The organism is Nocardia barduliensis, from assembly GCF_013315795.1.
In the GTDB taxonomy this organism is placed as follows: Bacteria; Actinomycetota; Actinomycetes; order Mycobacteriales; family Mycobacteriaceae; genus Nocardia; species Nocardia barduliensis.
Genome location: NZ_JABLTE010000032.1, coordinates 1 through 55,470 on the forward strand (window position 1 = coordinate 1; position 55,470 = coordinate 55,470).

The 55,470-nt window shown below is 69.3% G+C and carries 60 protein-coding genes (1 of these 60 only partly in view); 30 read left to right on the forward strand and 30 right to left on the reverse strand.

Annotated features, from left to right (window positions below):
- From HOV91_RS15690 to HOV91_RS15700, 3 genes are all read right to left on the reverse strand, one after another.
- Positions 1-706, reverse strand: a 706-nt coding sequence (locus HOV91_RS15690; RefSeq protein ID WP_174186124.1) for an ABC transporter ATP-binding protein, incomplete at its 3' end; no start/stop codon positions are given.
- On the reverse strand, positions 703-1,794 hold the full coding sequence (locus tag HOV91_RS15695; protein WP_312884632.1) for a FecCD family ABC transporter permease: 1,092 nt from the start codon (positions 1,792-1,794) through the stop codon (positions 703-705). The genes HOV91_RS15695 and HOV91_RS15690, both read right to left, overlap by 4 nt.
- The gene (locus HOV91_RS15700) at positions 1,791-2,837 is read right to left on the reverse strand and encodes a FecCD family ABC transporter permease (RefSeq protein ID WP_174186125.1); all 1,047 of its coding nucleotides are present in this window, start codon (positions 2,835-2,837) and stop codon (positions 1,791-1,793) included. The genes HOV91_RS15695 and HOV91_RS15700 overlap by 4 nt, the downstream gene beginning before the upstream one ends.
- Positions 2,838-2,970: 133 nt before the next feature.
- Between HOV91_RS15700 and HOV91_RS15705 the strand changes: the two genes are divergently transcribed.
- The 6 genes from HOV91_RS15705 to HOV91_RS15730 all read left to right on the forward strand — a co-directional run bounded on the left by HOV91_RS15705 (position 2,971) and on the right by HOV91_RS15730 (position 7,880).
- Positions 2,971-3,678 (forward strand): hypothetical protein, encoded by a 708-nt coding sequence (locus HOV91_RS15705; RefSeq protein WP_174186126.1) that lies wholly within the window; start codon positions 2,971-2,973, stop codon positions 3,676-3,678.
- Positions 3,679-4,060: 382 nt separating this feature from the next.
- Positions 4,061-4,879, forward strand: coding sequence for a carbonic anhydrase (locus tag HOV91_RS15710; RefSeq protein WP_246350157.1), 819 nt, complete (start codon positions 4,061-4,063; stop codon positions 4,877-4,879).
- Positions 4,880-4,978: 99 nt separating this feature from the next.
- Positions 4,979-5,368: a PaaI family thioesterase gene (locus HOV91_RS15715; protein WP_246350166.1), complete on the forward strand. Its 390-nt coding sequence runs from the start codon at positions 4,979-4,981 to the stop codon at positions 5,366-5,368.
- 74 nt (positions 5,369-5,442) lie between these two features.
- Positions 5,443-5,745: an urease subunit gamma gene (locus HOV91_RS15720; RefSeq protein WP_043724820.1), complete on the forward strand. Its 303-nt coding sequence runs from the start codon at positions 5,443-5,445 to the stop codon at positions 5,743-5,745.
- 50 nt (positions 5,746-5,795) lie between these two features.
- Positions 5,796-6,107: an urease subunit beta gene (locus tag HOV91_RS15725; RefSeq protein WP_174186128.1), complete on the forward strand. Its 312-nt coding sequence runs from the start codon at positions 5,796-5,798 to the stop codon at positions 6,105-6,107.
- Between the two features lie 51 nt (positions 6,108-6,158).
- A complete protein-coding gene (locus tag HOV91_RS15730) occupies positions 6,159-7,880 on the forward strand; it encodes an urease subunit alpha (RefSeq protein ID WP_174186129.1) in 1,722 nt (573 codons plus the stop codon).
- A gap of 125 nt (positions 7,881-8,005) precedes the next feature.
- Here HOV91_RS15730 and HOV91_RS15735 read toward each other — a convergent pair whose 3' ends face one another.
- The 4 genes from HOV91_RS15735 to HOV91_RS15750 are packed head-to-tail and all read right to left on the reverse strand — an operon-like array spanning position 8,006 to position 9,181.
- Positions 8,006-8,209: a hypothetical protein gene (locus HOV91_RS15735; RefSeq protein ID WP_174186130.1), complete on the reverse strand. Its 204-nt coding sequence runs from the start codon at positions 8,207-8,209 to the stop codon at positions 8,006-8,008.
- Positions 8,202-8,426 (reverse strand): hypothetical protein, encoded by a 225-nt coding sequence (locus HOV91_RS15740; protein WP_174186131.1) that lies wholly within the window; start codon positions 8,424-8,426, stop codon positions 8,202-8,204. Before HOV91_RS15740 ends, HOV91_RS15735 begins: the two co-directional genes overlap by 8 nt.
- Before the next feature lie 39 nt (positions 8,427-8,465).
- Positions 8,466-8,804, reverse strand: a complete 339-nt coding sequence (locus HOV91_RS15745) for a hypothetical protein (protein ID WP_217440493.1) — start codon at positions 8,802-8,804, stop codon at positions 8,466-8,468.
- Positions 8,801-9,181: a hypothetical protein gene (locus HOV91_RS15750; protein ID WP_174186133.1), complete on the reverse strand. Its 381-nt coding sequence runs from the start codon at positions 9,179-9,181 to the stop codon at positions 8,801-8,803. Before HOV91_RS15750 ends, HOV91_RS15745 begins: the two co-directional genes overlap by 4 nt.
- Positions 9,182-9,649: 468 nt before the next feature.
- Here HOV91_RS15750 and HOV91_RS15755 point away from each other — a divergent pair, with 468 nt between their 5' ends.
- Entirely contained in the window at positions 9,650-10,963 is a 1,314-nt protein-coding gene (locus HOV91_RS15755) for a helix-turn-helix domain-containing protein (RefSeq protein ID WP_174186134.1), read from the forward strand.
- Here HOV91_RS15755 and HOV91_RS15760 read toward each other — a convergent pair.
- Positions 10,929-11,747 carry an alpha/beta hydrolase gene (locus HOV91_RS15760; protein WP_174186135.1) on the reverse strand — a complete coding sequence of 273 codons (819 nt, stop codon included), beginning with the start codon at positions 11,745-11,747 and terminating at the stop codon, positions 10,929-10,931. The two genes, HOV91_RS15755 and HOV91_RS15760, sit on opposite strands and share 35 nt — an antisense overlap.
- A 243-nt stretch (positions 11,748-11,990) precedes the next feature.
- On the opposite strand from HOV91_RS15760, the gene HOV91_RS15765 reads away from it, so the two are divergent.
- From HOV91_RS15765 to HOV91_RS15775, 3 genes are all read left to right on the forward strand, one after another.
- Complete coding sequence (locus tag HOV91_RS15765) at positions 11,991-12,194, forward strand: DUF397 domain-containing protein (RefSeq protein WP_174186136.1); 204 nt, start codon at positions 11,991-11,993, stop codon at positions 12,192-12,194.
- A 207-nt stretch (positions 12,195-12,401) separates the two neighbouring features.
- On the forward strand, positions 12,402-12,878 hold the full coding sequence (locus tag HOV91_RS15770) for a hypothetical protein (RefSeq protein ID WP_174186137.1): 477 nt from the start codon (positions 12,402-12,404) through the stop codon (positions 12,876-12,878).
- 57 nt (positions 12,879-12,935) lie between these two features.
- Positions 12,936-13,427 (forward strand): hypothetical protein, encoded by a 492-nt coding sequence (locus HOV91_RS15775; RefSeq protein WP_174186138.1) that lies wholly within the window; start codon positions 12,936-12,938, stop codon positions 13,425-13,427.
- An 84-nt stretch (positions 13,428-13,511) separates the two neighbouring features.
- On the opposite strand, the gene HOV91_RS15780 is transcribed toward HOV91_RS15775, so the two are convergent.
- Together HOV91_RS15780 and HOV91_RS15785 are read right to left on the reverse strand one after the other, a co-directional pair.
- The gene (locus HOV91_RS15780; protein WP_174186139.1) at positions 13,512-14,054 is read right to left on the reverse strand and encodes a YaeQ family protein; all 543 of its coding nucleotides are present in this window, start codon (positions 14,052-14,054) and stop codon (positions 13,512-13,514) included.
- Positions 14,055-14,110: 56 nt separating this feature from the next.
- Positions 14,111-14,989 carry a DUF2268 domain-containing putative Zn-dependent protease gene (locus HOV91_RS15785; protein ID WP_174186140.1) on the reverse strand — a complete coding sequence of 293 codons (879 nt, stop codon included), beginning with the start codon at positions 14,987-14,989 and terminating at the stop codon, positions 14,111-14,113.
- A 191-nt stretch (positions 14,990-15,180) separates the two neighbouring features.
- Here HOV91_RS15785 and HOV91_RS15790 point away from each other — a divergent pair, with 191 nt between their 5' ends.
- The gene (locus HOV91_RS15790; protein ID WP_174186141.1) at positions 15,181-15,747 is read left to right on the forward strand and encodes a hypothetical protein; all 567 of its coding nucleotides are present in this window, start codon (positions 15,181-15,183) and stop codon (positions 15,745-15,747) included.
- 19 nt (positions 15,748-15,766) lie between these two features.
- Here the strand turns inward: HOV91_RS15790 and HOV91_RS15795 are convergent, their stop codons facing one another.
- Positions 15,767-17,359, reverse strand: a complete 1,593-nt coding sequence (locus HOV91_RS15795) for a bifunctional phosphatase PAP2/diacylglycerol kinase family protein (protein ID WP_312884633.1) — start codon at positions 17,357-17,359, stop codon at positions 15,767-15,769.
- A 207-nt stretch (positions 17,360-17,566) separates the two neighbouring features.
- Here HOV91_RS15795 and HOV91_RS15800 point away from each other — a divergent pair, with 207 nt between their 5' ends.
- A complete protein-coding gene (locus HOV91_RS15800) occupies positions 17,567-18,184 on the forward strand; it encodes an LppP/LprE family lipoprotein (protein ID WP_174186142.1) in 618 nt (205 codons plus the stop codon).
- Positions 18,185-18,254: 70 nt separating this feature from the next.
- Here the strand turns inward: HOV91_RS15800 and HOV91_RS15805 are convergent, their stop codons facing one another.
- Together HOV91_RS15805 and HOV91_RS15810 are read right to left on the reverse strand one after the other, a co-directional pair.
- The gene (locus HOV91_RS15805; RefSeq protein WP_174186143.1) at positions 18,255-18,875 is read right to left on the reverse strand and encodes a TetR/AcrR family transcriptional regulator; all 621 of its coding nucleotides are present in this window, start codon (positions 18,873-18,875) and stop codon (positions 18,255-18,257) included.
- Positions 18,868-19,752, reverse strand: coding sequence for an oxygenase MpaB family protein (locus HOV91_RS15810; protein ID WP_174186144.1), 885 nt, complete (start codon positions 19,750-19,752; stop codon positions 18,868-18,870). The genes HOV91_RS15805 and HOV91_RS15810 overlap by 8 nt, the downstream gene beginning before the upstream one ends.
- Before the next feature lie 161 nt (positions 19,753-19,913).
- Between HOV91_RS15810 and HOV91_RS15815 the strand changes: the two genes are divergently transcribed.
- The 3 genes from HOV91_RS15815 to HOV91_RS15825 are packed head-to-tail and all read left to right on the forward strand — an operon-like array spanning position 19,914 to position 21,207.
- Complete coding sequence (locus tag HOV91_RS15815) at positions 19,914-20,381, forward strand: SRPBCC family protein (RefSeq protein WP_438822669.1); 468 nt, start codon at positions 19,914-19,916, stop codon at positions 20,379-20,381.
- The gene (locus HOV91_RS15820; RefSeq protein ID WP_174186145.1) at positions 20,378-20,719 is read left to right on the forward strand and encodes an ArsR/SmtB family transcription factor; all 342 of its coding nucleotides are present in this window, start codon (positions 20,378-20,380) and stop codon (positions 20,717-20,719) included. The genes HOV91_RS15815 and HOV91_RS15820 overlap by 4 nt, the downstream gene beginning before the upstream one ends.
- Positions 20,720-20,763: 44 nt before the next feature.
- Complete coding sequence (locus tag HOV91_RS15825) at positions 20,764-21,207, forward strand: SRPBCC family protein (RefSeq protein WP_174186146.1); 444 nt, start codon at positions 20,764-20,766, stop codon at positions 21,205-21,207.
- A 147-nt stretch (positions 21,208-21,354) separates the two neighbouring features.
- Here HOV91_RS15825 and HOV91_RS15830 read toward each other — a convergent pair whose 3' ends face one another.
- The 4 genes from HOV91_RS15830 to HOV91_RS15845 form a co-directional block, all read right to left on the reverse strand.
- Positions 21,355-23,748: an ATP-binding cassette domain-containing protein gene (locus tag HOV91_RS15830; protein ID WP_174186147.1), complete on the reverse strand. Its 2,394-nt coding sequence runs from the start codon at positions 23,746-23,748 to the stop codon at positions 21,355-21,357.
- 262 nt (positions 23,749-24,010) lie between these two features.
- Entirely contained in the window at positions 24,011-24,421 is a 411-nt protein-coding gene (locus HOV91_RS15835; protein ID WP_174186148.1) for a VOC family protein, read from the reverse strand.
- 5 nt (positions 24,422-24,426) lie between these two features.
- Positions 24,427-24,876, reverse strand: coding sequence for a helix-turn-helix transcriptional regulator (locus HOV91_RS15840; RefSeq protein ID WP_174186149.1), 450 nt, complete (start codon positions 24,874-24,876; stop codon positions 24,427-24,429).
- 209 nt (positions 24,877-25,085) lie between these two features.
- Positions 25,086-25,850, reverse strand: coding sequence for an NADPH-dependent F420 reductase (locus tag HOV91_RS15845; RefSeq protein ID WP_174186150.1), 765 nt, complete (start codon positions 25,848-25,850; stop codon positions 25,086-25,088).
- A gap of 177 nt (positions 25,851-26,027) precedes the next feature.
- On the opposite strand from HOV91_RS15845, the gene HOV91_RS15850 reads away from it, so the two are divergent.
- Positions 26,028-26,855, forward strand: a complete 828-nt coding sequence (locus HOV91_RS15850; RefSeq protein WP_174186151.1) for a helix-turn-helix domain-containing protein — start codon at positions 26,028-26,030, stop codon at positions 26,853-26,855.
- 130 nt (positions 26,856-26,985) lie between these two features.
- On the opposite strand, the gene HOV91_RS15855 is transcribed toward HOV91_RS15850, so the two are convergent.
- Together HOV91_RS15855 and HOV91_RS15860 are read right to left on the reverse strand one after the other, a co-directional pair.
- On the reverse strand, positions 26,986-28,293 hold the full coding sequence (locus HOV91_RS15855) for a condensation domain-containing protein (RefSeq protein WP_174186152.1): 1,308 nt from the start codon (positions 28,291-28,293) through the stop codon (positions 26,986-26,988).
- A 368-nt stretch (positions 28,294-28,661) separates the two neighbouring features.
- Positions 28,662-29,279 carry a TetR/AcrR family transcriptional regulator gene (locus HOV91_RS15860; protein WP_174186153.1) on the reverse strand — a complete coding sequence of 206 codons (618 nt, stop codon included), beginning with the start codon at positions 29,277-29,279 and terminating at the stop codon, positions 28,662-28,664.
- 117 nt (positions 29,280-29,396) lie between these two features.
- Between HOV91_RS15860 and HOV91_RS15865 the strand changes: the two genes are divergently transcribed.
- The gene (locus HOV91_RS15865; RefSeq protein ID WP_174186154.1) at positions 29,397-30,422 is read left to right on the forward strand and encodes a glycoside hydrolase family 113 protein; all 1,026 of its coding nucleotides are present in this window, start codon (positions 29,397-29,399) and stop codon (positions 30,420-30,422) included.
- 16 nt (positions 30,423-30,438) lie between these two features.
- On the opposite strand, the gene HOV91_RS15870 is transcribed toward HOV91_RS15865, so the two are convergent.
- On the reverse strand, positions 30,439-30,759 hold the full coding sequence (locus HOV91_RS15870; RefSeq protein ID WP_312884634.1) for an ArsR/SmtB family transcription factor: 321 nt from the start codon (positions 30,757-30,759) through the stop codon (positions 30,439-30,441).
- A gap of 719 nt (positions 30,760-31,478) precedes the next feature.
- Between HOV91_RS15870 and HOV91_RS15875 the strand changes: the two genes are divergently transcribed.
- The 3 genes from HOV91_RS15875 to HOV91_RS15885 all read left to right on the forward strand — a co-directional run bounded on the left by HOV91_RS15875 (position 31,479) and on the right by HOV91_RS15885 (position 34,108).
- Entirely contained in the window at positions 31,479-32,408 is a 930-nt protein-coding gene (locus HOV91_RS15875) for a CorA family divalent cation transporter (RefSeq protein WP_174186155.1), read from the forward strand.
- A gap of 149 nt (positions 32,409-32,557) precedes the next feature.
- Positions 32,558-32,926, forward strand: coding sequence for a nuclear transport factor 2 family protein (locus tag HOV91_RS15880; protein ID WP_174186156.1), 369 nt, complete (start codon positions 32,558-32,560; stop codon positions 32,924-32,926).
- Between the two features lie 279 nt (positions 32,927-33,205).
- Complete coding sequence (locus tag HOV91_RS15885) at positions 33,206-34,108, forward strand: S1C family serine protease (protein ID WP_174186201.1); 903 nt, start codon at positions 33,206-33,208, stop codon at positions 34,106-34,108.
- A gap of 7 nt (positions 34,109-34,115) precedes the next feature.
- Here the strand turns inward: HOV91_RS15885 and HOV91_RS15890 are convergent, their stop codons facing one another.
- The gene (locus tag HOV91_RS15890; protein WP_174186202.1) at positions 34,116-34,802 is read right to left on the reverse strand and encodes a TVP38/TMEM64 family protein; all 687 of its coding nucleotides are present in this window, start codon (positions 34,800-34,802) and stop codon (positions 34,116-34,118) included.
- A 258-nt stretch (positions 34,803-35,060) separates the two neighbouring features.
- On the opposite strand from HOV91_RS15890, the gene HOV91_RS15895 reads away from it, so the two are divergent.
- The 3 genes from HOV91_RS15895 to meaB are packed head-to-tail and all read left to right on the forward strand — an operon-like array spanning position 35,061 to position 40,221.
- Positions 35,061-36,917, forward strand: coding sequence for a methylmalonyl-CoA mutase family protein (locus HOV91_RS15895; RefSeq protein WP_174186157.1), 1,857 nt, complete (start codon positions 35,061-35,063; stop codon positions 36,915-36,917).
- Complete coding sequence (gene scpA, locus HOV91_RS15900; protein WP_174186158.1) at positions 36,917-39,184, forward strand: methylmalonyl-CoA mutase; 2,268 nt, start codon at positions 36,917-36,919, stop codon at positions 39,182-39,184. Before HOV91_RS15895 ends, scpA begins: the two co-directional genes overlap by 1 nt.
- On the forward strand, positions 39,181-40,221 hold the full coding sequence (meaB, locus tag HOV91_RS15905; RefSeq protein ID WP_174186159.1) for a methylmalonyl Co-A mutase-associated GTPase MeaB: 1,041 nt from the start codon (positions 39,181-39,183) through the stop codon (positions 40,219-40,221). The genes scpA and meaB overlap by 4 nt, the downstream gene beginning before the upstream one ends.
- A 163-nt stretch (positions 40,222-40,384) precedes the next feature.
- Here the strand turns inward: meaB and HOV91_RS15910 are convergent, their stop codons facing one another.
- The 3 genes from HOV91_RS15910 to HOV91_RS15920 all read right to left on the reverse strand — a co-directional run bounded on the left by HOV91_RS15910 (position 40,385) and on the right by HOV91_RS15920 (position 43,436).
- Positions 40,385-41,347 carry an endonuclease/exonuclease/phosphatase family protein gene (locus HOV91_RS15910; RefSeq protein ID WP_174186160.1) on the reverse strand — a complete coding sequence of 321 codons (963 nt, stop codon included), beginning with the start codon at positions 41,345-41,347 and terminating at the stop codon, positions 40,385-40,387.
- Positions 41,348-41,502: 155 nt separating this feature from the next.
- A complete protein-coding gene (locus tag HOV91_RS15915) occupies positions 41,503-42,387 on the reverse strand; it encodes an amidohydrolase family protein (RefSeq protein WP_174186161.1) in 885 nt (294 codons plus the stop codon).
- Complete coding sequence (locus tag HOV91_RS15920; protein ID WP_174186162.1) at positions 42,384-43,436, reverse strand: nucleoside hydrolase; 1,053 nt, start codon at positions 43,434-43,436, stop codon at positions 42,384-42,386. Before HOV91_RS15920 ends, HOV91_RS15915 begins: the two co-directional genes overlap by 4 nt.
- A gap of 117 nt (positions 43,437-43,553) precedes the next feature.
- On the opposite strand from HOV91_RS15920, the gene HOV91_RS15925 reads away from it, so the two are divergent.
- Positions 43,554-44,129: a TetR/AcrR family transcriptional regulator gene (locus tag HOV91_RS15925; RefSeq protein WP_174186163.1), complete on the forward strand. Its 576-nt coding sequence runs from the start codon at positions 43,554-43,556 to the stop codon at positions 44,127-44,129.
- Here HOV91_RS15925 and HOV91_RS15930 read toward each other — a convergent pair.
- Positions 44,126-45,712 carry an MFS transporter gene (locus HOV91_RS15930; protein ID WP_174186164.1) on the reverse strand — a complete coding sequence of 529 codons (1,587 nt, stop codon included), beginning with the start codon at positions 45,710-45,712 and terminating at the stop codon, positions 44,126-44,128. The genes HOV91_RS15925 and HOV91_RS15930 overlap by 4 nt on opposite strands.
- Before the next feature lie 86 nt (positions 45,713-45,798).
- Complete coding sequence (locus HOV91_RS15935) at positions 45,799-47,139, reverse strand: CoA transferase (protein WP_174186165.1); 1,341 nt, start codon at positions 47,137-47,139, stop codon at positions 45,799-45,801.
- Positions 47,140-47,716: 577 nt separating this feature from the next.
- Between HOV91_RS15935 and HOV91_RS15940 the strand changes: the two genes are divergently transcribed.
- Both HOV91_RS15940 and HOV91_RS15945 read left to right on the forward strand, forming a co-directional pair.
- A complete protein-coding gene (locus HOV91_RS15940; protein WP_174186166.1) occupies positions 47,717-48,259 on the forward strand; it encodes a hypothetical protein in 543 nt (180 codons plus the stop codon).
- A 150-nt stretch (positions 48,260-48,409) separates the two neighbouring features.
- On the forward strand, positions 48,410-49,171 hold the full coding sequence (locus HOV91_RS15945) for a thioesterase II family protein (RefSeq protein ID WP_312884637.1): 762 nt from the start codon (positions 48,410-48,412) through the stop codon (positions 49,169-49,171).
- Positions 49,172-49,199: 28 nt separating this feature from the next.
- Here the strand turns inward: HOV91_RS15945 and HOV91_RS15950 are convergent, their stop codons facing one another.
- The 3 genes from HOV91_RS15950 to HOV91_RS15960 all read right to left on the reverse strand — a co-directional run bounded on the left by HOV91_RS15950 (position 49,200) and on the right by HOV91_RS15960 (position 52,099).
- The gene (locus tag HOV91_RS15950) at positions 49,200-49,574 is read right to left on the reverse strand and encodes a DUF2784 domain-containing protein (RefSeq protein ID WP_174186167.1); all 375 of its coding nucleotides are present in this window, start codon (positions 49,572-49,574) and stop codon (positions 49,200-49,202) included.
- Positions 49,575-49,621: 47 nt separating this feature from the next.
- Entirely contained in the window at positions 49,622-51,052 is a 1,431-nt protein-coding gene (locus HOV91_RS15955) for an SDR family NAD(P)-dependent oxidoreductase (RefSeq protein WP_174186168.1), read from the reverse strand.
- Between the two features lie 111 nt (positions 51,053-51,163).
- Positions 51,164-52,099 (reverse strand): alpha/beta fold hydrolase, encoded by a 936-nt coding sequence (locus HOV91_RS15960; protein ID WP_174186169.1) that lies wholly within the window; start codon positions 52,097-52,099, stop codon positions 51,164-51,166.
- Positions 52,100-52,224: 125 nt separating this feature from the next.
- On the opposite strand from HOV91_RS15960, the gene HOV91_RS15965 reads away from it, so the two are divergent.
- From HOV91_RS15965 to HOV91_RS15980, 4 genes are all read left to right on the forward strand, one after another.
- Positions 52,225-52,374 carry a hypothetical protein gene (locus HOV91_RS15965; RefSeq protein ID WP_174186170.1) on the forward strand — a complete coding sequence of 50 codons (150 nt, stop codon included), beginning with the start codon at positions 52,225-52,227 and terminating at the stop codon, positions 52,372-52,374.
- 76 nt (positions 52,375-52,450) lie between these two features.
- A complete protein-coding gene (locus HOV91_RS15970; protein ID WP_174186171.1) occupies positions 52,451-53,596 on the forward strand; it encodes an acyl-CoA dehydrogenase family protein in 1,146 nt (381 codons plus the stop codon).
- Positions 53,580-54,242, forward strand: a complete 663-nt coding sequence (locus HOV91_RS15975; RefSeq protein WP_174186172.1) for a TetR/AcrR family transcriptional regulator — start codon at positions 53,580-53,582, stop codon at positions 54,240-54,242. Before HOV91_RS15970 ends, HOV91_RS15975 begins: the two co-directional genes overlap by 17 nt.
- A gap of 353 nt (positions 54,243-54,595) precedes the next feature.
- Complete coding sequence (locus HOV91_RS15980) at positions 54,596-55,354, forward strand: DUF4190 domain-containing protein (RefSeq protein ID WP_174186173.1); 759 nt, start codon at positions 54,596-54,598, stop codon at positions 55,352-55,354.
- 9 nt (positions 55,355-55,363) lie between these two features.
- Here HOV91_RS15980 and ligD read toward each other — a convergent pair whose 3' ends face one another.
- On the reverse strand, positions 55,364-55,470 hold the final stretch of the coding sequence (gene ligD, locus HOV91_RS15985; protein ID WP_174186174.1) for a non-homologous end-joining DNA ligase. The gene runs 895 nt beyond the window's last position; 107 of the gene's 1,002 nt are visible here — the last part of the coding sequence; the start codon falls outside the window, past its right edge; the stop codon is at positions 55,364-55,366.

Consider the following 55,470-nt stretch of genomic DNA (forward strand, 5'->3'; position numbering starts at 1 on the left):
CGCGCCCGTCGTGCATGACCACCAATTGGTCGCTGTAGCGGATTGCGAGGTTGAGATCGTGCAGCACCATGACCACGGTGCGTCCGAGATCGGCGTGCAACCGGTCGACCAGGTCGAGCACCTCGATCGAATGGGCCAGGTCCAGGTAGGTGGTCGGTTCGTCGAGCAGCAGGATGTCGGTGCCCTGGGCCAGCGCCATGGAGATCCAGGCGCGCTGGCGCTGGCCTCCGGAGAGTTCGTCGAGCGCGCGGTCGGCGAGGTCGGCGATCCCGGTTTGTTCCAGCGCGGTCGTCACCTCGGACTCGTCGGTGCCCGACCACTGCCGGAACCAGGACTGGTGCGGGTGGCGCCCGCGGGTGACCAGATCGGCGACGGTCAGCCCTTCCGGCGCGACCGGCGACTGCGGCAGCATGCCGACGATGCGGGCGACGTCCTTGGTCTTCATCGTCGAAATGGCTTTGCCGTCCAACAGGACCCGGCCTTCCCGCGGGCGCAGCAGGCGGCCCAGCGAGCGCAGCAGGGTCGACTTCCCGCAACCGTTCGGTCCGATGACGGTCGTGACAACGCCGGGCGCGATGGCCAAGCTCAGCCCGTCGACGATCACCCGGTCGCCGTAGCCGAGCGTGACGCCCTCGGCGCCGAGCCGGTGTCCCGGTGTGCTCGCCTGCCCCGGGGCGTCGGGGGTGGTGATGTCCGCGATCGTCATGACAGCGTCGCCTTCCGGTTCATACGCACGAGCAGGTACAGCAGGAACGGGCCGCCGAACGCCGCGGTCACGACGCCCACGGGCAGGTCGACCGGAAACACCGTGCGGGACGCGACATCCGCGCCGACCACCAGGATGACGCCGCACACGGCGGAGCCGACGAGCGGTTCGCCCGGAGTGCGCAGCAGCCGCCGCGCGATCTGCGGCGCGGCGAGGGCGACGAAACCGACCGGCCCGACCGCGGCGGTGGCCACCGAGGCGGCCACGACGGCCGCACCGATCAGGATGGCCTGCTGGGTCTGGATGCGCACCCCGAGCGCGCGCGTGGTGTCCGAACCGAGGCGCAGCGCGGCGAGGGTGCGGGCGGAGCCGAGCGCGACCAGCGCGGCGGCACCGGCGGCAACGGCCGCGGGCGCCAGATGCGCGGTATCGGCCGCGTTGAGCGACCCGTTCAGCCACAGCTGCGCGCGTTGCGCGTCGATCAGGCTGGCGCGGGTGAGCAACCAGCTGATGCCCGCCATCAGCAGGGCGTTCACGCCGACGCCGATCAGCACCAGCCGTAGCCCGGTGGCGCCGTACCCGCCGGTGGCGGTGCGTCCCCAGGCGAGCAGGTAGATGGCCGCTGCGGTGAGCAGGCCGCCCGCGAGCGCCGCCAGTGGCGCGCCGACCGAGGCGGCCAGTCCCGTGGTCGTACCGCCGGTGGTGACCAGCACCGCGACCGCGCCGAAGCTCGCGCCCGAGGTGATGCCGAGCATGTCCGGCGCGGCCAGTGGGTTGTGCAGGATGGATTGGGTGATCGCGCCCGCGAGCCCGAGCGCCAGACCGACCACGAGCGCGGTGAGCGCGCGCGGCAGCCGCGATTCCAGCACGATGAACCGCTGCGCTCTGGTGCCGCCCCCGGTCAGCACGTCGAGCACGCGACCGAGCGGCAGCTGAGACTCGCCCACCGCGATGTCCAGGCAGAACAGCCCGAACGCCAGCACGGCCAGTGCGGCGACGATCAGCACCATCCGTGGTCGCAGCACCGCCGACACCGGACCGACGCGCAGCGCGGGTCGCGCGCTCGTGGTTCGCTGCGAAATCGTCACAGGTTCACCAGCTTCCGCCGACGCACGAACGCGAGGAAGAACGGCACGCCGAGCACGGCCAGCATCGCCCCGACCTCCAACTCGCCGGGCCGGGCCACCAGACGCCCGGCCACATCGGCGACCAGCAACAGCAATGCGCCGAGGATCCCGGAGTAGGGGATCAGCCACCGATAGTCCGGTCCGGTGATCCGGCGCGCGAGATGCGGGACGACCAGACCGAGGAAAGCGATCGGACCGACCGCCGCGGTCGCCGCGCCCGCCAGCAGCACGACGGCCGCGAGTCCGAGCGCGCGACTGCGGCCGATGTGGACGCCGAGCCCGCGCGCGACCTCGTCGCCCAGGCCGATCAGATTCAGCCCCGGCGCCGCCACCAGCGCGAGCACCATGCCTGCTGCCAGGAACGGCAGCACCTGCCAGAACACCCCGGCGTCGCGACCCGCGACCGAGCCGATCACCCAGAAGCGGTAGGTGTCCAGCGCCAGCGCGTCGAACAGGACCACGGCGTTCGTCATCGCTTGCAGGAACGCGGTGACCGCTGCGCCCGCGAGCACCAGGCTCAGCGGGCTCGCCTTGCCGCCGCCCACCGACGATGTGCCGAACACCACCAGCCCGGCGATCAGCGCTCCGGCGAACGCGAACCAGATGTATTGCTCGGGGGCGCTGAAGGCGAACAGGTACACGCTCAGCGCCGCGAGAAACGCCGCGCCCGCGTTGAGTCCGAGCAATCCCGCGTCGGCGAGGGGGTTGCGGGTGTAGCCCTGGATGAGTGCCCCCGCGATACCCAGGGCCGCGCCGCAGACCAGTGCCAGCGCGGTACGGGGTATGCGTAGTCCGCGCACGATCTGTTCCTCGGTGGAGCCTGCCGCGCAGGTGAAGGGACCGCCGGCGCAGGTGAGCGCATGGTGCACGGCGTCGTACACGATGTTCGGCGCGAGCGAGCGCGTGCCGACCGCGACGCCGGCGAGTACGGCGAGCAGAAGCAGGAAGGTCGAGACGAGGAGTCCGGAAAGACGTCGCCTCCGCACGGTGGCAAGGAAGGTCACAGCGACGAGTGCTCCTGGAAATCAGCGGTACGGTTGCTAAGAATGGTAAGCCTAACCTATCTTTCGCTGACACAACGGGCATGGCCGATTGTCCGCCGCGCCGCGCGACGGAGCCGACTCCTGAGGAGGTCCGATGACCGAGCTCATCACCACGCCGTATCGATCGACGACGGCCTTCGGCCGCGCCTGTACCCGCCTCCGCGCGCTGCAACCGGAGCATCCGCGGGTCTACGCCGTGGCCGCGATGGCGGAGCAGGGCAAACGGCGCTGGTGGCAGCTGGCGGACGGAGTGCGGGAGGGGCGCGTCGAGCTGATGTACCGGCGGCACGCGGCCGAGATGATCAGCGCCGACATCGCGGCGGAAGTGGTTGCCACGGCACTGATCCACGCGATCGTCGGGCGAGTGGTCGCACTGCTGGTCGCGGAGGGGCGGGCGTGGGATCCGGGTTTGGAGAACCTGTGGATCCACACCGACAACGACGGTGGGATCGATTGGGCCGGGTTGTCCGACACGACGATTCGCGTGCTCGACGGCGACCCGCTGGTGGGTGAGCCGGGTGTGGTCGCCCTGCCCTGTCCGGAAGCGATGTACGTCTGGCTCGCGCATCGCTGCGAGTCGGCGCTCACCGTTGTCCAGCAGAATATGGAGCGCTGCTCCGGTTTGAGCGCGCGCCGGTTCTGGTCCCTCGTCGGCGAATCCGTCGCGGGCGCTTCGACTTACGTGCCCGATCTGGCTCGGACCGATTCCGCGGCAGGCGTGCGGCGCGGGCAGGGGCTGCTCGCGGCCATGGCCGTGCGCGGACTTCCGGTGCGCCGCTCGGGGTATTGCTTAGTTAGGTAAGCCTGACCTATACTGAACTCGGCGTACGGATCGCGCGTGAGTCCCGAGGGCTGCGGTGACCCCCGATCCCGTGCCGCGGCGGGCTCCACTCCACGTGGGGCCCGCCGCTCTGTTCTCCGTGTGAATTATGTCGCGCCGTGCGGCTCTGGCGCGCCGTCACGTCGCGGATCTACGCTGACGCCGACACGAGCGCCGAAGACCCGGAACCGGAGGGGGATTCGGCGTCCGGGCCGTCGTCGGCAGGTCACCCCACGTCGCGAATCCGCCCGGTGGCGTGTCGCGGTCATCGGCGCGCACCGTCGCGCGCCACATCCGAGTCTTCGATGACGCCTTTCGCGTTGCCGCACCGGCGTTTTCGCGGGTAGTTCGAGGGATTGCCGACTTGCCCACCATCAGACCGTCCCGTCACCGTTCGATCCTGGCCGTGCTGGCCGCTGTCGGCGCGCTCGCGTCGCCCGCCTGCGGTTCCGGCGAGCCGAGGGCGCACAGCCCGGCCGCCTCGCCCCCGCATGCCGCTCCGCACTGGGATTACGACGCGGACGGGCCCGATCATTGGGCCGAGCTGGACCGGGACTATCTGACCTGCAAGAGCGGCCGTCAGCAGTCACCCGTGGACCTGCCCGGTCACGCCCGGCTCGAGCCCTCCGAGCACATCACCATCGACTATCACTCGGTGCCCGCGGTGGCGCTGCGCAACAACGGGCACACCGTGCAGGCGAATCTCCCGGCGGGCAACGGCAATGGCGTGGTGATCGACGGGGTGCCGTTCGAACTCGCGCAGTTCCATTTCCACCTGCCGAGCGAGCACACGGTGGACGGCGCGGGCACGACGATGGAAGCGCACTTCGTGCACAAGAGCGCCGAGGGCAGGATGGCCGTACTCGGGGTGCTGCTGCAAGCCGCGCCGGAGCCGTCGGCCTTCGCGCCGATCCTCTCGGTCGCGCCACAGGCGGTGGACGCCGAGACCGTCGTGCCGGGCCCGATCGATCTGCGCGCGATGCTGCCCGGCGTCACCGATCAGTACCGCTATCAAGGCTCGCTCACCACCCCGCCGTGCAGCGAGGGCGTCTCGTGGACGGTGCTCGGCAATCCGGTCGCGGTGGCCGCGGCCGACGCGGAGCGGTACCGGACGCTGTTCGCGCACAGCAATCGGCCGACGCAGCCGTTGAACGGCCGCGCGGTCACCGTGGCCGGCGGGTGAGGCCCCCACGGCCTGCGGTGCGCGCTGTGCGACAGTGATTACATGACACAGCAGGAGACCCAGCAGGTCGGCTCGCTGGCGGATGTCACGCCCGAGCAGATGAACGCCTACAGCGAAGGCACCTTCGCCGACCTGATCGGCCTGCGCTACACCGAGCTGAGCCCCGACCGCGTGCGCGGCGAGTGGGTGGTCGAGCCGCATCTCTACCAGCCTGCGGGCATCCAGAACGGCGGCGTGTACTGCACCGTCATCGAGACGCTCGCCAGCATCGCAGGCGGTGTCTGGTTCGGCGACCGGGGCACGGTGGTCGGCGTGAACAACAACACCGATTTCCTGCGCGCGGTGCGCGAGGGCACGCTCTCGGGCGAAGCGACGCCGCTGCATCGCGGCAGGCTGCAGCAGCTGTGGCAGGTCGTCATCACCGACGAGGAGGGCCGCACCGTGGCGCGCGGCCAGGTGCGGCTGCAGAATCTGCCGCGTCGTTCCTGATCTCGCCCGGCGACGGCGGAACGGGCGTGCCAGAATGTCCGTCACCCGCCACTGCGAACCGGTGAGGAGCCCGGATGCGACTGTCACCGCACGAGCAGGAGCGCCTGCTGCTCAGCTACGCCGCCGAGCTGGCCAGGCGCAGGCAGGCCCGCGGACTCAAACTGAACCATCCGGAGGCGGTCGCGCTGATCACCGACCACGTGCTGGAAGGCGCGCGCGACGGCCGCACCGTCGCCGAGCTGATGTCCTCGGGGCGGACGGTCCTCAGCCGCGCCGACGTGATGGAAGGGGTGCCGGAGATGATCCCCGACGTCCAGGTGGAGGCGACCTTCCCGGACGGCACCAAGCTCGTCACCGTGCACCACCCGATCGGTTAGGCGGGCAGGATGCGGCACCTGAGCTTCCCCGGGGCGGACCGAGGCCCGGCATGATCCCCGGCGAATATTTCTGCGCCGAGGGCGTCGTCGAATTGAACGCGGGCGCGGACCGGCTCGAACTCGACGTGCTCAACACCGGTGACCGGCCGGTGCAGGTCGGCAGCCACGTGCACTTCCCGCAGGCGAACGCGGCGCTGGATTTCGACCGGGCGGCCGCGCACGGCCGCCGCCTGGACATCCCGGCCGGGACCGCCGTTCGCTTCGAACCCGGTCTCGGGCAACGCGTCCGGCTCGTGCCGCTGGGCGGTGCCCGCGAGGTCCACGGGATAACCCTGACCCCACCGGGCCGTCTCGATGACTAGTGCATGTGCCGAAGCGGTGTCTTCGTACGCGGGCTCAGGAGGTAGGACGCGATGAGTGAACTGAGCCGGGCGCGGTACGCCGAACTGTTCGGACCGACCACGGGCGACCGGATCCGTCTGGCGGACACCGATCTGCTGATCGAGATCACCGAGGACCGCAGTGGGGGACCGGGGCGCGCGGGCGACGAGGCCGTGTTCGGTGGCGGCAAGGTATTGCGCGAGTCCATGGGACAGTCCCGCGCGACGCGCGCCGAGGGTGCCCCCGACACCGTGATCACGGGTGTGGTCATCATCGATCACTGGGGAATCATCAAGGCCGACCTCGGGATTCGCGACGGACGGATCAGCGCCATCGGCAAGGCGGGCAACCCCGACACCATGACCGGCGTGCACCCGGATCTGGTCGTCGGCCCGTCCACCGAGATCATCGCCGGAAACGGCCGCATCCTCACCGCGGGCGCGATCGACTGTCACGTGCACTTCATCTGCCCGCAGCTGCTCGAGGAAGCGCTCGGCGGCGGCATCACCACCCTCATCGGCGGGGGCACCGGTCCGGCCGAGGGCAGCAAGGCGACCACCGTGACGCCCGGCGCATGGCATCTGGCGCGGATGCTCGAGGCCACCGACGCCTGGCCGGTGAACATCGTGCTGCTCGGCAAGGGCAACACCGTCAGCGCCGAGGCCATGTGGGAGCAATTGCGCGCCGGGGCATCGGGATTCAAGCTGCACGAGGACTGGGGCTCCACGCCCGCCGCGATCGACGCCTGCCTCACCGTGGCCGACGCGGCGGGTGTGCAGGTGGCGCTGCACTCCGACACGTTGAACGAGGCCGGTTTCGTCGAGGACACCCTCGCCGCGATCGCGGGCCGCGGCATCCACGCCTACCACACCGAGGGCGCGGGCGGCGGGCACGCGCCCGACATCATCACCGTCGCCGCCCATCCCAACGTCCTGCCCAGCTCGACCAACCCGACGCGCCCGCACACCGTCAACACCCTGGACGAGCACCTGGACATGCTGATGGTGTGCCACCACCTGAGCGCGTCGATCCCGGAGGATCTGGCCTTCGCCGAGAGCCGCATCCGCCCCTCCACCATCGCCGCGGAGGATCTGCTGCACGATCTCGGCGCCATCTCGATGATCGGCAGCGACTCGCAGGCCATGGGCCGCATCGGGGAGGTCGTCCTGCGCACCTGGCAGACCGCGCACGTGATGAAGCGCCGCCGCGGCGCGCTGCCGGGCGACGGCGCCGCCGACAACGCCCGGGTGCGGCGCTACGTCGCGAAATACACCATCTGCCCGGCCATCGCCCACGGCCTGGACCACGAGATCGGCTCCGTCGAGGTCGGCAAGCTCGCCGACCTGGTGCTGTGGGAGCCCGCCTTCTTCGGCGTCCGCCCGCACGCCGTGCTCAAGGGCGGCGCGATCGCCTGGGCCGCGATGGGCGACGCCAACGCCTCCATTCCCACGCCGCAGCCGGTGCTGCCGCGCCCCATGTTCGGCGCCGCCCCGGCCACCGCCGCCGCCACCTCGCTGCACTTCGTCTCCGAGCAGGCGATCGAGGACGGCCTCGCCGACCGGCTGCGCGTCCAGCGCAAACTTGCGCCGGTCCGCAACGTGCGCGGCGTGCGGAAGACGGACCTGCCGCACAACGATGCCATGCCGCGCATCGAGGTCGACCCGGACACCTTCACCGTGCGTATCGACGGCGAAGTCTGGCGGGAACAGCCCGCCACCGAACTGCCCATGGCCCAGCGCTACTTCCTCTTCTGAGCCCACCGAACCGGCCTGCCCCCGCGTGCTTCCCGGACTCGGAACTCTGCTTCTCGAGCCTGCCGATTGCTGTGCGACGACCGCAGATTCGTGCGAGAGCACAGCGGAGGCGAGCTCGGCCGGGTTCACGAGTCGAGCCACTGCTCGATGTGGTCGAGGTCGGATGTAAAAAGGTTGGGCGCTCCGTCCTCAGCGTCCACGAGTTCCCAGGTGTACAGCGTCGAACTGCCGCGCAACAGCTGGTAGCCCGCATGGGCGGCACGAGCGGCGACAGCGTGCAGTCGCGCAGGTGGGTCGGGTTCCGGCAGGCGATATTCGTTGTCAGACATCGAGGTTCTCCCGAAGGTAATGTCGTCGTGTCGAATCGGGGGTGATGCGCCCGGCCGCGACCAACGCCGCGAACGCGGCTCGCTTGCGGGCACAGTCGTGTTCGCGGTGCAACTGCATGGCGAGATGCGCGTCGGCGATCGAAAAGGGCTGGGCTGGTGGGCCGCACGTCCACTCTTGCCACAGCCCCGCCACCGCGAACACACAACCTCCGACCACGGTCAGGACGCTATGCAGGATCTGCCACGAGCCCATGGCTCACTGCCCGCAGCCGCTCGCCTGATGGTCCTGAGGTAGTGCCAGCTGCGCCAGGCCGTCCAGAACTTGTTGGAATGTACGGAGTTCCGGTGTGTTCCCCGCGCACGGCTTCGTGTCATCGACCGGAAAGTGGATGCCGCGCCGATATGCGCGTTCGCGCGGGCTCGATGCCGGTGGGGTGATCCGCCCGTGCTGAACCAGGGTGTAGTAGGCCACCCACTTCCAGGCACACCGCTCGATCCGGCACGCGCGGTGTACGCGCATCTGCCGATGGGCCAGTTCGATTTCGGCGCGGTCGCAGATACTCGGCGGAGAGACGAGCAGGTGTTCGCCCATCACACCGCCGCCTTCTCGACGCCCGGGACCGTCCGAGCCGATCGCGCCCAGGTGGTGCCGGGGCAGACGGTCTCCAGATCGAAACCCGCATCGCAGATCAACGCGGGCTGGTTGTCGACGTGGATGAGATCGAAGACGACGAGCGCCTGAACGCCGAGCCCGGCCGCGACGGCGAGTGCGTACCCGATCGGGTCGGTGACCCGAGCCGGTGGTCGCACCGTGTATTTGTGCAGGTAGCCGAGTCGGTGCGCGTGCCGCTGTACCTCAGCGGCATGGCGTGCCGCGTGCACGCCGGACACCTCGTCGCGCACGAGCCCCAGCGCTTCCGGCCGACCGCCCGCAGCGGTGGGCGGCGATTGAATCATCGGTGTTCGCATCATGTTTCCTCCGCCAAATGATGTTTGTTCGAACCCGGACCGAACGACTCACTTCGATACGGGGTGCAGAACTCACCCTTGCCGGAGCGCCAGGGCACCGGTATGTCGGATCGCAATCGGGAGAGATTTCCCCGACGTATCTTCGGTGTGGTTTCAGTCGGCGATGTGGGGCCGATTGGAAGACCAAAATGCCTGGATAATAGTGGTTTTCGATGTATGTATGAGATGTATGGTGACCGATATCAAGTGGTGGTAGGGTCGCCCGGCCAGGCCATCAGCGAAAACACCGCGAACCCCCCGGAGCAGCCGATCATGACGCGGGTACCTAAGTCGCAGCGCTATTGCGCTCGCTGCGGAAGTAGACTGAGCAGCTACAACGCCCGCCCGTTCTGCGGACCGTGCGAAACGGCGTTTCGAGGCGAACTAGCTGACCCTCCCACGGTTCCAGCGGCTTTCTGGCAGACCGATCAAATGCGCGACGCTCTCGCGACGTGGCACATGGGCCGCGTAATCTTCGCTTACCGGCAACATCCTCATCATGGACGAACGCTGCCGCAGGAGCTGGTCGCCCACTGGTTGGGCCTGACTCAGGCGCAACTCAGCCGGATCGAGAAAGGCGCGGCCCCCGAACAGCTTTCCAAGCTGGCGCAGTGGTCGACGGCGCTGGGCGTGCCGCCAGATCTGCTGTGGTTCAAAGTGCGGGAACAGACTACGGCCGAAACGAAAGCTACTGATTTCCAAGACGACGAGGCTGACGTCCGGCTGGCCCGTTGGCTGCTGAGGGATGCCGCCAGTCCGTTACCCACGTCCACCCGGGGTGACGAGTTGCAGCGCGTCGCCCTGGCAATTGATGATGCCAGCCGCTACTTCGACGGTTCGGTGGTCGAGTTTCTTCGCGGGGAACTGGCCGTTTGCAAACAGAAAGATGGCGTTCATGGTCCGGCCGCTGCGCTTCCCTTGACGCTTGGTGTTCTGGCCGTCATTCGGCGGCATAGCAAGGACGTGAAATCCGCCGTGCGGCAGTCACTGTTGTCGCTCGGTGCCGATGGGGCCGAATTCGTCGGCTGGTTGTACCGTGATCTACGCCGCCCCGTCGCTGCCGGATACTGGTACGACCGTGCTATCGAGATGGCCCAAGAAGCGAGCGATCTATCCATGCAGGGGTACCTTCTGCTTCGTAAATCCCAGATGGCCTATGACAACCGCGACAACCTGCGGGTGTTGACCTTCGCGCAAGCCGCGTCCCGAGGACCGTGGCGGCTGCCGACCGCTGTTCAAGCCGAAATCACGCAGCAGGAAGCTCGCGGACTGGCGATGCAGGGCGAGCCGTTCAACCAGGTCGAGCGCAAACTCGACGAGGCCCGACAGTTGCACGACACCCGTACTGATGACCACGAACCGGCCGTCGGCCTCGGTTACGACCAGCACACCCACCTGCTGCGGTCGGCCAGTTGCTACATCGAAGCGGGCAAGCCCGCCAAAGCCGCATCGCTGTACGGAATTGTCCTTGCCGACGGCGGTCTGTCCGATCGCGACGAGGGCTACTTCCGCGCCAGGCGTGCAGTGGCATTGGCACTCAGTGGCGAACCGGACGATGCCGCTGACGAGGGTCTGCTCGCCATGCGGCGGGCCGCCGAAAAACAGTCGGCCCGCACCAAAAAAGAACTGGCGCGCGCCGTCGAAGCGATGGGCCGCTGGCAGCATCGCCCGGGGCCGCGGGAACTGCGCGAAGCCCTTACCGCCGACGCGGCTACTCGGCAAGCCACTCCCGCACGGTCTCGATGACAAAGGCTTGCCACTGCTGGCTTTGCGGATTCAGGTACTGCGGATCGTCATGAACGGCGAAGCCGTGCTGGGCACCGTCGATCTCGATCAGCTTGTGGTCGGTGCGGAGATGCTGAGCTGCTTCGCGCGATGTTTCCACTGGCACGAACGTGTCTTCGGTGCCGTGGACAATGAGCGTTGGTGCGGAGATGTCGCCGATGACCTCGTTCGGCCGGATCCAGAACACTTCGTTCAGGAATGCCCGGCTGTGCTTCACGGTCGGCGAATGGTTGATGTATCCCTGCCGGGTGAGCTCCGCCGCCTTTTCGTCGTCCAGGAAATCGTCCAACCAATGCGACTTCTGATTGATGTAGCGGTTTTTGTAGTTGAGCTGCGGGTTCAGCAGCACCAGACGACCCAGCTCGTCGGGCCGCTTGGCCGCGTAGTACGCACTGAGGCCGCCGCCGAAACTGGTTCCGATCAGATGCGGAATCGGCAGGCTCGTCATAGCCGACAGATGACCCAGAGCAACACGGATGTCGTTGAGATGGGTGGCCAACGACGATTCCTCGGGGCGACCCTCGCTTTCGCCGTGGCCGCGTAGGTCGTACCGAAGCGACGCGATGCCGACATCTGCCAACCCCGCCGCCAGCCGCGTGAAGAAGCCGCCTTCCTCCCGGGTAACCCCACCGCCATGTACCAGTACTGCGGCGGCACTCGGGGGCCCGGCTGGAGTGACGACCGTTCCCGCAAGATGGAGGCCGTCGAGGGTGCGGATGATCGCCGATGCGCTTCGACTGGACACGGTAACAGCCTAAGTGTGCACGGCTTGACGAGCCGATATTGCCCAGCTTCGGCATCGCAGCAAGGGTCGGTTGGCAGGGCTTCCGCTGGTATAGCTCGAAGGTGCCGGAAAGCCGGATCCGTACATGGAAAACGCTGAGGACGTGCGGCGCTAACATGACATTGCTTCGGCTGTTCGGAGTACAGCACTCGATGAAACGCAATCGCGAGACCTGTTCAGGCGGGCAACTAGGAGTTGTGCATCGTGAATACCTACCCATCCGAGACGAAGTGGTTCAAGAGCAGCCGTAGCGGCGCGTCCAAGGATTGTGTGGAGATCGCCTGGCTCGACGGCGGCATGGTCGGGGTGCGTGACTCGAAGCATCCGACCGGTGCCGCGCTGGTCTTCACGTCTGACGAATGGGACGCCTTCACCGCAGGCGTGCACGCCGGCGTCTTCCACGCCTGACTCACCGAACCCCGCGAACCTCCTTCAGCGTCGACCGTGCTGGAGGAGGTTGGCCACGAGCGAGTACCGCCCAAGTGCCCGATCCCATGAGTGGCACATGGCTGTAGAGATAGTGACGGCTGTCGGGCGTGCCACTCGTGCGGTGCGCAGGAAGGCGAGGTGGGCGTATAGTCCTGGAGCCCGGTTCCGGAGCAAAGGGAGGACCGCATGCCTCGACCAGCCGAGCGAAGGTCGACGCGCCGATTCACCTTGGGTGTTGTCGGCGCGGTGACGCTGCTGGCTGCGATGTTCGGGACCTCCGGGGCCGCACCGCTGCCGTCGGGTAGTGGGTCGGCCGGGCCGCAGGGCTCGGGGGCTACGGTCACCCTGAACGACTACTGCCAGGACCACGGCGCGGTCGGCCGCCTGGCTGACGGCCGGACCGTCTACTGCACTCAGGTGCAGCGCACCGACGCGTTCGTGTGGTCCTACAGCCGCGACCCGATCCCGCTCGATCCCAACACGCGCGATTACACCTGCGACAGCAATGCCTGCCACCGGCCCGACGGCGCGGCCGTCCCGAACTACCAGCGCTGCGGGCTGCTGTGCGGCGAGCCTCCCACCAGTGGTGACATCCAGAGCGGCCTGTACGACTGCTTCGAAACAGGAGCCGAATTCGAGGAATGCGGACGCCGGATCCGATGAGTCGCGTCGGCGCGATGACGAACCGGATCACGTTACTGCTGACGATAGAATTCCACTGTGCCGCATGCCATTACCGCGCTGGTCCTTCCCGGAGCATACGACGCCGAGGCGGCGGCCCGGTGGGATCTGGTCCCGGTGCCCCTGCACGGTAGCCTGACGCTTTTCCATCTGACGCACTACTACACGGCGTATTGGCAAGCGGTACGAAAGGTGACCGACTACGTCGAGTTGCCGTCAGAGGCGCCCGGCTTGTTCCCCCGCGAAGGCGTTGTCGGGCTACTCGCCGCCGAGCTATCCGGCAGGTCCGATCCGACTTTCGCGGTGGTTTTCACGGAATACTTCGCCGGTATCGGAGAGCAGTGGGCGACGGTATCGGTTGCCGGTGGCCCCTTGCACTCCGTGAGCACGATCAATGCGGCATTGCGCAGTCTGGGCGTCACCGCATCAGCGGGAATGGACGAATTCGACACGGTCGGACTGTCCACCCACAGATCGACGCCCGACTATCTCGAGCGTTACGCAGATCTCTGTGACGATCTCGGTGTGTGATGTCTTCCGAACCAAAATCCCCCGTACGTGAGCGGGGCGGAGGTCTCGTCCGCGGTTACCGGGGTCGAAGCACCGAGCGGAAGATCATCCGAGCCGGTGCTCCTCGATCGAGGTGCTCAGCCCGGTGCCGTTGAGGTCCAGGTACAGCAGGCGTTCGGTGACCGACAGGGTGACGGTGTTGCGACGTTCGATCGCCGTGACGGCGGAATCGATGAAGTCGCGATCGAAGCTGTAGAGCGGGATGGCCTCCGCGCGGTGGATGCGCTTTCCGGTGAGTTGTGCCAGCACCTTGACGGGGTCGCGGTGGGTGTAGACGGCCACACGTTCGGCCAGCTTGCTGCCCCGGTGCAGGCGCTCGGCGTCGGGCGCGCCGACTTCGATCCAGACGGTGAGGCGTCCGGTCAGATCGCGAACTAGGACCGCGGGCTCGTCGGTGGAGGAAACCCCGCCGTCACTGAAGGCGATGCCTTCCTCGTACTCCAGGCAATAGGCCAGCACGCGCGTCAGCATGAATTCGGCGGATTCGGACGGATGCCGCGCCACCCGCAACTCCAACTCCTGGTAGACGCCCCGATCGACGTCGGCCAGGTGGACGGCGAAGTTGTGCAGTGTCGCGCTGAGTGCCATAGGTGCAGGAGCTTAACGGCGGCGATAGCGCAGCCCGGAAGGGCCATGGCGAACGGCTACGTCTTCGCGGCGGCGATGATCTCCGAGGCGTCGGCGTACAACGCTTGGGCTGCGGTCTGCCCAGTCGCCGCCAGATAAGCGTCGACAAGTCTGTTGCCGACGGCGTATCCGGCGCCGGTGGGCAACCCGACCGGGGTTGCGCCGAACCGTTCCGCTATCGCGTCGCCGTGCACCCACGCCGTGAAGTTCTGCATGCCGGTCACGCCGAGCCCGGACACGACCTTGGCGAAGACCGCGTCGTCGCGCAGATGGGGGACGCCGATGCGGGTGTAGCCGAGTTCGTCGCCGTAGAGCTGCCGGGCGAACGCGTCGGCCAGTCCTTCGGAGACCACGTGCTCGCCGACGGTGACGGTGGCCGGATCCCAGACGACCCCACCCGGGCTGTAGCGCAGATTGTGGTTGAGCTCGTGCACGGCGGTGGCCTCCAGCCGCCGCACGTTCTCGGGGAAAGGCCACAGCGTGATGACGATGTAGCCGGAGATCCCGCCGTTTCCGGTCACGCCGAGGCTGGGGCCCATGAAGTGGGCGTCGCCGGGGTCGCCGAGCACGAACAGCACGGTGATGTCCGGGACCTCCAGCTCCGGCGTCGCGGCCAGTTGCACCGCGACGGCGTCGTCCAGAGCGCGCCGGATCCGCTCCCACGCCCCGGCCGCCGCCAGCGTCTCGAGCGCGTCGAGGCACCGCTGCGCGTCACGGTCCAGCGGAAACCCGGACGAAAGGTGATGCATGGCCACCAAATCGACCGCACCGGGGAAGTACCGGTACATGCCCATCATGGGCTCGAGCATCGTGTGCAGCAGGGCGACGCGATCCGCGGCTGGGGCCCGCAGGATCTCTTTCATCGCCGAATAGGTGTCGAGAACAGTGATCGTCATTTCCGGCGACACTAAACATTGCCGCACGGTCAGGGTCAACCTGATATTTCGTGCCGACTTCGATCAACGTGCGGTTCCGGGCACTGCGGTTCCGCTCCGGCAGCGATTGTCCGGCCGGCACGGGGGGTAACGGCAGGCTGTCGCCTATCCGCATGCCCACGAATGTCATTGACGCCAGCTAGTATTCGGCGGTGACGCTTACACGTGGTGACCTGGTGGGTTACGTCGAACGCGACTTGGACGCCGACCTCGCGCGATGGTTTCCCGGCCGGACTCCGGTCGCCGTACCGGAGCAGACCCGTCCTGTCGCGCCCTTCCTGGGACGGCTGGCCCCTGCGGACGCGGCGGCATTGGCGGCCTTCGATCGCCGGGTGCGTTCGGGCCGGATGCCGCAGTTCCTGGACATCTACTCTTGGTCGTACGGATTCGACTTCGCGGCCAATGGTTGTGGCATACGAGACAGCGACTACGAGACCGAACTCACCGACGAGGACGTGTACTCCATCGGCGCGGACGGCGGCGGCAACCTGTACGTGGTGCTCACCACCGGGCAGATCGGAATCTGGTTCCACGAGGAAGAAGTCGTCGAGGAAGGCACACGCTTCGACGACCTCGATGTCTTCGTGTGGTCGGTCGTGCGGTACCAGGCGGTCCGTGCCGGGGTCCTGGAGCGGGCCGCGGTCGAGGCGGACTTCCTGTCCCTGGGCCAGGACGGCGTGCTGGAGCCCGAGCTCGGGTTACTGCACTCGATGAAGTGAGGGCGCCGACCGGACTCGCTCAGTCCTCGCCCGCTCGCCGCTGGAACGGGAGGCGGGCGCGGAACGCGTCACGCAGCCAGGGGGCTCGGCGGTGGTGCGGGCGGCTGCGGTCGGCCCAGAGCGGATTGGATTCGTCGCGGCGGTAGACCGCGATCTGGCCCGCGATGGTGAAGTGCAGGTGGCTGGCTTTGCCCACCACCTCGCCGTCGGTGGCCAGCGCCTCCGGCGTGGGCAGTTGCACGAACAGCTCGGGGAGCTGGCGCTCGCCGTAGACCTTGCTGTGGCCGATCGCCGCCAGCAGCAGCGCCAGCACCGCGCGGGTGCGCGACCAGCGCAGATCGGCGCGCAGCCAGCGGATGTCGAGCAGTCCGGCGTCGAGCCGGTCGCGGAAAGCGGGCACCGCGCCGTGCGGATGGTAGGGGCCGTTGCCGACGAACAGGAACCACACCCGCTGCCAGCGCCCGTCCAGGCGGATCTCGATCGGTTCGGCCCGGCGCAGGGTGATCACGAGGGCGGCGGCGAAGGCGGGCCATTTGCCCCAGCGTGCCTGCCACTTCTCGCGCAGCTGCACCAGATCCGGATAGGTGCCGAGGCTGGCGGTGTTGATCAGGTGCCTGGTGCGCGAACCGGTTTCGTCCTCGCATTCGACACCGGCGATGTCCACCGCGACCGCCTCGCCCACGCCGGTGGCGTCGATCACCTCGCGCAGATCGTAGACGCCGAGGTCGCGGGCGAAGTGGTTGAGCGTGCCGGTGGGGATGACGACCAGCGGCAGTTCGTGGCGCAGCGCGACCGCGGCCACGGCGGCCACCGTGCCGTCGCCGCCCGCGACGCCGACAGCGAGCACCGGTTCACCGTGGTCGGCGATGGCCTGCTCCAGTTGTACGGCACAGTCCAGATCGACTCGGGTGCGCAGGACGGTGGCGGCGGGCAGGGCCTCGACGACGTCGTCGGTGGGATCGTAATTCGGATCGCCGGACGCCGGATTCACCATCACCAGCAGTCCTTTGCCCTCCACCAGGGCGGGAACCTCGCGGACCGGGCGGGCCTGCGCCTCGTCCGATTCGCGTACCGGCCACCAGCGCCGGGTGGCGAGTGCGACACCGGAACCCACGGCCGCTCCGACGAGCACATCGGAGCTCCAGTGCACGCCGGTGTGCACCCGCGAATAGGCGACAGTTGCTGCCAGCGGCGCGACGACCAGTGCGGTACGGGGACTTTCCATAGCGACCGCCGTGGCGAACGCCGCGGCGGTCGCACTGTGTCCGGAGGGGAAGGACGAAGACTTCGGGGTAGGGGACAGTCGCCGGTGCGCGGGCAAGAGTTCCGCTGCCGGGCGGCGTCGGGCCACAAGCGACTTGAGGCCGACATTGACGAGGAGACTGGCGCCCGCGATGGAGACGACCCCGCGCATCGCGGCCCGTCGCGGCGCGCCCTGCCTGGTGGCGAGCAGTGCCGCGAGAACCAGCCACAGCCTGCTGAAATTGGCGCTGCCGGTGATCCGTAACAGGCCGTGGTCGACCGCCGAGGCCGGGAGTTCGGCGACCGCGCCGCCGATCACTCGATCAATCCGTCCGATGCCGTGGAACTTCCGGCGCACCCAACTGCTCACCCGCCCGAGACTACCGATCAGTGGGCGGACGTCGCGAAACGTGACGGTGCTGGGTATTTCGTCGCCGAATCAGCCAGGTCGTCGCCGCGGTACCGGGGCGGAGATCGTCGGACCGGGAAGTCGCCAGGACGCAAGACCCGAAAACAAGGTGTAACAACGTCCTTCCGCAACCGACTCCCAATTGTCGGGAATTCGAAAGGGAGGCGAATGAAGACGATCATCGGTGCGGTGGCGACCGCGATCGCGGTGAGCGTGGCTGTCGCGGGTTGTCAGGGCGCTACGGATACGCCTGCGACCGGAACCACTGAACCCGGCCGGTCTACCGTCGAGGTCACTCGCACGGCGCCGGGTGGCGAAACTACCCCGGCTCCGCCCGCGAAACCTCCTGCCACCAGTGGAAACGGGCGATGCGTCGATCCGGGCTCCAGCGTGGTCGCCAACGCGGTGAATTCGCTGGGACCCGCGCCGGGCGGCGCGTCATACGTCGTCGACAGTGCCACCGACGCACCTGCTGGGGCCTGCCCCGACCTGCTGTGGGTGCTGGCCGCGACACCACGCGGGACCGCGAGCTCACCTTGGCATGTGCTGTTTTTCAACCATGGCGGCTATCTCGGTACGGCGACAGCGAAGGCAACCTCGTATACGAAGGTGGTCGGGTCGAGCGAACGCAGTGTGCAGGTGCAGTATCGGTGGCTCGAGGGCGCCGATGCGAACTGCTGCCCCTCCGGTGGCCCGGTCGTCATCACCTTCACTCTCGGCCGCGACGGACGCACTGTGACACCGAGTCCGGCGATCCCGGACCAGGTCGGCAATCCCGGTAGATAGCTCAGCGGTACTCGCGCTCTTGACGACCGAGCGGCCGACGACGCGGGTCGCGCCCATCGGCTGGTCGGCGCTATCGAATGGCGGCGGGAATGAGGTGGCGGCGGGCGAAGAGGCGGGCGTCTTCGTCGGTCTCGAGGGAGAAGTAGCTGTCCGGGATGAGCAGCAGGGTGAGGGAGAGGCGGGCGGCGATCTCGGCGGAGGCGTCGGGATCGATGTCGCCGAGATCGTCGGCCCGGCGCAGCTGTTCGGCGAAGAACGCCCGCGCGGCGGTGAGCAGGGTCGCGCCGTAGGTGATGACGAAGGGCTGGCCGCCTTCGTCGGCGAGCAGGATCCGGTTGGTGAGCGGGTCGTTGCGCAGCGTGCGCAAGGCGATGGCGAAACCTTCGACGGCTCGGTCGCGGACGTCGGTGTAGTCGGCGACGGCCGTGGTGATGCCGGACAGGACGCCCTGCAACCACCTGGTCAGCGCGGTGGTGACCAGCAGGTCTTTGCTGGGAAAGGCCCGGTAGACGGTGGCGCGGTGCAGGCCCGCGCGGCGGGCGATGTGCTCCATGCGGACCCGATCGATGCCGTGATCGCGGAACTCGGCCAAGGCCGCGTCTAGGATCCGGGCGGCCTGCGAGTCGCCTTCGACGTCGGCGGTCAGCTGCTCGACGTCGAAGGCGGCGGAAGTCCGACGGGCACTACGCATGAACCCGATTCTGCCCGAGTGCGCGGGCGTGCCGCATACCCTCTCGCGCGCGAGGGTGGTAGCGCAAGGGTTCGGGGACCAGCGACCAGGCGTTGCGGATCAGGCTCGCGGCGGCGCGGAAGTGTGCCTGGTCGGTCTTGCTGTAGCGCAGGCCGAGTGTGTCCCGGGCCGGTTCGGGTAGCAGCGCGGCGGTGATCACCCGGTATTCGGACATGATCACGGGTCGTAGCACCCGTTCGACCGGTTGCGGCAGGTACGGCAGCCGCATATCGCTGGTGAATCGCAGCCGTTCGGTCAACCAGCGCGCCGAGGCGGTAGCTTCCAGGACGTCACGGCAGATGTCCTGGAAATAGCGCTGGAAAGCGGCGTAGTCGGCGGGCATCGGCCGGTCGCTCACGCCGTATCGCCGGAACCAGGTCTTGCTCTCCTGGTACAGCTGCTCGCGTTCGGAGGTGGACAGGCCGTCGCCGAAGACGTCGGCGATGTCGATGACCGCTTGGACCATCGTGGCGTGCGTCCAGTAGTAGATCTCGGGGTTGAGCGCGTGGTACCGCTCGCCGTGTTCGTCGGTGCCCCTGATGTCGCGGTGGTAGTCCCGGACCCTGGTGCCGGTGCCGCGTTCGGCGGGATCGTAGACCGTGCCGATGATCTCGGGAATCGATCGCAATACCCGATCCCAGGGATCGCCGAAGAAGTCGGAATGCTGTGTGACTCCGGCCCCGACGGCGGGGTGCATCAGCTCCAGCAGGCCGTAGGGCGCGGCGACCAGGAACAGGCGCAGGTCACCGAGGTAGCGCCACAGCAGTGTGTCCGGCCCGAGCTGCGGGTCTTCCCGCGTGGCCTCGTCGTGCACGGTTCCCAGGTGTGCGGTCATCATCGACCCCTCTCATTCGGTGCGACGAAATTACTGTAGTTGTCGCACATGTCGCACTCAAGGGTGCGGAGCGGGTCGCCGCGGGCGAGTGCGGAAGTATGGGCAACCAATGGTTGCGCGATGACTGCTGGTCGGCTAGCGTCATATGCAACCAAACGTTGCATATGGAGGTCGCGGAAGATATGGAATACGGCAGCATCGAGCGGGAAATACACGTCGACGCCTCGCCCGAGGTGGTCTACGAGGTCGTCAGCAGCCCGGAGCACATCTCGGAATGGTGGAGCGACGAGGCCGCGTTCGAAGTGGCGCCCGGCGCGGTCGGTGAACTCGTCTGGGGTGACCGGGTCGACGTCGCCCCGATCAAGGTGGTGCAGGCCGAGCCGCCCCGGTTGTTCGCGTTCCGCTGGTGCTATCCCGGCGCGGTCGACGACACCGCCGACTCGCTGCTGGTCACCTTCGAGCTCACCGCGTCGGGCGCGGGCACCAGAATTCGGCTCACCGAGACGGGGTTCCGGGAAATGGGCTGGGAGGCCGCCAAACTGGCGGAACAGTACCGCGAGCACAGCGTGGGGTGGGACACCTATGTCCCCCGGCTCGGGGAGTACATCGTGCGGCTGGTGTCGACACCGTGACAGCTGCCGTCGACGACGACCTATGGTCCGCGATCGGAGATCCGACGCGCCGCAGGATGCTCGACCTGCTCCTGGCGGAGGGGGACGGCACGGCCACCAGCCTCAGCGAGCGGCTGCCCGTGACGCGGCAGGCGGTGGCGAAGCATCTCGTCGTGCTCGATCGCGTTGGCCTGGTGCACGGCACGCCCGCCGGTCGGGAGCGGCGATACCGGGTGGACGAGGCGCAGCTCGCTCGCGCGGTGGCCCAGTTGTCCTCGGTGGGGGCGGCATGGGACGCCAGGCTCCGCCGCATCAAGCGGATCGCCGAAACGATCCAGCGCAGGCAAGACCAGCAGTGAATCCACGCTGCCGGACGGAATCGAACGAGAAAGAAGGATCGAAGATGGTCGACATTCTGCACAGAGTCGGAATCGAATCGCCGGCGTCCGACGTCTACGCCGCCTTGACCACCACCGAGGGGCTCGCCGGTTGGTGGACGACCGACACTCGCGGCAAAGGCGCCGAAGTGGGGGACGTGCTCGAATTCCGTTTCGGGGCGGGCGGATTCGACATGCGGGTCCGCGAACTCGAGCCGGGCAAGCATGTGCTGTGGGAGGTGATCGACGGACCCGACGATTGGGTCGGCACCCAGCTGGACTGGAACCTCGGCCGGGCCGACGGCCAGACCATCGTCCTGTTCAAGCATCAAGGCTGGAAAGAGCCGGTGGAGGCGATGTACCACTGCAGCACCAAGTGGGCGGTCTTCCTGCTGAGCCTGAAGTCGCTGATCGAGACCGGGAAGGGCGCACCCGAGCCCTACGACGTCAAGATCGACAACTGGAACTGAGTTCCTCGCGAAGGCCGTCGCTCGGCGGGAGCACCGACACGATCTCCCGCCAACACCACCGTGACGGCGTCCGCGCCCTGACCGCCCGTTCGCTCGGCTCGGTCCGGCGGCGCGGTCGCCGTCACGCGGTGTTCGCGAGAGCGCCGCTCAAGCGCCGACGTAGGCCGCGAGGTGCTCGCCGGTGAGGGTCGAGCGAGCGGCCACGAGATCGGCGGGTGTGCCTTCGAAGACGACCCGGCCGCCGTCGTGACCTGCCCCGGGGCCGAGATCGATGATCCAGTCGGCGTGCGCCATCACCGCTTGGTGGTGCTCGATGACGATGACCGACTTGCCGGAATCCACCAGCCGGTCGAGCAGGCCGAGCAGTTGCTCCACGTCGGCGAGATGCAGGCCGGTGGTCGGCTCGTCGAGGACGTAGACCCCGCCCTTGTCGGCCATGTGGGTGGCCAGCTTGAGCCGCTGCCGCTCGCCGCCGGACAGCGTGGTGAGCGGCTGGCCGAGGCTGAGGTACCCCAGCCCGACATCCGCGAGCCGGCCGAGAATGGCGTGCGCGGCCGGCGTGCGCGCCGCGCCGTCGCCGAAGAACTCCCCGGCCTCGAGCACCGACATCGCGAGCACCTCGCTGATGTCACGGCCGCCGAGGTGGTATTCCAGCACCGATGCCTGGAACCGCTTGCCCTCGCACTCCTCGCAGGTGCTGGCGACACCGGCCATCATCGCCAGGTCGGTGTAGACGACGCCCGCGCCGTTGCAGGTGGGGCACGCGCCCTCGGAATTGGCGCTGAACAGCGCTGGTTTCACGCCATTGGCCTTCGCGAACGCCTTGCGGATCGGCTCGAGCAGCCCGGTGTAGGTCGCCGGGTTGCTGCGCCGCGAGCCGCGGATGGGCGCCTGGTCCACCGAGACCACGCCTTCGCTCGCGGGGATCGACCCGTGCACGAGCGAGCTCTTGCCGGAACCGGCCACGCCGGTGATGGCGACGAGCACCCCCAGCGGAATGTCGACGTCGACGTCACGCAGGTTGTTCGCTTTCGCGCCGCGGATCTCCAGCGTGCCCTTGGGCTCGCGCACCGTCTCCTTGAGCGCGGAACGGTCGTCGAAATGACGGCCGGTGACGGTGCCGCTCGCCCGCAACCCCTCGACGCTGCCCTCGAAGCAGATGGTGCCGCCTGCCGTACCGGCCCCGGGGCCGAGGTCGACGACATGGTCGGCGATCGCGATCGTCTCCGGTTTGTGCTCAACGACCAGCACCGTGTTGCCTTTGTCCCGCAGCCGCAGCAGCAGATCGTTCATCCGCTGGATGTCGTGGGGATGCAGACCGATGGTCGGCTCGTCGAAGACATAGGTGACGTCGGTGAGCGAGGAGCCCAGGTGGCGGATCATTTTGGTGCGCTGTGCCTCACCGCCCGACAGCGTGCCCGCGGGCCGGTCGAGCGAGAGATAGCCCAGCCCGATCTCCACGAACGAATCGAGCGTGTGCCGCAGCGCGGCCAGCAGCGGCGCCACCGACGGCTCGTCGAGGCCGCCGACCCATTCGGCCAGGTCGCTGATCTGCATCGCGCAGGCGTCGGCGATATTGATGGCCTTGATCTTCGAGGAGCGAGCCGCCTCGCTGAGGCGGGTGCCGTCGCAGTCGGGACAGATCGTGAAGGTGACCGCCCGGTCGACGAACGCCCGGATGTGCGGTTGCATCGCCTCCCGGTCCTTGGACAGGAACGACTTCTGGATCTTGGGAATCAGGCCCTCGTAGGTGAGGTTGACGCCCTCGACCTTGACCTTGGTGGGCTCTTTGTAGAGGAAATCCTGCATCTCCCGCTTGGTGTACTTGCGGATCGGCTTGTTCGGGTCGACGAAGCCCGACTCGGCGTACACCCGGACCGTCCAGAAACTGTCGGACTTCCAGCCGGGAATGGTGAACGCGCCCTCGGCGAGCGACTTCGAGTCGTCGTAGAGCTGGGTGAGGTCGATGTCGGAGACCGAGCCCCGGCCCTCGCAGCGCGGGCACATGCCGCCGGTGATGCTGAAGCTGCGGCGCTCCGCCACGGTCTTTCCGGCGCGCTCCACCTTGACCGCACCAGCGCCGCTGATCGAGGCGACGTTGAAGGAGAAGGCCTGCGGCGAGCCGATGTGCGGCTTCCCGAGCCGGCTGAACAGGATCCGCAGCATCGCGTTGGCGTCGGTGGCGGTGCCGACCGTGGAGCGCGGGTCGGAACCCATGCGCTGCTGGTCGACGATGATCGCGGTGGTCAGTCCCTCGAGCACGTCGACCTCGGGCCGTGCCAGCGTCGGCATGAAGCCCTGGACGAAGGCGCTGTAGGTCTCGTTGATCAGCCGCTGCGACTCCGCGGCGATCGTGCTGAACACCAGCGAGCTCTTGCCCGAACCGGAGACGCCGGTGAACACCGTCAGCCGTCGCTTCGGTATCTCGATGCTGACGTCTTTCAGGTTGTTCTCGCGCGCGCCGTGCACGCGGATCAGATCGTGGCTGTCGGCGGTGTGCGGCGCAGGCGACTGCGTGGATGTCCTGGTGGCCGTGCTCATCGTGTCTCCATCTCTCGGGCGGGACCGTCCGCGCGGTCTCCGTCGGCGTCGCCTGGCTCGATCTAACCAGCTTCGCCCGGTGGGTCTGCTCACCTCTGCTGGGACGCCGGGCCACGGCGGCCCGGGCATTTCGTCGGTGGATGCGCCCGTCAGCCCCTCGTCGTCCGTCCGAAGGACGGTGGCACCGTCCACCGAGGCACCGGCTACCCGGATCGGGCGGGGGTGAGCCGGTGCTCGGCGGCGCGTACGTGCGCCCTCGGGCTCAGCGCAGTTCTTGGATACGGACCATGTTGCCCGCGGGATCGCGGACGGCGCAGTCGCGCACGCCGTAGGGCTGTTCGGTCGGCTCCTGGACGATCTCGGCGTCGCTGGCGGCCAGCCGCTCGAAGGCGGCGTCGAGATCCTTGGTAGCCAGCAGAATGCTGGCATACGTGCCCTTGGCCATCATCTCCGCGATGGTGCGGCGCTCGTCGTCGGTGATGCCCGGGTCGGCTCCCGGGGGGTGCAGCACGATGGATGTGCCGGGCTGATCGGCGGGGCCGACCGTGAGCCAGCGCATTCCCTCGTAGCCGACGTCCTTGCGGAGTTCGAAGCCGAGGGTGTCGCGATAGAAGGCGAGGGCTGCGTCGGGGTCGTCGTGCGGCAGGAAGCTCGCGTTGATGGTGATGTCCATGGCAGTCAGGCTAAATGCGGCTGGGTAGCCGGCGCTTCTCGATTCCTGATCGGTCTGGTCACCTGTTTCGCGACGCACGACGGCATCCCGGCCGTCGCCAGCGCGGCCTCGCGCCGGTAGACGCTCGGCGGCACGCCGACCAGCTCGGTGAAGCGGGTGCTGAAGGTGCCCAGCGACGAGCACCCCACCGAGAAACAGACCTCGGTGACGCTGAGGTCGCCGCGTCGCAGCAGCGCCATCGCCCGTTCGATGCGCCGCGTCATCAGATAGGAGTACGGCGACTCGCCGTAGGCGAGCCGGAACTGGCGGCTGAGGTGCCCGGCCGACATGTGCGCGTCGCGCGCGAGCGCCTCGACGTCCAGCGGCTGCGCGTACTCCCGGTCGATGCGGTCGCGAACGCGGCGCAACCGTGCGAGGTCGCGCAACTGCGGCGCCGCGGCGGATCTGCTGGTCACGTACGAGATGGTGCCACATAGCGGGGACGAGCGATCGGGGTGTCGACCCGGTTGACGCCCGATCGAATCCCGCGACCGCGGCTATGCCGCCCCCAGTCCCCGTGACCGTCGCCGCGGGCTCACCCCGCGAGGGAACCCGGCCAGGCCCGCGCTATGACGGCACGGGCGCCGTCTACTCGACCGGCAGCGCGGGACCGCTCGAGCGTCGGTCATCGGGTGGCCGGGCTGGGCGAGTCGCTCGGGAGTCTGGCCTCGCCCGCAGGGCGGCGCACCGCGGTCTCGGCCAGTTCGGCGACGCGGGTCGCGGGAACGGGGATGCCGGGTGTGCGGGAGGTCCAGCGGAGAAAAGCGTCGACGCTCATCGCAGGTATCTCGCCGAGGTAGGGCCGGATGTACACCGGTGTGTCCGGTTCGCTGCGCCAGCTGGTGGCGAGTGTGCCGATGTCCACCGAGTCGTAGCCGAGCAGGTCCAGCAGCCGGGCCGCCTCCGCCTTGGCATCCGCGTGGTCGCCGGCGATGGGCAGGGCGCTGCGGTCGGGCGCTCCCGCAGGGCGGGCGAGCGAGAACAGCTGGTGCGGGGTGATGTTGTTGCACGCTTTGACCACTCGGGAACCCGCGAGATGACGCTGTAGCAATGCGCTGGAGGTCAGTTCGCCGTTGTCCAGCTCGGCTCGATGCCCGTCGCGCTCGGGGTAGTAGTTCGCCGTGTCCAGCACGGTCTTGCCGCTGAGGGCTTCGACGGGGAGGTCTTCGTAGGCGTTCAGCGGAATGGCCGCCACCACCAGGTCGCCCGCGCGTGCGGCTTCCAGCGGTGTGGCCGCTCGGGCATGGGCGCCGAGGTCGGCGACGAGACCGGCGAGCGTCTGCGGGTCGCGCGAGTTACTGAGGACGACCTCGAGGCCGGCCGCGACGGCGAGGCGGGCGAGGGCGGAACCGATCATGCCGCTGCCGATCAGTCCGAGTGTTCGGGACACTGGTGCGCTCCGTTCGTGAGTGGGGATACCGCGAGGTGAGCCGGGCGAGCGGAATCCGCGCCGGTCGCGAGGTCGCCATCCAGCGTGGAACGGCTGGGGCCGACCGGCCAGGCCGGTGTGCTGGGTACTCACGACGTGATCACCCTGAGCGGGCCGCCGCCTGCGTAGGGTTGCCGAGTGGACGACCGGATCGAGCTGAGTGAATTCCTCAAATCCCGCCGGGCCCGGGTGCGTCCGGCGGACGTCGGGCTGCGCGACTACGGCAGGGTGCGCCGGGTCGCGGGTCTGCGGCGCGAGGAGCTGGCTCGGCTGGCGGGGGTGAGCATCGCCCACTACACGCGTCTGGAACAGGGCGACGGCGACCGCGTGTCGGATCAGGTCTTGGACGCCATAGGCGCGGCACTGCGCTTGGACCGGGACGAGTTGGCCTACCTGCACCGGATCGCCCGGCGGCCGCGTTCCTGTGCGGCGGCAACCACGCCCGAGGTGACGTCCGGCTCGCGTCACCTGCTGGACTCGTTCGCGCTGACACCCGCGCTGCTGATCGGACGGCACACCCAGATCGTGGGCTGGAACCAGCTCGCGGTGGCCGTGTTCGGCGATATCCCCGCGTGGCCGGAGAACCGCCGTACTTTCTCGCACCTGCTGTTCGACGCACCCCGGTCACGTGCGCTGTTCGGGGCAGGGTGGGAGCGGGCGGCGCGCGAGCACGTGGCGCATCTGCGCGTTCTGCTCGGACGGTATCGCGGGGACTCCGGAGTCACGGCGCATGTCGAGCGGATGCGGGACGCGAGCGCGGATTTCGCGCGGATGTGGGCCGAGCACCCGGTCGCCCAGCTCCGGTCCCGGACCTACCTGCTGCACCACCCCGTCGTGGGTGAGCTGACCCTGCACGGCGAGCTCGTCGCGCTGCCCGACGAGCCCGCGTGCTGCGGACTGGACCTGTTCGCCGCCGAACCGGGCTCGGTCTCCGAGCGGAGGCTGCGGACACTGGGGAACCGCTGAGGAAATCAGCGACCCGGATGCGGGCTGCGACGGCGGCGCGGATCTCTTTGTGGCCTGCCCGGCTCTAGCGGCGTCCAAGCCCGGACTGCATCCGGAACGTCACTCGAGGGCACACGGATGCGGGCGACGGCTACCAGAAGGTCGCCGTGAGTTCATACTGTGCCAGCACGCGCTGCACGAGTTCCCTGAGCTGCGCGGTGTCGCCGAGCCGCGGCGGGTGGAAACCGTTGACGCGCAGCGTGATCCCCTCGGCGCACTCCACCAGCGCGACGTACAGGTTGCCGCCGCGTTCGGTCAGCACGGCCGGGGAGTTCAGGCTCTGGTTGACCAAGCCGATCGCCATCACCGAGGCCGGGTCGCCGTCGATGCGAAGTATCTCGGGTTCGAGCTTGCCGAGGTTGGAGCACACCGTGGAGATCGGATCGGTAGCGGCTTGCCGCGCGAGCACGGCGTAGCGGCCCCGCGGTAGCGCGACCGCTATCGGAATCAGCGGTGGGACGTTCTGTCCGTTGGCGGCGGCCGCGCTGAGCTTCTCCTTCATGACCCCGCGCAGCGGGGCCAGGTCGGCCGGTTGTCCGTCGCGCAGGTCCACTTCGAAATCGATGGAGGTCAACGCGTTCGCGCGAAGGTCGTCGGCGGTGCGGGTACTGACCGGCATCATGATGCGGACCCGGCCTTCTTCGTCGGTGCGATCGACCTCCGTGGCGATGGCCGCCATCATCGCCACCGCCAACGTGGTGCCGGTTCCGCCGCGGCTGCGGGCCGCCGCGTGCCAGAGGTGCGCGGGGACCGTCGCGGTGACCGTCGGCAGACGGAAGTCCTCGGCGTCCGCGTCGGGCTGCCCGGCCTCGCCGCCGCGCCGGGGCAGGCTCAGTCGCAGCGCCAAGCCGACGGCCGAGGGCAGCGACCGGGCTCGCCGCGCGGCGTCGCGGAAATCCTCGGCCAGCAAGCGCATTCGGCCGAAATCGTCGGACCGGTAAGTCAGATCGAGTCGCTTGTCCGCGACCGCTTCCGCGATCGCCGCGCAGAATGCCTGGCCGTCCGCGAGGGTATGCGAAACCAGCAGCGACACCGCGCTTTCTCCGTTGTCGAGCTGGGTTGTCGCCAACCGCCACGCGGGCCCGCCGTAGGTGCGCAGCTCCGCGTGCCCCTGCTCGGCGATCCAGGCCTCCAACCGGCCGCGGGGAATGGGTGTGTCCGCGACCTCGAGCGGGCTGAACTCGGCTCGGGTGGTCCAGCGGTCCGCCGCGGCGGGGATCATCGCGGGCGCGACCGCTCGCCCGAGCCTGCCGTGCCGCAATGCCTCGTGGAATTTCCTCAGCGCGGCCAGGTCCACCGGGCGGTCGTAACGCCACACCGCCTGTATCGCCAGGGTTCCCCCTAGCGCGGAGTGCCCCCGTGCACTCACGCAGTCGATGTCGTCCAGGCGGTAGGTCACACAGTTCTCCCCTCGAGTCCGGACACCGGAGCAGATCCGCACCGGCGTCGTCGCCGCCCCGGCTCGACGCTACGACGATGGAGATCGTTCGAATGTTCGAGCCGGTCGGCCAAGGTAGAGCATCCGGCCTGGCAACGCCGTGGTCAACCCTACTGGCGGGTTCGGTGCTCGCGGCCTCGGCGCCGCGCCGCCGGGGCGGGTCGCGGGACGCGGACGGTTCGCTGTCCAGCGCGAACGGTGCAGCGGGGAGCCGGTCGGCGTGACCTGCGGAAGAGTTGCCGACGGCCCGGGACAGAGCGCTTCGGATGGCTGAAAACTGGACGGTCGACTACTTCAGCAACGAACGAGTGGCCCGCGCCGGGTCCGGTTCAGCTCGCCGCCGGGTCCCGGCGGCGGATCAGGGGGAGGTAGACCTCGTCCACGATCTCGACCAGGACGTCGTCGGGCGCGCTCGGCGCGGCGCGGACGACGAATTCGTTGCGGAGCAGGGCGAGGGCCACCGTGGCGACGCGCGGATGCAGCGCTTCGGGAGCCGCTTCACCCCGGGCGATCGCGCGGCCCAGCAGGGTGAGCCACGGGGCGGCGGCGGCATCGCCGGATTGGTCCGGCAACTGTGTCAGCAGTTCGGCCGCTCCACCGGCGGCGGCCATGAGTTCCCGCAGGATGGCGCCCAACGGTGAACTCCAATGGCGGTTGACGCGCCGGAGCAGTTCGAGCGCGTCTTCGCGCAGGTCTCCGGTATCGGGCGGTTGCGCCGTCGTGGCCAGCCGCCGATAGGCGGCGATACCGAGCGCCAGGCGGTTGGGCCAGCGCCGGTAGATGGCGTTCTTGTTGGTGCCCGCGCGGGCGGCGACCTTGTCCATGGTCAGCGCGGCGTATCCGGATTCGACCAGTTCCTCCGCCGCCGCCCGCAGGATCGCCTCTTCGAGCGCGGGTCCGCGCCTGCGCGCCTGCGCGCCGCTGGGCTGCCGCACCGCGTCCGTCACCGTGACCCCTTTCCGTAATCGGTGCCGATCGTACTTCGCGAAGAGGGGCTTGCTCGGACCGGGTGGAGCTTTTAAGGTACTTGAAGTACCTTAAATTGTGATGAAAGGACGGCCGCCATGCGTGCCAGAGGCATCAACTACGAGACCGGTTTCCTGCGGGGCGGACGATTTTCCCGCGCGGCCTTCGAGCCGCGGATTGTGGCCCGCGAACTGCAACTAATACGCGATGACCTGCACTGCGACGCGGTCCGGATCATCGGGGGCGATCCGGAACGGCTGGAACTCGCTGCGGCATGCGCGGCCGATCTCGGCTTAGAGATATGGTTCTCGCCGTACCCTCTAGAATCGACCGTGGACGAAATGCTGGCGCTGTTCGCGGACTGCGCCGAGCGGGCGGAGCGGATCCGGCGGCGCGGTGCCGAGGTCGTGTTCGTGACCGGCGCCGAACTGAGCTTGATGAACCCCGGATTCCTCCCCGGCGCCACGCCCGAGGAGCGCGTCCGGTCGCTGACCGCCGGGCCGGACGACCTACCCGAGCAGGTCGCCGAAGCCAGTGCGCGCGTGAACGACTTCCTCGGCAAGGCGGTGCCGATCGTTCGCGAGCGCTTCGCCGGCCGCGTCACCTACGCTTCCATCCCGCTGGAGCGAGTCGACTGGACTCCGTTCGACATCGTGTCGGTGGACCTGTATCGGACGGCCGAGGTCGCCGACCGATTCGGCGCGGGTGTGCGTGCCTTGGTCGCGCAGGGAAAGCCGCTCGCCGTCACCGAGTTCGGCGCGGCCACCTTCGCGGGCGCGGGCGACGTGGGCGCCCGGGGCCTGGAGATCGTCGAATACGACGACACCCACGGACCGATCCGGTTGGACGGCGAATACGCCCGAGACGAACCCGGGCAGGCGGCCTATCTGCGTGAGCTGCTGGAAATCTTCGACGCCGAGGGCGTCGACAGCGCGTTCGTCTTCGTCCTCGCGCTCTACGACCACGTCCACCGCCCCGGCGGCGACCCACGCGACGATCTGGACCTGGCGAGCTACGGCATCGTCAAGGTCCTCGAAGGTCGTCGTGGCGACACCTACCCCGACCTCCCATGGGAGCCCAAGGCCGCGTTCAGCGCGCTCGCCGACTATTACGGAAACCATTGAGACGAGTCCCGTCCGGTCAGTGGTCGTGCTCGCGATGGTAACGGAAGGCCAGGCGGACGAGGTCGGCTATGTCGGGGTCGGCGATCGTGTAGACGTGGCGCCTGCCGTCTTTGTGGGCACGGACCAGACCGGCGAGTTTCAGTTTGGCCAGGTGCTGGCTGACGGCGGGTACGGAGTGGCCGACGGCGGCGGCGAGGGTGCCGACGTCGCAGTCGCCCTGCGCGAGCAGCCACAGGATCTGCAGGCGTGCGGTGGCGGCGAGCATGCCGAAAACCGCTGCGGTGTCCTCCAATCGGTCCGCCGGGATGGGGCCCGACGGCTCGCCGTGCTCGGTCACGTCCGCCTCCAAAGCTGTCGGTAGGGTGGCACGACCGCGTCCGGCGGTGCAACCGCCGGGCCGCGGCGGGAGCACCGCGAAACCCGTTTCTTGCCCGGTGATCCGGGGTTTCCCGCGCCGCTGGGTTTCCACCGAGTGGCGCGCTGTCGAATACTTGCGCAACTGATTGACGTACCCCGATCGGCGGGTTTCTAATGATGGATGGCGCAATTCGTGCGCCGGTCGACCCACGAAGCGAGGTGAGCGGCAGATGCCGGTTGACAGTATCGACGTCTACAGCCGGGCCTTTCTCGCGAAACGGGTTGCGCCGACGCGTCGTTGATCTGTGTGCGCGATCGGCGGCCGGGCAACGGCGCTGCGATCGGCCGACGCGGCACGAATCCACCTTCGTTTTTCTTCGACGCGTGAGGACCGCGTCGCCGGGCTCGGCCGGTGCGTGGTCCTTTGTCCGCGACGCGACCCGTGCACGGTGTCGTCGCGGCTCGCCGCTGCCCGCACCCGTGCGCCCGTCTCCGGAGGGGTGCGCCAGCCCGCACGATAGTAAGTATTGGAGCCCCGCAATGGCCAGATTGCCCGAAAAAGCCGAAACATCCTATCGCCCACCGTATCTGGAACGTCAAGCGATGCGGACCACGGCTATGCGCTCTGCCCGTCCTCGGCGGCGAACGGGTTCGTGCTCGGCCTCGCCCGCGCGCACCTTCTCCGGGCGGCAGTAGCCGATGACGACCTTTCTCAGCGCCGTGACCACCGACCACTTCGACACCGAAGTGCTCCAGCAGCATTGGATTCCGCTCGCCGCCGACGATGCCGACACCGCTGCCGTGCTCCGGGAACGGCTCGGCATCGACTTCACCGCCGCACGCAACCAGGTCTGGGAGACCGACAACTTCCTGTACCTCCCGGTGCTCGCCAACTACCAGCGCGGCGAATCCATCGAACAGGCGACGATCGTCTTCGCGTTGGGCGGAGAGTTCCTGGTGACGCTGCAGCCGTCCGAGCATTTCGTCCCGTTCGACAAAGCGGTCGTCAAGATGCGGCGCAACACCGCGCTGGCCGGCTCCGCGCACGGTGTGATGTACGCGCTGCTGTGGGCGCTGAACGAGGAGTCGGAGCGGGTGCTGCACCACGCCGGTGCCGGGCTCGGGGCGCTGCGCGAGGAAATCGAGAGCGCTGTGGACGGCCACGACCGGGACGCCACGGACGCCGACATCCGCGGCGCCATGTCGCGGCTGAACGCGACCGAACAGATCGTCTCGCGCGTCCGGGAGACCCAGTTGCAACTGGCCCGCGCCGCACGGCATCTGACGGCCGACATGCCGCCCGGCCACGAACTCGACGGTGTGCTCGGCGCCCTCGTCGCGGACATCGACGGGGTGGGGCAGCACGCCGGGATCGAGCACGACAAGATGCGCTACCTGCAGCAATCGGCCGCCACCTGGCTGGCGGCTCGACAGAACCGGATCGTCGAGGCGTGCACCGTCCTGACCGCGGTCCTGCTGCCGCCCACGTGGATCGCCACCTGCTACGGCGTGATCTTCGCCTGGATCCCCGATTCGCCCTGGCAGCACCAGCTCCTGGTCATCCTGTTGATGGCGCTGGCCGCGGTGCTGCCGTCGGCTTATCTCCGGAAGAAGGGCCGGCTGCGCTGAGTCCCCGGCCGCGCGGTGACAGCCGGTTTCCGGCGATAATTACCTCGCGCGTAATCGACGCGAGGCCCGCGGCGCGGCAAGGTTGGAGACAGCCGATCGGAAGATCCGCATCGGCCGACGAAAACCGTTACCACACAGGAGGATTCAGCATGTCGCGTTACGAGGAAGCGGTCGATCGGTACCTCGCCGCCTGGAACGCCACCGACGAGAGCGCCAGGACCGCCGCGGTCGCGGCCGCCTGGACCGAAGACGGCGGATACACCGATCCGCTCGCGGCGGTCAGCGGGCACGCCGAGCTGGCGGCGGCCATCGGAGGCGTGCAGGCGCAGTTCCCCGGCTTCGAGTTCCGTCGCCTCGGCGTGGTCGACGGTCACCACGACATCGCCCGCTTCTCCTGGGAGCTGGTCTCGCGGGCCGACGGCAGCGCCCCGGTCGCGGGTTCGGACGTGATCACCCTCGGGGCGGACGACCGGATCACGAACGTGCACGGCTTTCTCGACCGGGTGCCATCCGCGTAACGGCCGTCGACCCGGCCGTGTCGGCCACCTTTGCTTGCCGAACTCGGTGCTGCTGGCCCGGCACCGAGCGCAAGGAGCCGCGAGCCGGACGTTCTCCGGGCGATCCGCTGCGTCGCCGCCGTCAGAGGGTCGGGTCCGCAGCCCCACGACACGCCCGGCGCACCGCAGTCCGGTTGCGCCTGTGGCGAACACGGTGCGTCGTTCCCGCCACCGGGGCATCCTGGACGCAGTGGTGCAATTCCGGCAAACAGGGTGGTGGTCGGCGTGGACAACGCCGCGATGGATGCCTACTCGCGCACGGTGATCGCGGTGGCGGCGTCGGTGACGCCGCACGTGGCCAGTGTGCGGACCAGGCGGGGGAGCGGATCGGCGGTGGTCTTCACCGATGACGGGTTCTTGCTGACCAACGCGCACGTCATCGGGGCGGCGAGCGAGGGCGAGGTGGTCTTCGCCGACGGGGTGGAATCCCGGTTCGCCGTGGTGGGTGTGGATCCACTGTCGGATCTGGCGGTGCTGCGCGCCCACGGCGGCGCGCCGGACACGGTGACTCTCGGGGACGCCGACCAGTTGGTGGTCGGCCAGCTGGTGGTCGCGGTCGGCAGCCCGCTCGGCCTGGCGGGTTCGGTGACCGCGGGCGTGGTGAGCGCGCTCGGGCGCGCGGTGCCGGTCGCCTCCCGTCGCGCCGGACGGGTGATCGAGGACGTGATCCAGACCGACGCCGCGCTGAACCCCGGTAATTCCGGCGGCGCGTTAGCGGATTCGGCAGGCCGGGTGGTGGGCATCAACACCGCGGTCGCCGGCATCGGGCTCGGTCTGGCCATTCCGATCAATGCCACGACGCGCCGGATCATCGGCACACTGCACGCCGAAGGGCGCGTCCGACGGGCTTATCTGGGCCTGGTCGGGGTGCCCGCGCCGCTGCCGGACCCGGTCGCCGCGCGCACCGGGCAGGCCGCAGGGGTGCGCATCGTGGAGGTGGTCCGCGGCGGCCCCGCCGAGCGAGCGGGGCTGCGCCGCGGTGATCTGGTGCTGAGTGTGGCGCGGTCGGAAGTCCGTGACGCGCAGGGCATCCAGCGGCAGCTGTTCGCCGAGGCGATCGGTGTGCAGCTACCCGTGACCGTGCTGCGCAACGGCGCCATGGTGGACGTGATCGCGGTTCCGGTGGAATTGGCCGCGGACTGAGTGCGGCCTAATCCGCGGCCGCGACGAGCTCGGGAGCAGGTGCCGCAGGGGGTGGTGTGGTCTTCCACCGGGCGTCGACTACCAGACCGGCCAAGCCGATCGCCAGACAGACGCCGGACAGCGCCAGCATCGCCGGGTGGGTCGTGCCGGTGAGCGCGTCGCCGAGGATGACGGTGCCGATCGTGCCGGGCAGCACGCCGAGCACCGTGGCGATCAGATACGGCCAGAACCGGATCGAGGACATTCCGCAGCAATAGTTGATCACCGAGAACGGCACCGCCGCGATGAGCCGCAGCGACCCGACCGCCAGCCAGCCCCGGCGCGCCAGACGCTCGTCGATCGCCCGCACGGCGGGATGGGTCAGCCGGGCGGCGACCTGATCGCGATCGAGTGCGCGGACCAGCACGATCGCCAGCGCCGCGCTGACCGTCGTCGCGCCGACCGCCAGCGTGATGCCCAGCAGCGGCCCGAACAGCAGTCCGGCACTCACGGTGAACACCGTGCGCGGGATCGGCGCCACCGTCACCAGGGCGTGGACCAGGAAGAAAAGCAGGGGAAAGGCCGGGCCGACCGAGGTCGCCCACTCCTGCACCTGGCGGGGCGAGGGCAGCGGGACGAGCAGTGCCGCGCCGAACAGCGCGACCGCGCCGACGATCAGCGCGACGATACGCGGGTCACGCAGCAGCCTGGTCACCACTTCGCCGCGCCGGCGCTCGGCGGCGTCGTGCCCATCGGTGCTGTATTCGTTTGTTCCCTCGCCGCGCTCGGTCACCCGCGAGAGGTTACCGGTTGGTAGTGGCGGGCAGGGTCAACCGGCCGGGAATCCGCCCGCTAGCATCAGTGGAAGCGGGACGAATGCTCGTTAACCGAAGTAGTCGCTGAGCTGGGCGAATGTGAGGGAATCGGGCGCACACTGCCGGTGCGCCCGCGTGAGGAAGAGGAACACCAAGCTATGCCGATTGCTTCAGATCCCGGGGCGGATCCGGTGCCCGACTACGCCCAATGGCGCAAGGGCGTTGCCGGGGTGCTGGCGAAGGCTCGCCGCGTCGATGTCACCGAACTTCCCGAGGAGCCCGAGCGGCTGCTCGACGAAACCACCTACGACGGCCTGACCGTCGCCCCGCTCTACACCCGGCGCGACGAGTTGCCGGAACAGCCGCTGCCGGGTTCGTTCCCCTTCGTGCGCGGGCGGGACGCCACCAGGGACGTGCACCGGGGCTGGTTCGTCAGCGCGCAGGTCGCCCAGCGCGACGCCGCGGCCGCCAACTGGGAGATCCTGGCGGGGCTGGAGAACGGGCTCAGCGCGATCTGGCTCGGCGCGGGCGAGCGCGGCGTGCCGGTGGCGGATCTGCCCGCCGCCCTCGCGGGCCTGCTGTTCGAATTGGCGCCGCTCACGCTGGACGCGGGCGGTGACGTGGCGGACGCGGCCGCGCAGGTGTTCACCGTGCTCGACGGCTACGCGGCCCCCGATCGCGCGGACATCCGGATCAGCCTCGGCGCCGCCCCGCTGACCAGCAAGTTCGCCGGTTTGCCCGACATCGGCCGCACCGAGGCGGTCGCGCTCGCCGGGCAGGCGGCCCGGCGGCAGGAAGCGGTCCGCGCGATCACCGTGGACGGCACCGTCTTCCACGACGCGGGCGCCTCCGACGCGCAGGAACTGGGCGCGGCAGTCGCCGCGGGCCTGGCCTACCTCCGGTCGCTGACCGAGAACCTGGACATCGCGGACGCGCTCGGGCAACTGGAATTCCGGTTCGCGGCCACCGACGATCAGTTCGCCACCATCGCGAAGTTCCGTGCCGCCAGGCAGCTCTGGGCACGGGTCGCGCAGGTGTGCGGAGCACCGGATTTCGGCGGCGCTCCCCAGCACGCGGTCACCTCGGCCGCCATGATGAGTCAGCGCGATCCGTGGGTGAACATGCTGCGCACCACGCTCGCCGCGTTCGGCGCGGGCATCGGCGGCGCCGACACCGTCACCGTGCTGCCGTTCGACTCCGCCCTGCCGCCGGGTGAACTCGGCGTCTCCAAGTCGTTCGCCGACCGCATGGCCCGCAACACCCAGCTGCTGCTGCTCGAGGAATCGCATCTCGGCCACGTGCTCGACCCCGGTGCGGGCTCCTGGTACGTCGAGGACCTCACCGCCGCGCTGGCGGCGAAGGCGTGGGAGTTCCTCCAGGAGATCGAGGCGGCCGGCGGTTACCTCGCCGCGCTGGAGTCCGGCCTGCTCGCCGAGCGCGTAGCGGCGACCAAGGCCGCTCGTGACACCGATGTCGCGCACCGCAAGACCGCCGTCACCGGCGTGAACGAATTCCCGAATCTGGCCGAGCAGCCGTTGTCCGAGGCGGCGCGGCAGACCGGACGGGTCGCCCGCTACGGGGCCGCATTCGAGCGGTTGCGCGACCGCTCCGACGCCTACCTCGCCGAACACGGCACCCGGCCGAAGGCGCTGCTGGTGCCGCTCGGGTCGGTGGCGGAGCACAACGTGCGGGTCACCTTCATCGCGAATCTGCTGGCCTCGGGCGGCATCGAATCGATCAATCCCGGACCGCTCACGGTGGACGCAATCGCCGCGGCGGCCACCGAGGCCGGGGCGCCGATCGCGGTTTTGTGCGGATCGGATACGCGCTACGGATCCGAAGCCGGTGCGGTGGTGGAGCAATTGCGCGCCGCGGGTGTGTCCACCGTGCTGCTGGCCGGTGCGGCGAAAGCCGTCGCCGACCTGGAGGACGCGCAGCGCCCGGACGGATTCCTCGCCGCGCGCATCGACGCCGTCGCCGCGCTGTCCGGCCTGCTGGAGAAGGTGGGAGCCTGATGACTACTCGTGAGATCGAGCATCTGATCGGCAGTTTCGCCGACGTGCCGCTGACCGAGGGCGCGCCGGAGCCCGCCGCGGTAGACGCGGCCCAGGTCACGGAGTACGTGCGCGCGGCAGCGGCGGCCAATCGATACGCACCCGAGCAGTTGGTGTGGTCGACGCCCGAAGGCATCGACGTGCCGCCGGTGTTCACCAAGGCCGACCGGGATGCCGTCGCCGCCGAGGGATATCCGCTCGACAGCGTGCCGGGCGTGGCACCGTTCGTGCGCGGGCCGTACCCCACCATGTACGTCAATCAGCCGTGGACCATCCGCCAGTACGCCGGTTTCTCCACCGCCGCGGACTCGAACGCTTTCTATCGGCGCAACCTCCAGGCGGGCCAGAAGGGTCTGTCGGTCGCGTTCGACCTGGCGACCCACCGCGGCTACGACTCCGATCACCCGCGGGTGCAGGGTGACGTCGGCATGGCGGGCGTGGCCATCGACTCGATCCTGGACATGCGCCAGCTGTTCGACCACATCCCGCTGGACCAGGTCAGCGTCTCGATGACGATGAACGGCGCGGTGCTGCCGATCCTGGCGCTGTACGTCGTCGCCGCCGAGGAGCAGGGCGTCGCGCCCGAGCAGCTGGCCGGAACCATTCAGAACGACATTCTGAAAGAGTTCATGGTCCGCAACACCTACATCTACCCGCCCAAGCCCTCGATGCGGATCATCTCCGACATCTTCGCCTACACCAGCGCGAAGATGCCGAAGTTCAACTCGATCTCCATCTCCGGCTACCACATCCAGGAAGCGGGGGCGACCGCCGACCTGGAGCTGGCCTACACCCTCGCCGACGGTGTCGAGTACATCCGCGCGGGCATCGACGCCGGTATGGAGGTCGACAAGTTCGCGCCGCGGCTGTCGTTCTTCTGGGCGATCGGCATGAACTTCTTCATGGAGGTCGCCAAGCTGCGCGCCGGGCGCCTGCTGTGGAGCGAGCTGGTCGCGAAATTCAACCCGAAGAGCGCGAAATCGCTGTCGCTGCGGACCCATTCGCAGACCTCCGGCTGGTCGCTCACCGCGCAGGACGCCTACAACAACGTCGCGCGCACCTGCATCGAGGCGATGGCCGCCACCCAGGGCCACACCCAGTCGCTGCACACCAACGCGCTCGACGAGGCGCTGGCGCTGCCGACGGACTTCTCCGCCCGCATCGCCCGCAACACCCAGCTGTTGATCCAGCAGGAGTCCAACACCACCCGCCCGATCGACCCGTGGGGCGGCTCGTACTACGTCGAGTGGCTCACCCACCAGCTGGCCAACCGAGCCCGCGCGCACATCGCCGAGGTGGAGGCGCACGGCGGCATGGCGCAGGCGATCGGCGAAGGCATCCCGAAGCTGCGCATCGAGGAAGCCGCGGCGCGCACTCAGGCGCGCATCGACACCGGCCAGCAGCCGGTGATCGGCGTCAACAAGTACCAGGTCGAAGAGGACCAGCAGGTCGAGGTCCTCAAGGTCGAGAACTCGCGGGTGCGCGCCGAGCAGGTCGAGAAGCTGCGGCGGCTGCGCGCCGAGCGCGACCCCGACGCGGTGCGGCGGGCGCTGGCCGAACTGACCCGCGCGGCGGCCTCTTCCGAGGGCGGCATGGCGAACAACCTGCTCGCGCTGGCCATCGACGCGGCAAGGGCCAAGGCCACCGTCGGCGAGATCTCCGATGCCCTGGAGCAGGTCTACGGCCGCCACCAGGCGGAGATCCGTACGCTCTCCGGTGTGTACCGCGACGAGGCAGGAAAGGTCACCAACATCACCGAGGCGAGCGCGCTGGTCGAGGAATTCGCCGAGGCCGAGGGCCGCAGGCCGCGCATCCTCGTCGCGAAGATGGGTCAGGACGGCCACGACCGGGGCCAGAAGGTGATCGCCACGGCCTTCGCCGACCTCGGCTTCGACGTCGACGTGGGCCCGCTGTTCCAGACCCCGGAAGAGGTGGCGCAGCAGGCGGCCGACAACGACGTGCACGTCGTCGGGGTGTCGTCGCTGGCGGCGGGCCACCTCACGCTGGTGCCCGCCCTGCGGCAGGCGCTGGCCGATGCCGGACGCCCCGACATCATGGTCATCGTCGGCGGCGTGATCCCGCCCGGTGACTTCGACGAGCTCTACCAGGCCGGCGCGGCGGCGATCTTCCCGCCCGGCACGGTGATCGCGGACGCGGCCATCGACCTGCTGAATAAGCTCGGCGCCGAACTCGGTCACGAACTCGGCAGCGGCGCCGCGGCGGAATGAGCGAAGCAGGTTCCGCGCGGGAGGTCCCGAAGGTGGCCGCGCGCCGGACGATCGACGTCGACGCCCTCGCCGCGGCGGTCCGTGCCAACGAGCGGGCCGCCCTGGCGCGGGCGATCACCCTGGTGGAGTCCACCAGGGCCGATCATCGGGCGCTGGCGCAGCAGTTGCTGCTGAAGTTGACGCCGGAGGCGGGCTCGGGGAGCGCGCCCTCCAACCGCGTCGGCATCACGGGCGTTCCTGGCGTCGGCAAGTCGACCTTCATCGACGCGCTCGGCATGTATCTGATCGGGAAGGGACACCGGGTCGCGGTGCTCGCGGTCGACCCGTCCTCGACCCGGACCGGCGGCTCGATCCTGGGCGACAAGACCAGGATGGCGCGCCTGTCGGTGGAACGCGACGCCTATATCCGGCCCTCGCCCACCGCGGGCACGCTCGGTGGCGTCGCCAAGGCGACGCGCGAGACCATCGCGCTGCTCGAGGCGGCCGGATACGACGTGATCCTGGTCGAGACCGTCGGGGTGGGCCAGTCGGAGGTCACCGTCGCGAACATGGTCGACGTGTTCTGCTTTCTCACCCTGGCCCGCACCGGTGACCAGTTGCAGGGCATCAAGAAGGGCGTGCTCGAACTCGCCGATCTGGTCGCGGTGAACAAGGCCGACGGCAAACACGAGGTCGAGGCCAAGGCCGCAGCCAGGGAACTCGCCGGCGCGTTGCGCCTGATCCACCCGCACGACGCGCTGTGGCGGCCGCCGGTGCTGACCATGAGCGGGTTGGAAGGCAGCGGTCTGGACCGGTTCTGGGACACGGTGCTCGAACACCGCCGCGTGCTCACCGATGCCGGGGAGTTCGACGCGCAACGCCGCCGTCAGCAAGTCGACTGGACCTGGACCATGGTGCACGACCAATTACTGCGCAGGCTCGCGGACAATCCGGCGGTGAAAGCCATTCGGGCGCAGGTGGAAAAGCAGGTTCGCGAGGGCACCTTGACCGCCGCGCTCGCGGCCGAGGAACTGCTGCGGGCCTTCGACGGGCGCTGACCCACCGGTCACGGCCGCAGGCGGCGAACGCCGTGCCGTGCGGCACTGTGCTCGCGGGCGCCGCCGCGGAAGCGGGGGAAGTCCTCGACCTGCGCGACGCGTTCGAGCAGTGAACCCGCGACGTATCCGAATCCGGCCGAACCCGATGATGGCCCGGCGGGGGTTACCGCTGCCCACCGTGCAAGCGGACATTCGCTACCAGCGCGCGATGGTCCGCTCCCGGGAGCCCTACGGTCTCCACCGCGATCGCGCGACCGCCTGCGACGAGAATGTGATCGATCCCGACCAAGGGCGGCCAGCGCTTGTCGGTCGGATAGGTGACCAGATGCCCCGCGCCCGCCTGTTCGGCGGCATCGCCGAAACGCCCGGACAGCATCACGCGGAACTGCCGATGATCGTAGGTGGCGTTGAAGTCGCCGCCGACGATCGCCGGTCGATCCATCGGCGATCGGTCGAGAATCGCGCGCAGCCGGGACAATTCGTCGGCCCAGACGCGCGTGCCGTACACCGGCGGCACCGGATGAAAGGCGTACACCGTGACCGGCCCGGTGCCCGGAATATCGGTGGTCGCCGAGAGCTGGTTCAGCACGAATCCGTCGTATTCCACGGTTTCCGACAGGGGATAGCTGCTCCATATTCCCGTCCCGGCCGCTGTCCTTCCCGGCGAGAGAAAACGGTAGGGCAGCACCTGGTCGAGTCCTGCCCGGCCGAGATCCTCCACTGCCGCGGGTGTGAGCTCGTTGACGGTGAGCACGGCGACGCCGCGTGCGCGCACCTCATCGACCAGCGCTCGGGGATCGGCTCCGTCGAACAGGAGATTGGCCTGCATCGCCGTCACCGTCTGTCCGTTCTCGTCACCCGCGCGAGCGACGTACAGCGGAGCTTGCGTCCACGCCGCGATGGCGACCACGACGGTCGCGACCGCCGCGCCGATCCAGTGCCGCGTGGCCGCGAACGCCACCGCGCCCACGCAGGCGGAACTCATCAGATACGGCGCCCCCGAAGCCGCCAAGACCAACAATCGCGCCGACGACCCATTGAAGTGCAACGCGACCCCGGTGGCCCCGGCAAGTACCGCAATCCAGGCCAGCAGGCGGACTCCGACCAGGACCGGCTTCGCTATCACACTCGATACTCAAACACACCGGTGACGCAAGACGCGTCGTGAGTCCGACCGGCCTCGGCGGCACGCGCTGCCCGTTCCATTTCGACCGCACCGGCTGAACGAGTCGACGCGCGAGCGGGAACGCGACCTGTTCACGCCCGCGCGAGGGCTCCGGGTCACTCGATGCCGAACAGTTCCGCCGCGTTGCCGTGGCACACCCGGCGCAACCAGTCGTCGCCGAGGTCGAGGCGTTCGAGCGCCTCGATCGAATGGCCGTAGGCGTGCGGAATATTCGGAAAATCGCTGCCGAACAGGATGCGGTCGGCGAAATCGCGCAGCCTGCCGTGCTCGTGAACCGGGAAGGGTACGTCGGCCTCGGCGAAATCGGTCCACACCATTGTGGTGTCCAGCCGAACTTCCGGATACTCCTCGGCCAGATCGAGGAACTCGGAGTACTCGGGCATGCCCATGTGCGCCACGATCAGCCGCAGGCGCGGAAAGCGCCGCAGCACACCGGCGATCGGCTCCGGTCCGGTGTGCGCGCCCGGCGCGGGGCCGGAACCGCAATGGATGACGATCGGAACGCGCGCGTCCTCCAGCAGGCCCCACACCGGGTCCAGCAGCGGGTCGCCCGGGTGGTAACCGCCGACTTGCACGTGCGCTTTGAAGACGCGGGCGCCGCTCTCCACCGCCTCGCGGACATAACTCGCCGCTTGCGGCTCGGGGAAGAACGTGGCGGTGTGCAGGCAATCTGGGGTGCTCGCGGCGAAGTCGGCGGTCCAACCGTTGAGCCACGCCGCCATGTCCGGCTTGTGCGGGTACACCAGGGCGGTGAACGCGCGAACACCGAAGCCGCGCAGCGTCTTCAACCGGACCTCCGCGTCGGCGCGGTAGGTGATCGGCCAGGCGCGGCCGGTCAGCGGGCCGACCGTGTCGAAATACGCCCACACCTTCCGCATCACCTGGTCGGGCATGAAATGGGTGTGGACGTCGATGATGCCGGGCAACCCGAGCCGGGCGCGCAACGCCGACAGGTAGGACGCGTCGTCTGTGCCGGTCACCGGACCTCCTGAGCGGCGGGCGGGTGCACCGCCCGCGCGAAGTCGCCGACCCGGGTGATCAGGCGATCGAAGAACAGCTGCGGATCGGTGCCGATCACGATGTCGGCGTTGGGTTCCCGGCCCCACATGCCCGCCCAGTCGGCGACCGTGGTCGCGCGGGTGATGGTGCCCGCCAACTCCACGTCCACCGTCGCAGGGCGGGTGTGGGCCAACGCCGGATCCAGCGCTACCGCGGCAGCGAAAGGATCGTGCATGTGAGCCAGATATCCGAGGTGGTAGCCGTGGTGAAAGTCGAAATAGAACCGCACCGCATCGGTGACGTGCCGGACGATCGGATTGCTCGCCGCCGAGCGGGCCTCGGGCGGATCGGACGGCGACACGATCTCCACCGGGAAGCTTTTCGCGCGCTCGGCGAGGCGTACCAAGTGCTCGGGGCGCATCTCGATGGTCTCGGTGATATCGAGGGCGCAGACGATCGGCCTGCGCCGCGCGGGGGCCGCGGCGAACGCGTCGAAGACTTCTTTGGCGGCCTCCGGGTCCACGTGCACGTTCCACTCGTTGGTGGGTGTGGTGTTGCCCGGATGGTTGAACGCGCCGCCCATGATCACCAAACGGTCCAGCAGCAGCGGCAGGTCCGGTTCGATCCGCAAGGCGAGCGCGAGGTTGGTCAACGGGCCGGTGCAGAGTCCGACGATCTCGCCGGGATGGGCGCGCGCCAGCTCCGCCCACATCCGCGCGGCCGACCGGGGCGAGAGCCGGCGAGCCGACGCGGGTAGCTCGGCGTATCCGATGCCCTGCGGTCCGTGTGTGTCCTCGGTGGTGCGCAGTGGGATGGCGAGGGGTTCGGGGGCGCCGAGCGCCACTTCGATCTCGGGCGCGTGGCAGACATCCAGCCAAGCGAGATTGTTCGCCGCCACCTGGGCCGCCGGGACGTTACCCGCCGTGGCCGCGATTCCGGCGATCTCGGCCTCGGGGGAGCCGAGCAGGTACAGCAGCGCGAGCGAGTCGTCGATGCCGGTGTCGACGTCCAGGATGATCTTCTGCCGCACGGCACGAGACTAGCGAGCCGGTGGGTGGGCGCGGCGCCGAGGTGCCGATAGCTCGGTGATCGCGAGCGCTAGTACATACGTCTAGTACGTTCGTCTGAGACGTTGTAGCCTTCAGTCATGGGAAATCGCGAGGATCTCTTGGCGGGAGCACGGAAAGTCATCGTCGAACGCGGCGTCGCCAAGGCCACCGCCCGGGATATCGCGGCGGCGGCCGGGGTCAGCCTGGCGGCGATCGGCTACCACTTCGGCTCCAAGGACCAATTGATCACCGAGGCGCTGACCGACTCCCTTGGCACCGCGATCGGCGACAGCATGGAGGCGAAGATCCGCGAGGGCAGCGGCGTCGCGCCACTGGCGGCGTTCGCCGCGCTGTGGAACGCCATGCCCGCGGTGTTCACCGAGAACGGCGACAGCATGCTGGCGAGCCTGGAGAACCTGGTGCGCGTCGCCCGGTCCCCGGAGTCGCAGAAGTTCTTCGCGCAGAGCTTGCCAGGGGCCTACCGGGACATGGCGGACGGACTGCGCGAGGCGCACCCCCAGCTGAGCGAAGACCAGGCCATGGCGATCGCCGAGCTGAACTTCGTGCTCGTCCAGGGACTCGGTGTGTTGCAGACCATCGTCCCGCAAGCGAGCCTGCCGGACGGCGACCGCTTGGCCCGGGCGGTCGCCGCGCTGGCCGGAACCGAGGATTAATGCTCGCTCGACAGTTCCCCGGCCGGGATGTGGCGCAAGCGAAGCACGGCGACCACCGAGAGCGCCAGGGCAGCCACGGCGGCGACACCCGCCGTCACGTGCACACCGTGCAGGAATGCTTCCCGCGCCGCCCGCAGCACCGCTTCCCCGAGCTCGCCGGGTAATGCCGCGGCGGTGTGCACCGCGCCGCCCAGTGTGTCGCGCACCGAGCGCCCGGCCTCGCCGGGCAGGTCGGCGGGCAGCGAGCCGGTGAGATCGGCGCGATAGAGCGCGACGCTGATGCTGCCGAGGATCGAAATGCCCAGCGCGCCACCGAGTTCCGCACCGGTTTCGGAGACGCCTGCGGCCGCACCCGCCTGTTCCTGCGGCGCCGAGCCCACGATCAGCTCGGTGGTGATGCCGAACACCGGGGCCAGTCCCAGCGCGATGATCACCGAGGCGACCAGCGCGAGCGGCACACCACCGGTGACGCCGAGCCGCGTCATCAGCAGCAGGCCGACCGCCGAGGTCGCCAGGCCCGAACCGATGAGGTAGGCCGGGCGCACCACCCGGACGATCCGGGGAGCCAGCTGCGAACCGACGATGAAGCCGAGTCCGGACGGAGCCATCACCAGGCCCGCCGCCAGCGGCGACAGGCCGAGCACGAGCTGGAAGTACTGGGCTACGAACAGGAAGTAGCCGAAGGCGACGAAGACGCCGACGACATTGATCAGCAGGGCGATCCGGAACGTGCTCAGCCGGAACAGCCGCAGGTCGAGCATCGGATCCCGGCTGCCGAACTGTCTGCGCACGAACACGACGCCGACGGCGAAACCGGCGGCGATCGCGAGCAGCGCGGCGGCGCCGAGCCCGTCCTGGGCGATCTTCTTCATGCCGAACACCAGCGCGATCATCGCCGTGACGCACAGCGCGGCACTGAGCGGGTCCAGCCGCGCGGCCTCCGGATCGCGGTACTCCGGCAGCACCTTAGGCCCGAGGACCAGCAGCAACGCCATCACCGGGACGGCGAGCAGGAACACCGAGCCCCACCAGAACCGCTCCAGCAGCACGCCGCCGAACAGCGGGCCGACCGCGCCGCCCGCGGAGAACGCGCCGACCCACACCCCGACCGCGACCGATCGCTGCCGGGTGTCACGAAACATGCTGAACAGCAACGACAGTGTGGACGGCGCGAGCGTGGCGCCCGCGATCCCTTGCAGCGCACGGCAGACGATGAGCAGTTCAGCGCTCGGCGCGAACGCCGCGACGATCGAGACCACGGCGAACGCCGCAGCGCCTGCCATGAGCAGCTTGCGCCGGCCGACGCGGTCGCCGAGGGTGCCCATGGTGACCAGCAACCCGGCCACCATGAACCCGTAGACGTCGATGATCCACAGCAGCTGCGAGCTGGTGGGACGCAGTTCGGCGCTGATCATCGGCACGGCGAGGTGGAGCACCGTCATGTCCATGGCGTAGACCAGGCAGGCCAGGGCGAGCACACCGAGCCCGATCCACTCGCGTTTGCCCGCGAGCGGTTCGGCGACGCGGTCGAGCGTGGTGTCCACGGCGCGGGTCCCTTCGGAAGCGGTGTCGATGAGCGTCATGCTGGTTCAGACGACGCGAGAAACACCATTTCATCGCCCGCGACCGGGACGCCGCAAAGGATTTTCGCGGCGCCCCGGCGGGACGGTCAGCGCGCGGGCAGCGGCCAGGCGGGACGATCCGCGCCGTAGGCGGGCGCGGGCCAGGCGTAGTCCGGGTACTCGGCGAGCGCGGGCGGCGCGGTGACGACCTGCCCGTGCCGGACCACTTCCGCCGCGCTCGGCAGGGCGGCCTTGGGATGACCAGGGGTGCGGTCCGGCGCGTCGAGCAGCCAGGCCGCGGTGCGGGCCAGGGCCACCCGCACGTCCCGCCCGACGCCGTCGTCGCGACGCGCGACCAAGGCGTCGATCACGCCCGCGGCGAGCAGATAGCCCGACGCGTGGTCGAGCGCCTGCGCGGGCAGCGCCCCCGGCACGGCGGGCGCCCCCTCGAGGATCGAGATGCCGGTGGCCGCCTGCACGATGCTGTCGAAGCCGCGCCGTCCGCCCCACGGACCGGACTCGCCCCAGGCGGAGATCCGCCCGTGGACCAGGCCGGGGCGGGCGGCGGCGCGCACGCCCGCGCGCTCCAGCGCGCCCGGACGGTACCCGGTGATCAGCACGTCGGCGGCGGCGACCAGGTCGTCGATACCGCGCGTGCGCAGGTCGACCAGCGTGGAGCGCTTGCCCTGGCAGGTGTCGGCGAACTGCCAGGGGATCTCCGGCAGTTGCGGGGGATCGACCCGCAGTACCTCGGCGCCGAGCAGCGCCAGCGCCCGCGTCGCGACCGGTCCCGCGATCACCCTGGTCAGATCGAGTACGCGCAACCCACGCAGCGGCTGCAAAGGCGCGGCGCCCGCCGGTAGTCCGGGCTCGCCGCGGTCGGCACGCGAGGCGATCGCGACCAGCGGTCCCGCCGCGGCGGCTTGTCCCTCGGGGCTGGTGGTCCATTCCTCTTCGGTGCGGACGCGGACCGCGACGGCGCCGTGTGCGGCGGCCTGCTCCTCCAGGTCCGAGGCGCGGATCATGGCCATCTGGGCGACGATGAGGTCGGCCGGGGCGGACTCGGGCAGGCCGAGCGCGGTCAGCAGCCGCGACCGGTGATGCGGATAGTTCGCGTGCGTGCGCACCCATCCGTCGAAGGTGGGGAAGAAACCGGACAGATCGGCGAACGACGTCGGGAACTGGCCGCCGATACGTAGCAGACGCTCGCTGGAGAAGGCCGCGGTGATGCGGGCCGGATCGATGCGATGCGCCACCGGGTCGAGGCCGCGCGCGGTCCGCATGCGGTTCGCGGCCGTTGTCAGCGCCGTCACCGAACCGGCGGCCAGCGCCCAGACCGGTAGTGTCGCGGCGAGATTGCTACCCGGGTCGGGCGCGGGGGAGATACGCGAGGCGGTGACACCGATACCGGCCTCGTAGTCCTGGACGAGCCGTGCGTGCGTGTTCACTCGCTTCAGCCTAGTTGCCGGTTCAGAGGAGCCGAGTGCCGTGGTCCCCCCGGCCGGAGCCGTTGCGGCCCGCGGCTTCCCGTCCGCGCCGACGTTCGGCAACGTGACCTGCGACGATCCGCATCGCAGAGCGGAAGGCCCCGCGTGCCCGCGCGCGGTGTGCCATTGCGGCCGGGCGATCGTCGGTCGGATCCGGCTTTCCTCCGCGCGGGCCCGCGGAGGGCGCCCGCACGGCGACCGCCGGATCGCCGAGGTGTGCCGCCGAGATTGCGGATGCGATGCTGACGAACTCGGAGCGTTCCGGGCGCTTCCGGCCGCGCGGAGTGGCGATGCCGGGCCGGACTCGGGCCGCGCCCGGCGCGAAACCAGCTGTCCGAGCGGACTTCTCGCCAGTGAGGATAGTGGCCCGCGCCGAGGCCGGAGGATTTGGCGAGGATAGCCCCATGCTGCACCGCAGCAACCGGCACGGGACGCCGCGCCGATCCGATGACCTGTCCGTCGCGTGCGGACAGAGGGGCAGAGCATGGCAGGCCGCACCCGAGTGTCGCGCGGCAGCCATATGTGAGGTCGAGCGACGATGACGAACGTCTATGCCGGCAGCGCGGAATACACCGTGCCGGTGATCAGGAAGAAGCCGAACTCCGTCACGCAGGAGCGGGTTCCGTTATTCGGCAACGACATGCGGCCACGCGCCGCTCTGCTCCCCGACCGGGTCCGCGCCGCGCCGATCAAGCACGACTACGAGCTGATGGCCGTACAGGACGCCCAGAACGCGGGGTACCTGCGCGAGATCCAGGACCTCGCCGCCGAACGCGCCGCGCTCGGGACCGTGGACTTCGATCAGGCGACTCGATTGCGCGTAGATCAGCTCGAGACGGCGCTCGCGGCCGCGACGACGGACGCGGTGGCCGCGGGAGTCGCGGTGGACGACGTCGATCGCGCTGTGGAGTACGGCCGGGCCGGCGCCTACTGGGCCGACCGCCCCGCGCACCGCTACCTGGGCCGGATCGCCCAGCTGACCGACGAAATGGGTTCTCGTCTCACGGAACTGGCCCGCTACCGGCAGCGGATCGCCGAGCTCGAACAGCGGCTCGCGCGGACCCGCACCGGCGAGCCCTGAGTCGCCCCTCCCGCACGCTGAGCGACTCCCGGGATCGAACCGGTGCTTCCCCCGGGCCGGGCTGTCGGATCGGTCGGTGACCGGCGTCGGCGACTACCGTGGTCTGGTCCGGCTCGCGCCGGGACCGACGGTGCAGAAGGGAGACCGAACGTGGCTGGAACGATCACCGACTCGGCGTGGTTGCGAACGTTGCGATCCGCGGCGGCCGTGCGCCATCACCTGCTGTGTTTCCCGCCCGGCGGCGGGTCGGCCACGGCCTACCGGGATCTCGCGCAGCGGTTCGGAGCGGGAGTGGCGGTGTTCGCCGTGCAGTACCCCGGGCGGCAGGACAGGCTGGGCGAGGAGCTGATCACCGACCTGGTCGGGCTCGCGGACCGGATCGCCGGGGAAGTGCTGGCCCAGGGCCGGGTCCCGGGGTTGTCGCTGTTCGGGCACAGCATGGGCGCGACCGTGGCGTTCGAGACCGCGCGCAGACTCGAGCGGGCCGGGCAGCCGGTGACGACGCTGTTCGTATCCGGCCGTCCCGCACCGACTTTCGAGGAGACCAAGCGGCTGCACGTGGCCTCCGACGACGACCTCATCGGCGACCTGGTGCGACTGGCCGCCGACCCCGCGCCGCTCGAGATGCTGCGCGCCGAGCCCGGTCTCGCCGAACTGGTGCTGCCCGCTGTGCGTGCCGACTATCAGGCGGTCGAGACCTATCGTTACCAGCCGGGGGAGCCGCTGCGCGCCGATATCGCGGCGTTGGTCGGCACCGAGGACCCGACGATGCGACCCGAACAGGCCGACGAATGGCGGGCGCACACCGCTGCCGGATTCGACCGGGCGACCTTCCCCGGCGGCCATTTCTATCTGGACGAGCACGCCGCGCAGGTGGCCGGCTTCATCACGCGCCACCTGGCCTCCGCCTGAGAACTCACCCGGGCGCTCGCCGCGGTGTTCAACGGACGGCGGGGGCGGGTCGCTGGCGCAGCAGCCACGCGTAGCCGATCCAGGACGCCACCACCAGGGCCGCCGCCAGTATTCGCACCGATCCGAGCGCCTGGTCGGGATAGATCACGCCGGTGAGGTAGTGATCGATGAACCCGCTCGACGGCAGCCGCACCAGCCCCGCGCGATCGCGCGCCCAGTTCTCCAGATGCGTAAGCGGGCAGTCGAAACCGGCCACGATCGTGCTGAATCCCCAGCAGGCCGCGAGCAGGTGCAGCCAGATCGTGCGCCGGAAGCGCCACGCGAGGAATCCGCCGACCACCACGTACGCCACGAAGGCGAAGTGCGCGGCGGCGGTGGCGTCGGCCAGTAGCCGGTACAGCACGCTTCCAGAGTAGCTTTTCCCGGCGTGCGGGATCGTGGATCGGATTCCTACCAAGGGGAGGGCTGATAGTCCTTGAGGAAGCAGCCGAACAGATCGGTGCCGTTCTCGCCCTGCACGATCGGGTCGTAGACGCGCGCCGCGCCGTCGACCAGGTCCAGCGGCGCGTGGAAGCCCTCCTCGGCGAGGCGGACCTTGGTGTAGTGCGGGCGTTCGTCGGTGATCCAGCCGGTGTCGACGGCGGTCATCAGAATGCCGTCCTGCTCGAACATCTCGCGGGCGCTGGTGCGGGTCAGCATGTTCAACGCGGCCTTGGCCATATTGGTGTGCGGGTGCCCCGGGCCCTTGTAGGCACGGGAGAACTGCCCTTCCATCGCGGAGACGTTCACGACGTACTTGCGGCGCGCCCGCGCGGCGGCCATCGCCGGGCGCAGGCGCGAGACCAGGATGAACGGCGCGACCGAGTTGCACAGCTGCACTTCCAGCAGTTCGGTCGGATCCACCTGTGCGACGGTCTGCACCCAGCTGTTGGTGTGCGCCAGGTCCGGCACCAGGCCGCCCGCGTCGATCGCCACCCCGCGCGCGATGCGTTCCGGCGTCGCGGACCCCGCGACCAATGCCAGCTCGGCTACGTCGGCGGCGGTCAATTCGGGGGTGAGCGAGGCGGTCAGCGCGGTCGGGTGCGCCTGCATGGTCTTGCCGAAGCTCACCACCTCCGGCAGCGCGCCCGCGGGCAGCGGTCCGGATTCGGCCTCGACGAGCGCGCTGTAGGCGCCGGGGGAGCGGCGCACCGTCTGCGCGGCGTTGTTGATCAGGATGTCCAGCGGGCCCTGCGCGGCGACGTCGTCGGCCAAGGCGACCACCTGGGCCGGGTCGCGGAGGTCGATGCCGACGATGCGCAACCGGTGCAGCCAGTCCGCGCTGTCGTCCATCGCGGCGAACCGGCGGATGGCGTCGTTGGGAAAGCGCGTGGTGATGGTGGTGTGCGCGCCGTCGCGCAGCAGGCGCAGCGCGATGTACATGCCGATCTTGGCGCGACCGCCGGTGAGCAGCGCCCGGCGGCCGGTCAGATCGGTCCTGGCGTCTCGCTTGGCGTGGCTGCTCGCCGCGCAGTCCGGGCACAGCTGGTGGTAGAAGGCGTCCACCCGGGTGTATCGCTGCTTGCAGATGTAGCAGGGCCGCGGGCGGATCAGCGTGCCCGCGCTGGCGCCGGAGCTGGCCGAGCTGATCGGGATGCCCGCGGTCTCGTCGTCGATCCGGTTCGGCGAGCCGGTGGCGGTGGCGGCGACCACAGCGCGGTCGGCGGAGGAGACCGCCTCGCGCGCTTCGGAGCGGCGTCGCTGCTTGAGCTTCTTGAACATGTGCCCGACCGCCCGCTGCACGAGCACCGAGTCGGGATGCTCTTTCTCCAGCGTTCCGGCCTGCTCCAGGACTCGAAGACAGGTCGCGAGGTCTTCGGGATCGATCATGCTTTCGGCCATCGCGGCGGGGGACATCCTTCATCGAGCTGGGTGGGCGACCGGCCCATTGTCGCAAATCCCGCTCGCCGGGCAGCCGCCCGGTCGGCTGTGGTCGTGCCGGAACGTCCGCGCTCAGCTGCTGCGCGGGCGGATCGCCGCGCGGTCGGCGCGCAGATCGTCGACGAAGTTGGCGATCGCCTCGGCGACCAGCAGCGGTTCGGTGATCGGCAGCCAGTGATCCGCCGGGACGGCCCGGCGCCACAGCTTGTCCACCCAGCGCGCGGAGGCGTCGTAGACGGCGGCCGGGACGAACGGGTCGGTGGTGTCGACCAGCAACTGGACCGGCACGGCGGTTCGCCGCACCCGCGGCTTGCTCACGTGGTGCAGCAGGTTGGTCCGGGCGATGCGCGCGCCGGCGACCAGGTCGGCCCGCCAGGTCGGTGCGACGCGCGCGGGCAACGGCGAGATGCCGCCCAGCTGTCGCACCAGCAGGCCGCGCACGCGCGGCGGATAGAGCCTGCGGGCGATCGGGCGCGGCGTGAGCGCCCAGCGCGCCCCGCGCAGCAGCCACCAGCCGAGGTCGCCGAGTTCGCGGCCGGCCCGGGGCGCCAGGGCACGCAGCCACAGGCCCAGATGGTCGAGGTTCGGTCCGGCGATCGCGGTGAACGAGGCGACGCGGGTGTTGGCCCGCTCGTCGCAGACCGCCTCCCACAACTGCACCGCGCCCCAGCCGTGCCCGCACGTGTGTACCGGCTTGCGCGGGCTGGCGGCATCGACCACCGCGAAGAAGTCCTCCGCCAGGCGGTCGAGTCGATACTCCGTCAGCGGGGCGGGCGTCGCCGAGCGGCCGTGCCCGCGTACGTCGTAGGTGATGACCCGGAAGCCGTCGGCCAGGAGCGCCGCCACGGTGGTCCACACGCGATGGGTGTCGGTGAGGCCGTGCACCAGCACCAGCGGCTCGGCGGCCGCGTCGCCCCATTCGAAGACGGCGAGATCGGCGCCGTCGCGGTGGACCGTCCAGGTGCGGTCGGGGCGGGGCGTTTCGGTGGTGTCGAGCAGTTCGGTCATGTCCCTGCCTCGTTCGCTGCCGGCTACCGATCCGATGGCACGTCGCCGTCGTGCCCAACGTCAGTAATTTGGATACGGACAGTACGAAGGATTGACCGCTGGAGGGAAAGGTAAAACGCCGAATTATGGCGCAGCTCACCGGCGGTATCGCCGCCCCGGCGGCAACCCTCGCCGGTGTGCTCGGCGATCCGCTGTCGGTGTCGCGGCCGATGCACGCCGGCACGGTGGACGACGCCGCCAGGGCCGTCCCGGCAACGGCGTCCCACCCTTGTTGACAACTCGCCAATAGTTCGGGAATCTGGGGGCGGAACCGGCGGCGGAGCCGGACCGGAGCGAGCAAAGGATCGAGTGATGGCACGCGCGGCGTGGAGTGACGACGAGGTCGAGGCGGTACGAGACCTGGCGAGGACCTTCTTCGAGAAGGAGGTCGTCCCCCATGAGGAGAAATACGTCGCCCAGGGGCACCCCGACCGCGCGCTGTACAACCGCGCGGGCGAACTCGGCCTGCTGTGCCCCGCGATTCCCGCCGAGTACGGCGGCGGCGGGGGCACCTTCGCGCACGAGGCCGCCATCATCGAGGAGCAGGCGCGTGCGGGCGACGGGTCGATGGGCATCCCCGTGCACAGCTCGATCATCGCGCCATACCTGTACGAGTTCGGCTCCGAAGAGCTCAAGCGGCGCGTGCTGCCCAAGGCGGCCAGCGGGGAGATGGTGCTGTCCATCGGCATGACCGAGCCGGGCACCGGGTCGGACCTGCAGAACATCAAGACCCGCGCGGTGCGCGACGGCGACGAGTACGTCATCACCGGCTCGAAGATCTTCATCACCAACGGCTGGCTCTGCGACGGCATCATCATCGCCGCCAAGACCGACCCGACCAAAGGCGCGGCCGGCGTCTCGCTGATCTTCGCCGAGGTCGGCGACGACACCCCCGGCTTCGAGCGCGGGCGCATCCTGAACAAGATCGGCGGCAAGGCCCAGGACACCGCCGAACTGTTCTTCGACGGCCTGCGGGTGCCCGCCTCCAACCTGCTCGGCGCCGCCGAGGGCCAGGGCTTCTACCAGATGATGCAGATGCTGGCGCAGGAGCGCTTGGTCACCGCCATCATCGCGGTCGCCATGATGGAGAAGGCCGTGCAGCTCACCGTCGACTACACCAAGGGCCGCGAAGCGTTCGGCAAGCCGCTGTTCGCCATGCAGAACACCAAGTTCGAACTGGCCGAGTGCGCGACGATCACCAAGGTCTCGCGCACCTTCCTGGACGACTGCATCACCAAGCACCTGCGCGGCGAACTCGACATTCCCAGCGCTGCCATGTCGAAGTACTGGTTGACCGATCAGCTCGGTATCGTGGTCGACCGCTGCCTGCAACTGTTCGGCGGCTACGGCTACATGACGGAGTATCCGATTTCCCAGCTCTACACCGGCGCCCGCGTCCTGCGCATCCTCGCGGGCAGCAACGAGGTGATGAAGGATCTCATTGCCCGGTCTCTCTGATCCCAGGAGCGCGACCGCGGACGGTGGCGCCGACCCGGCGCTACCGCGCCGCCGCAGGCTCGAACCCGACGAGCGGCGCGCGCAGATCCTCGCCTGCGCTATCGACATGTTCGGTGAACGCCCGTACGCGGCCGTGTCCACCGCCGAACTGGCGCAGCGGGCCGGCGTGGCCCGCGGTCTGATCAACCACTATTTCGGCAACAAGCGCGATCTCTACCTCGCGGTGGTGCGGCGCATGGTGACGCTGCCCAAGCTCGACGAGATGATCGTGCCCACCGGTTCCTGGCGCGAGCGTGTCGACGCCAGTGTGCGCTGGCTGCTGGACACCATCGCCGAACACGGCAGCACCTGGGTGAAAGTGACCAGCCACGAGGGTGTCGGTGACGACCCCGAAGTGCAGCAGATCCTCGACGCCGCCGACGACGCGGCGGCCGAACGGCTGCTGCTGATGGTGGGCCTCGCCGATTCGGCACACGATGCCGAACTGCGCGCGATGGTGCGCGCATACGGCGGGCTGGTCAAGGTCGCGGGCCGCGAGTGGATCACCCGCGGCACGCTCACCCGCGAGCAGGTGCACGATCTGCTGTGCGACATGTTGCTCACACTGGTCACCGAATCGCTGCCCAAGGTCGACCGCAGGCAGTGAACGCTGCGCCGCCGGAGCCCGTAGCGACCACGGCACGTCGCCGGGCGGTGGAGTCGGTCGAGCAAATCGCCGGGCCCGGCGGCTCGGCTCAGCCTGTACCCGCCGCTCGACGTCGTCTTATCGGCGTCGGCTGTGTCTTCGAGGCATCGCGTGCGGCAGGTCGCCGGTCGACCAGCATGCACCCCGGCTAACAAACCTCCGAGCGGTGGGGTGAGTTTGTTATTACGGGCCGATCACAAATATCGGACCCTTCGGATCAACTTTTCGCGTCGCGCGTCCTATTCTGTGTCGGTATATCGGGGCGGGTCCGGGCAAATCCGAGGTTCCTGCGCGGTGTGTTTGAGAGGACCTGGATGACACGGGCAGAACGGCGTGAAACGGATCGCTGGCCGCAGGCGCGGCCGGATGACCGCTGGTCGGAGCCGGAGCCCGACGGCCCCTGGCCCGACGACGAGGACGAGCGCTGGCCCGAGCCGCCGCCGAGTCGCCGCCGGGCCGGACGTCTCCGGGTGGAGATTCCGCCGATCGTCAATCCGTACGCGATCGTCGCGCTGGTGGCGGCGCTGCTGGGGCTTTTCCCGGTGGCCATCGTGTTCGGCTTCATCGCCTTCAGTCATCCGCGCGGCCGGGTCATGGCGATGTTCGCGCTGCTGCTCGGCGTCGCCGAGATCACCGCGGTGGCCGGGTTCATCCTGCTGACCGGCAACTGGATGCCGGATCTGGTGAACCGCACCGCCACCATCGGCTCGACCCCCTTGGCGTCGGTTCCCACCACCGTCGAGCGCCCGGTCACGACCACTACCACCACCGCACCGAGCCCCGCCGTGACGACCACGCCACAGGACAGTCCTGGACCGGTGACGAAAGGCGCGGCCTGCACCGAAGCCCAGCTCGGACAGATCGGCAGCGCCGCCACCGGCGGAACCCTGATCTGCCTGACGACCGCGGGCGGCTACCAGTGGTCGGGCCCGCACACGGTGGCGACCGCCGTGCAGCAGGCGGGCTCGAAGTGCGACGCCTCGGGCGCCAAGACCGGGCGCACCGCCGACGGCCGCGCTCTGGTGTGCGAAGTCAGCGGCCGCGGCGGCACGTGGGTGCTGTGGACCGAATAGCGGCGGGAGCTAACCGGGCTTCTTCGCGCGGCTCGGCTGCACCCGAGGTGGTTCGTTCGGCATCTTCGGATACTGCGGTGGCCACGGCGCGTCCATGAGGCCGGCCGCCATATCCC

Coding starts and splice junctions, on each gene's coding strand:
- HOV91_RS15980 (WP_174186173.1), top strand. CDS start 54,596: ATGACACGGGCAGAACGGCGTGAAACGGATCGCTGGCCGCAGGCGCGG.
- HOV91_RS15815 (WP_438822669.1), top strand. CDS start 19,914: ATGGAGGTCGCGGAAGATATGGAATACGGCAGCATCGAGCGGGAAATA.
- HOV91_RS15930 (WP_174186164.1), bottom strand. CDS start 45,712: ATGACGCTCATCGACACCGCTTCCGAAGGGACCCGCGCCGTGGACACC.
- HOV91_RS15885 (WP_174186201.1), top strand. CDS start 33,206: ATGGATGCCTACTCGCGCACGGTGATCGCGGTGGCGGCGTCGGTGACG.
- HOV91_RS15875 (WP_174186155.1), top strand. CDS start 31,479: ATGACGACCTTTCTCAGCGCCGTGACCACCGACCACTTCGACACCGAA.
- HOV91_RS15925 (WP_174186163.1), top strand. CDS start 43,554: ATGGGAAATCGCGAGGATCTCTTGGCGGGAGCACGGAAAGTCATCGTC.
- HOV91_RS15830 (WP_174186147.1), bottom strand. CDS start 23,748: ATGAGCACGGCCACCAGGACATCCACGCAGTCGCCTGCGCCGCACACC.
- HOV91_RS15750 (WP_174186133.1), bottom strand. CDS start 9,181: ATGATGCGAACACCGATGATTCAATCGCCGCCCACCGCTGCGGGCGGT.
- HOV91_RS15730 (WP_174186129.1), top strand. CDS start 6,159: ATGAGTGAACTGAGCCGGGCGCGGTACGCCGAACTGTTCGGACCGACC.
- HOV91_RS15960 (WP_174186169.1), bottom strand. CDS start 52,099: ATGACCGAACTGCTCGACACCACCGAAACGCCCCGCCCCGACCGCACC.
- HOV91_RS15705 (WP_174186126.1), top strand. CDS start 2,971: ATGACCGAGCTCATCACCACGCCGTATCGATCGACGACGGCCTTCGGC.
- HOV91_RS15895 (WP_174186157.1), top strand. CDS start 35,061: ATGCCGATTGCTTCAGATCCCGGGGCGGATCCGGTGCCCGACTACGCC.
- HOV91_RS15725 (WP_174186128.1), top strand. CDS start 5,796: ATGATCCCCGGCGAATATTTCTGCGCCGAGGGCGTCGTCGAATTGAAC.
- meaB (WP_174186159.1), top strand. CDS start 39,181: ATGAGCGAAGCAGGTTCCGCGCGGGAGGTCCCGAAGGTGGCCGCGCGC.
- HOV91_RS15825 (WP_174186146.1), top strand. CDS start 20,764: ATGGTCGACATTCTGCACAGAGTCGGAATCGAATCGCCGGCGTCCGAC.
- HOV91_RS15785 (WP_174186140.1), bottom strand. CDS start 14,989: ATGACGATCACTGTTCTCGACACCTATTCGGCGATGAAAGAGATCCTG.
- HOV91_RS15755 (WP_174186134.1), top strand. CDS start 9,650: ATGCGCGACGCTCTCGCGACGTGGCACATGGGCCGCGTAATCTTCGCT.
- HOV91_RS15865 (WP_174186154.1), top strand. CDS start 29,397: ATGCGTGCCAGAGGCATCAACTACGAGACCGGTTTCCTGCGGGGCGGA.
- HOV91_RS15720 (WP_043724820.1), top strand. CDS start 5,443: ATGCGACTGTCACCGCACGAGCAGGAGCGCCTGCTGCTCAGCTACGCC.
- HOV91_RS15880 (WP_174186156.1), top strand. CDS start 32,558: ATGTCGCGTTACGAGGAAGCGGTCGATCGGTACCTCGCCGCCTGGAAC.
- HOV91_RS15780 (WP_174186139.1), bottom strand. CDS start 14,054: ATGGCACTCAGCGCGACACTGCACAACTTCGCCGTCCACCTGGCCGAC.
- HOV91_RS15770 (WP_174186137.1), top strand. CDS start 12,402: ATGCCTCGACCAGCCGAGCGAAGGTCGACGCGCCGATTCACCTTGGGT.
- HOV91_RS15715 (WP_246350166.1), top strand. CDS start 4,979: ATGAACGCCTACAGCGAAGGCACCTTCGCCGACCTGATCGGCCTGCGC.
- HOV91_RS15965 (WP_174186170.1), top strand. CDS start 52,225: ATGGCGCAGCTCACCGGCGGTATCGCCGCCCCGGCGGCAACCCTCGCC.
- HOV91_RS15955 (WP_174186168.1), bottom strand. CDS start 51,052: ATGGCCGAAAGCATGATCGATCCCGAAGACCTCGCGACCTGTCTTCGA.
- HOV91_RS15735 (WP_174186130.1), bottom strand. CDS start 8,209: ATGTCTGACAACGAATATCGCCTGCCGGAACCCGACCCACCTGCGCGA.
- HOV91_RS15805 (WP_174186143.1), bottom strand. CDS start 18,875: ATGCGTAGTGCCCGTCGGACTTCCGCCGCCTTCGACGTCGAGCAGCTG.
- HOV91_RS15970 (WP_174186171.1), top strand. CDS start 52,451: ATGGCACGCGCGGCGTGGAGTGACGACGAGGTCGAGGCGGTACGAGAC.
- scpA (WP_174186158.1), top strand. CDS start 36,917: ATGACTACTCGTGAGATCGAGCATCTGATCGGCAGTTTCGCCGACGTG.
- HOV91_RS15800 (WP_174186142.1), top strand. CDS start 17,567: ATGAAGACGATCATCGGTGCGGTGGCGACCGCGATCGCGGTGAGCGTG.
- HOV91_RS15810 (WP_174186144.1), bottom strand. CDS start 19,752: ATGATGACCGCACACCTGGGAACCGTGCACGACGAGGCCACGCGGGAA.
- HOV91_RS15835 (WP_174186148.1), bottom strand. CDS start 24,421: ATGGACATCACCATCAACGCGAGCTTCCTGCCGCACGACGACCCCGAC.
- HOV91_RS15940 (WP_174186166.1), top strand. CDS start 47,717: ATGACGAACGTCTATGCCGGCAGCGCGGAATACACCGTGCCGGTGATC.